The sequence below is a fragment of the Ruegeria sp. CG3 genome, assembly GCF_056537205.1.
This window is the reverse complement of sequence record NZ_JBQFRC010000005.1, coordinates 54,370-107,427: the sequence shown is the minus strand read 5'-3', so window position 1 is coordinate 107,427 and position 53,058 is coordinate 54,370. Positions and strand designations below refer to the sequence as shown.

Here is a 53,058-nt window from a genome sequence, read left to right as displayed (position 1 = left end):
GGCTGGCATCGGTTGCAACCGGATGACGGCGCCGGGTTTCCGAAAACCGGCGCAACAGCACGTCGTCGCTGCAATCCAGATAGAGCGTGGACAGGTCCACCTGGCTCATCCGGCCCAGTTTGGCGACCAATTCGATAAAGCCGATGGTCGAGAAATCACGATTGCGGGCATCGATCCCCAGCGCCATCGGCCGGGATGGATCCGCGCCCTCCATCAGGCGCAGCAACAGGCCCATCGGCAAGTTGTCGATGGCCTCATAGCCCAGATCCTCGAGCACATGAATCGCCGTCGACCGGCCCGCGCCCGACGGACCTGTCACGAGAACGATGCGCGTTTGTACTGTCATGTGCTTGGCCATTGCGGATCGACGCGCCCCATTTTCATCAGTTGAACAAGTGCTGATGCCAAGTTGGGGACGCCGGCGGCATGAAGCAAGGGAACAGGATTTCCCAGCACAAGAACCTGTCGCGGTTCCGGCAGTCGTTGGGATTCCACCTGATCCAGATCCACGATCCAATCCAACGAAACGGGACCGCAGGCCGTGGCGCGCAGCAGCCCGACGCCGCGGGCTTCGACCAATCCACGGATCTGAGGAACCGCATCCGCCAGTACCCGGTCGCCCGACAGGGTCAAATTCACACGATCATCGGCGACGAGGTCCGCTCCGAAGCCCATCATCTGCAATGCAAGTGCCGATTTTCCGACCCCGGACGGCCCCGAAATCAGGGCGCCGCGGCCTGCAACGGCAACGCAGGTGGCGTGCACGCAGACCGGATCATCGCTGGGCTTTTCCGGAAGGCGCAAAGCCCACATCGCTTAGAGGGGAAGACCCACGACAAACCGCGCACCTTGCGGGTCCGACGTGATGTCCGCCTCGGTCGGACGGATGTTCTCGGCCCAGATGACGCCGCCGTGTGCCTCGACAATCTGTTTCGAGATCGCAAGTCCAAGGCCCGAGTTGTTGCCGAAATGCTCGGCAGGGCGCTGCGAGTAGAAGCGCTTGAAAACCTTGGTCAGGGCCTGATCCGGAATACCGGGGCCGGTGTCTTCGACAACAACGAGAACCCGATTTTCGCGTTGGCGCACCCAAACGCGGATCGCGTCGCTTTCCTCGCAAAAGGAAATGGCATTTGTAATCAGGTTCACGAAAACCTGCGCCAGACGAGCCTCGAGCCCGTTTATGACGATGGGCTTGGACGGCAAATCCGTGATGTAGTCGATCCCCTTCGATCGGGCGTCTTCGCCCAGGTACTGACTGATATTGCCGATCAGCTTCAGAAGATCGAAGGGCTGCTCCTGCTCTTTGACCAGTTCAGCATCGAGGCGGGACGCATTCGAGATGTCGCTGACAAGGCGGTCCAATCGGCGGACATCGTGCTCGATGACGCCCAACAATTTCTCGCGCTGATCGTCGCGCTTGACCATTCGCAGCGTACCGACGGCCGATTGCAGGCTGGCCAAGGGGTTTTTGATTTCATGCGCGACGTCAGCCGCGAACTGTTCGTTGGCGTCTATCCGGTTGTAGAGCGCCGTCACCATTCCCCGCAGCGCACGGCTAAGCCGACCAATCTCGTCCGGGCGAGCACTCAGGTCGGGGATGCGGATACGGCCGGGATTGACCCCGGTACCACGGTCCTTGCCCATTTCGGCCGCAGCGGCCAGATCCGCCAGCGGGTTCGCGATGGTCGAGGCCAGCACAAGGCTGAGACCCACCGAGACCAGCAGGGCAACGACAAACATCTGCAGAATGCGCTCCTGCTCTTTCCGAGCCAGTGCGTCGATTTCTCCGGCGGGACCGGCCATTGCGACTGCCCCCACAGGGGCGCCATCCAGAACGATTGGCGACGCCGCCACAATCACGGTGTCTCCGGCCGCGTCAGACACGGCGTGAACCTGCATGTGGCCGTCCAGCGCGTTTGGTATGATGTCCTGAACCCGCTGTGCCAGCGTCGGCGCCTCGGTTTCAGATCCGGTGGTGAAAACCGAATACAGACCATTCCAGACGGCGGTCAGGGCATCAGAGATCAACGTGCTGCCGGTCGGAACATCCGCTTCGGCCTGAATCAGGCCTGGCAATTCCGAAACGGTCGAGGAACCGCGAGTCCAGCCGATCAACGTGCCGGTGCTGTCATAGACGAAGACTTCGCCGCCCTCGGGGATGCTCAGCCCGGCAAGTGTCGCCTTGACGTTCAGGTCAGAAGCGTCCCGCGATCCGGCAACCTGGCGCAGCTGGGCCTCGAAGACGTTGCTGACCAGTTGCGCATCGCCGATCAGGTTCCGCGCCGTTTGCTGGACCCTCTCTTTTCGGGTGTCATCCAGATACAGCAGCCCTGCGACCAGGATCACCAAAGCAATCAGGTTGAACGTGATGATCTTGCGCGCCAGCGGCGAGTTGCGCAGCGTGAACAGAGTACGCCGCGATCGCCGCGCGCGCAGCTCGGCCGACTCGGGGTCTTGCGGGATGACCCAATCATCGCCCAGAACGACGTCACCGTCGCGCAACTCGCTGGATTGCTCGGTGTCACGCACGAAACAAATTCACCTTTGCAGAAAGCCGGCCCGGCTTATTCCTCGTTGTAACGGTACCCGATACCGTACAGCGTTTCGATAGCCGAAAACTCGGGATCAGCCGCACGCATCTTCTTGCGCAGACGCTTGATGTGGCTGTCGATGGTCCGGTCGTCGACATAGACCTGATCGTCATATGCGACATCCATCAGCTGATCGCGGCTTTTGACGAAGCCGGGGCGTTGCGCCAAGGCCTGCAGCAGCAGGAATTCCGTGACCGTCAGCGAAACATCGGTCCCCTTCCAGCTGACCGCGTGACGCAGGGGGTCCATGCGCAGATCGCCGCGCTCCATCACCTTTGCGTCCCCGGTGGTTGCCGCCGACGCATCCCCGTCGGTCGCTTCCTGACGGCGCAGCAGTGCACGGATGCGCTCGACCAGAAGGCGTTGAGAGAATGGCTTTTTCACGTAGTCATCCGCGCCCATCCGCAGGCCCAGAACCTCGTCGATCTCATCGTCTTTGGACGTGAGGAAAATCACCGGCATCTGGGTTTTCTGCCGCAGCCGCTGCAGCAAATCCATGCCGTCCATGCGGGGCATCTTGATGTCCAGAACCGCCATGTCCGGCAGTTTCTTGTTGAACGCATCAAGGGCTGCCTGCCCGTCATTGTAGGTTTCGACCTCGAACCCTTCGGCCTCGAGCGTCATGGATACGGACGTCAGAATGTTCCGATCGTCATCCACCAGTGCAATCTTAGACATAGGGCTGCCCCTTTACCTGCTCACTCACGATGTATTTTTGCTTTTTGTAGGGCATTCTTGGCTTTTTTAAGGCCGCGAATCAATCCGGATGTACGAATCGCGCCACATTGTTCACGATCCTGCGACAAAAAGGTCGTCCTGCGCTTCCGAAAGTGCCCGGGTTTTCCGACCGGAAAATCTTGGTTGCGCTAAACCCGGCCTTGGTTGCGCTAACTGTGCCAAACCGTCCTGTTCATGCCCTAAACGGCCGTGATATGAGGCCCTTATCCGCCGGACTAACCGGCACTACGCCTCATGAGCGCAGACGGCCCCAACCGCCGCAGCGCCGCCACAGGAGAAGACACGAATGACATTTGGACGGGTAAACCCGCAGTTCCGCCTCGAAGATCAAGGCATCGAGGGGCTGGGCAATGTCTATTACAACTTGATGGAGCCGGCGCTGATTCAGAAGGCGCTCAAGCGGAATGAAGGCACGCTGGGCAATGGCGGAGCGTTTCTGGTGTCCACCGGCAAGTTCACGGGCCGGTCACCCAAGGACAAGCACGTCGTCCGGACCGAAAGCGTGGCGGACAGCATCTGGTGGGAAAACAACGCGGAAATGAGCCCCGATGGCTTTGACGCGCTGTACGCCGACATGCTGGCCCATATGAAAGGCAAGGACTACTTCGTTCAGGATCTGGTTGGCGGCGCTGATCCTGCCTATGCGATCAATGTGCGCATGGTTACGGAACTGGCCTGGCACAACCTGTTCATCCGGCACCTGCTGCGTCGCCCGGACCGCGAGGACCTGGACGAATTCATCGCAGATTACACCATCATCAACTGCCCCAGTTTCCAGGCGGACCCGAAAAAGCACGATTGCCGAAGCGAAACGGTGATCGCGCTGAACTTTGACCGCAAACTGATTCTCATCGGCGGCACCGAATACGCGGGCGAGAACAAGAAGTCCGTGTTTACGCTTCTGAACTACCTGCTGCCGGAAAAAGGCGTGATGCCGATGCATTGCTCGGCCAACCATGCGGTGGGCAACCCCGTCGACACCGCCGTTTTCTTCGGCCTGTCCGGCACCGGAAAGACCACGCTTTCGGCTGATCCGGCACGTGTTCTGATCGGCGACGACGAGCACGGCTGGTCGGATCGCGGGACCTTCAACTTCGAAGGCGGATGCTATGCCAAGACCATCAATCTGAGCGCCGAAGCGGAACCCGAGATCTACGCGACCACGTCGAAGTTCGGCACGGTGATCGAGAACATGGTCTTCGATCCCGAGACCCTGAAACTGGATTTCAACGATGACAGCCTGACCGCGAACATGCGGTGCGCCTACCCGCTGGAATACATTTCGAACGCCTCCAAGACGGCGCTGGGCGGGCACCCGAAAAACATCATCATGCTGACCTGTGATGCCTTCGGCGTGCTGCCGCCAATCGCGCGGCTGACCCCGGCGCAGGCGATGTACCACTTCCTGTCGGGCTTCACCTCGAAGGTTGCCGGAACCGAGCGCGGCGTGACCGAGCCGCAGCCCACCTTCTCGACCTGCTTCGGCGCCCCGTTCATGCCGCGCCGCCCCGAGGAATACGGCAAGCTGCTGCGCGACAAGATCGCCCAGCACGGCGCAACCTGCTGGCTGGTCAATACCGGCTGGACCGGCGGCGCATACGGCGTTGGCAGCCGGATGCCGATCAAGGCCACGCGTGCCCTGCTGACTGCGGCTCTGGACGGCTCGTTGGCCGATGCCGAGTATCGCAAGGACGCCAATTTCGGCTTCGACGTTCCGGTGACGGTCCCCGGCGTGCCCGAAGTTCTGTTGGATCCGCGCCGTACCTGGGACGATCAGGCCGCTTTCGACAAACAGGCGGAAAAGCTGGTGCACATGTTTGCCGAGAACTTTGAACAGTATTTGCCGTTCATCGACGAAGACATCAAAGCCGTCGCAATCGGCTGAACCGACATGCAGGGGCGCGGTTGCGTGCCCCTGCGCGCACAATAACGGGTCCTTGCAGTTATTTGTTCTTCCTGCAGTTGTAATGTGACATTGGCATGAACAAATTCGTTGCCCGCCTAAAAATCATGCAGTAAATCCAGAACCCATTACAAGGAAATAGCCCGGCGCAAAATGCACCGGGCCGAGACTGAAAAAACCTTTGGGCAGCTCGCGCGCGGACACTCACACTCGCAAGATGAGCAGCCTAATCAAGGCGGTAGTGTATTATCAAGGGGATGAGTGTCAACATGAGATATGCCGTGTGATAGGCGACTATCATGGGTCATTTGACCAAGCGGATATCAACTGGTGGCACTGGTAAAATCAGGAATGGAAATGACCGAGATCTCGAAACTGGCGGAACTGCGCAAGTTGATGCAGAGCATGGAACGCACGTTGGGGCTCGAAGAGCTTTCTCCGGTAGAGCGTGACATTTATTACGCGGCCGAAGAATTGTCGAAAGACACGCGCGAAGTCCGGACCTATGGCCTGATCGAGCACACTTTGGTGCAAAGCGTTTCGCGCCCGACCTTCTTCCGCGCCCTCAAGTCGCTGGTACAGAAGGGCTACTTGTCCCAAAGCGGGAACGCCAACCGGGGACGGTATGTCGTCAACGCCCCGCGTTGACCGCCGAGCAATCCTGAAAGAAGCATGACGTGATGCGATCGTGGGCCTCTGACACGTTTTATGCTTCGTTGGCCTATATCGGCGCATCGTTTCTGACATTTTGGGTTTTGATGCCCATGCAGAACGTGTTCTTTCCAGAGTACCCCAGCCGCGCCAGCCTGTTGTTTCTTCCGCACGGCGTGCGGGTCCTTGCGGCGTGGCTCTTGGGGTGGCGTGCGATACTGGCCATGCTGCCCGGTGTCTTTCTGGTTTTCGCGACACTCGGTGGCTCGGACGTTTTTCTGACAAGCCGCCTGCTGGCCATCTTGATTGCGGTCACGACGGCGCCGGCCGTATTCTATTTGTTGAAATGGCTGGGGTGGGATCTGTTTCCCGCCGCTGATCGCGCGCCCTGCTGGGCCTGCATCATGGGGGTCGGGGTCATCACGTCAATCCTGGTGTCCGGCCTGACCAACTTGGCGTTTGGCAGCGCGACGGCCGAGTATTTTGCCTTTTTGATCGGCGATCTGTCGGGACTGCTGTTCCTGATGTTCGGACTGTTTTTTGCCTTCCGCTATTTTGAGCACAAGGGTTGAGCGTTCAACCGAACACCCCCCTGCGCAGCAAGTTCGCACCTGCGATCATAAGAACCAACAAAGTCGCTTTGCGGAACGTGGCCTGATCAATCCGATCATGCATCCGCAATCCCAGCCACATGCCGGCCAAAGCCGGAAGGGTCAGCGCAGCCGAGAACGGCACGGTTTCAGCCCGCAACACGCCTGATCCAATATGCGCCACGACCAGAGCCAAAGCTCCCAAGCCATAGATCACACCCTGAATGCGCAATTGTTCAGATTTGGGGGTATTCAGCGCAGTCAGATAGGCAACGGTCGGAGGTCCCCAAACGCCTGATATGCCGCCAATGAACCCGGTAACCGCACCGACTGCGGCCTCGATCTTCGGTGATTGTTCAGACAGGCTCAGTTTCACGCCAAGCAGTTGGATCGTGGCAAAGAACGTGACGGGAATTCCGATCATCAGAAGGAAAGCCTGAGATGGAACCAGGCTGATCAGCTGAGCGCTCCCCAGCAGAAAGACCAGCCCGACGGAAAGAAAGACCCGGAACTGCCGGATCGAAGACATCGCTGCCGCGCGTCCTTCTCTCAAGGCCTGGATCCCGTTCGTCACAACCGTTGGCAGGATCAGCCCGGCCAGCGCAAGCTGAGGCGGCAGCATCATGCTGAGCCCCGAAATCAGGACCATCGGCATTGCGAAACCGACAATGCCTTTCACGGCTCCGGCCAGAAAGGCGACCGCGAACGCAAGGTAGAGTTCGGGCAGGGACATCAAAGAAAACAGATCCATTGCCCCTACATATCACCGCAGATTTTCTCTGCACCGCAAAATTCGTTACGTAATTTTTGGACCTTTTCGACGCATTCTGTGAATTTTTGTTGCGCTGCAGTTGCAGCATGATATGACCAGACAACCCAGCAAAGGACGTGATTCATGGCCCATGACGGACAAGATATGACGAACATGACTTCTCAGCCGGTTCTGCCTGATCTTCTGACCCTGACGGGGGCCGCGCTGCCGGCGGTTCAGTCCGTCTTTGACCGGGCGCGCGATGCGGTGCGCGAGATGGTCTCAGCCGAGGGTCGCGTCTCGGGCGCTTTGGTCGAGGCGAACCAGACCGCCGCGCATGGGCTGGCCTGGCTGGCGACCTACAACCAGTCGCTGCAGCAGATGCAGAAATGGGCCGAGGCGCTGGACGCACAAGGCAAGTTCGGCGAGATGGAGCAGCTGCTGCACCAGATCGCCTTTGGCGAATACCTGCACCAGGTCGCCGGCGGCATTCCGATGAACCAGGGCGAGGTCGTGCGCCTGCAGGATCTGGGGCTGGGCTGGGATGCGCTGTCGGGCTTCCAATGCGCCGAGGTGCAGACTCTGATGGCACAGGCCAACAGCCAAGCCGCGCGCAGCCGTCTGGTTCAGCTGATGCAAGACCAGTCTGGGGCCACGATGTTCGGCGCCTCGGGCCTGGACGAAGAGCTTGAGATGATCCGCGAGCAGTTCCGCCGCTATGCGCTGGATCGGGTCGAGCCAAACGCCCATGAATGGCACCTCAAGGACGAGCTGATCCCGATGGAAATCATCGAGGAACTGGCCGAGATGGGGGTCTTTGGCCTGACCATCCCCGAGGAATATGGCGGGTTCGGCCTGTCCAAGGCGTCGATGTGCGTCGTCTCCGAAGAACTGTCGCGCGGGTATATCGGCGTCGGCAGCCTTGGCACCCGGTCCGAGATCGCGGCCGAGTTGATCATCGCGGGCGGCACCGACGACCAAAAGGCCCAATGGCTGCCCAAGATCGCCAGCGCCGAGATCTTGCCGACGGCCGTATTCACCGAACCCAACACCGGGTCGGATCTGGGCAGCCTGCGCACCCGCGCGGTCAAGGACGAAAACGGCGACTACAAGATCACCGGCAACAAGACCTGGATCACCCATGCCGCGCGCACCCATGTGATGACGCTGCTGGCGCGCACCGATCCCGAAACCACCGACCATCGCGGATTGTCGATGTTCCTGGCCGAAAAGACGCCCGGCACCGACGACGACCCCTTCCCGACCCCCGGCATGACCGGCGGCGAGATCGAGGTGCTGGGCTATCGCGGCATGAAGGAATACGAGCTGGCCTTCGACGGCTTCCACGTCAAGGGCGAGAACCTGCTGGGCGGCGAAGAAGGCAAGGGCTTCAAGCAGCTCATGGAAACCTTCGAATCCGCGCGTATCCAGACCGCCGCCCGCGCCATTGGCGTGGCCCAAAGCGCGCTGGACATCGCCATGCAATACGCACAGGAGCGCAAGCAGTTCGGCAAGGCCCTGATCAACTTCCCGCGCGTGTCCGGCAAGCTGGCGATGATGGCGGTCGAGATCATGATCGCGCGCCAACTGACCTATTTCAGCGCCTGGGAGAAGGACAACGGCCACCGCTGCGACCTCGAGGCCGGGATGGCCAAGCTGCTGGGCGCGCGTGTTGCCTGGGCGGCGGCCGACAACGGGTTGCAGATCCACGGCGGCAACGGCTTTGCACTGGAATACAAGATCAGCCGGGTGCTGTGTGACGCCCGCATCCTGAACATCTTTGAAGGCGCCGCCGAGATCCAGGCGCAAGTCATCGCGCGGCGTCTGCTGGCCTGAGCGCCCGCCCGTCGCGGTTTCCCCAACTTGACCCGGCCCAGCGCCGGGTCTTTTCTTTTTTACAAATCAAACAGGTTCTCGGGCCCCGATCTTCCGGATTGTACATCCCTGATCTCGACCGTACGCTCCGGCGGAGAACAAAATATGCCTTGGGTTCCGGCACCGGTTTCGGCTAAGTAGCCTGCGAACCGCATCATGCTGCGCCGCCGCAATGCAGATGCCCGAACAAGCCTTGCGGAGAAACCATGGCGCGCCTTCTGATCCTTGTTCTTGGCCTCTTGTTTGCAGGATGCAGCACGCCGTCCGGCACGACCTCGGGCGATGTTGCCGGTCTGACCCGCGCCATTCAGAACCTCGGCCCCGATGTCGATCCGCAGGAAGCCGCCCGTGCGGCGCAGATCGCCCATGACTATGCGCTGCAGCTGAGGGCCGAATACCGGGTCACCGATCCGGCGATCATCCACAACGCCAAGGTCATCAACGGTTTTCGCGAGCGCGGGTTGTGCAATGACTGGGCCGAGGACATCCTGAAGCGGCTGCGGCAAGAGAACTTCCGCACGCTGGACCTGCACTGGATCACCTCGCCGCCGACCCCGTTCCGGATCATCCACCACTCGGCCGCGATCAGCGCCAAGGGCGAGGGGCCCTATGACGCGATCGTTCTGGACGGCTGGCGCAACGGGGGTGACCTGTTCTGGGCCCCGGTGCGCGAGGACACACGCTACAACTGGCGCCCCCGGATGGAGGTGCGCGCCGAACTGCTGGCGCAATGACGCCAAGTCGGGATAGAAAGCCCTCATGCTGCGCCTGAGCCTGATCCTGCCCGCCCTTGCCCTGCTGCAATGTGACCGCGACGAAAGCGTCGCCGCCTATGGCGCAGCCGACCGCACCTGGGTGCTGCAGGAGGTGAACGGCCAGCCCTATGACGCCAGCGCCCTGCTGCGCTTTCCCGAAGACGGCAAGATTGCCGGAAACGCGCCCTGCAACAGCTACTCGGGCACATTGAACGCGCCCTATCCGTGGTTCGAAATCACCGACCTGACCGCCACCCGTGCCGCCTGCGCCGGGCTTGAGGCCGAAGGATTCTATTTCGCCGCGCTGCTGGCGATGACGCAGTCCGAGGTGTCGGGCGACGTGCTGATCCTGCGCAACGAAGACGGGCACGAGATGGTGTTCAAAGCCGCCGAGTGAATTGATCGACAAAGCGGGCGCGGGCTTCGGGCAGCGGCGTGTGACCCAGCGATGGCGCCACGCGATGCGCCAGAAAATAGCCGGTCGTGCGCAGCCCGGCGGCGATCTCGTCATCCGGGGCGGCCCCCTGCCCGCGCAGCACCGACGGCAAAGGCAGCAGCCGGTCGGCCCAATCCCCGGCGCCTTCGGCGCTGACCGCCCGGCCGGTCTTGGGCGAGACATAGGCCAGCCCCTCGGTCGTGCCGGTCACGGCGCAGCGGGTCAGGTCCAGCCCAAAGCCCAGTTCTTCAAGCAGGGCCAGTTCCCAGCGCAGGTAAGCCAGCGGCCAGATCTCGTCCTGGCCCAGCAGATCCATCAGCTGTTCCGTCTGTCGATAGATGCCGGGGTGCGGTTCGCGTTCGGGCAAGCAGAAGGACAGCAGCGCGACGACCGCGTTCAGCCCCGACAGGGCCAGCCGCCCCGAAAACGCCGCCGCCGCGCGCGAGCGCAACGGCTCGACCTGGAAGGTGCCGATATGTTCCTGCAACCGCGCCCGCCACAGCACGTCCAACTGCGCGCCGGGTTGCAGAATGGGAGCGATCTTGCGGCTGGCCCCCCCGCGAACCACGCCCGCATGGCGGCCATGGGTTTCGGTGAACACCTCGATGATGGCCGCGGTTTCGCCGTGGCGGCGGGCGGTCAGAAGAATGCCATGGTCGCGCCAGTCCATGCGGGGCCCTTGGGTTGCCTTGAGATCGCGTCGGACCGCGACGGTACGGCGCGGCGCGGAAAGAAGCAAATTCAATCGGAAGACGCCGGCTGACGTGCCGGAATTGTGGACTTGGACCCAGGGCGGCATTACCCAGAACAGGCAGCCACGAGACCAGACATGACCGACGCGACCTTTCCTAGCATTTCCCCCGCCTTCCGCCGCGCCGACATGACGGTGCATGCAGTGGGCCTGGCGTTGATCTTGATTGCGGGCGGCTTGCTGGTGGCTAAGGCGGCAACCCATCTGCAAGCCGCGCTGGTCGCCGCCGTCGTGGTTTACGTCCTGTGTGCGCTGGCGTCGAACCTGGCGTCCTGGGCCTATCACTTTCTGCCGCTGCACGAGCAGCGAACACTGCTGCGGCGCATCGACCACGCCGCGATCTATCCCAGCATTACGGGCACCTTCACGCCATTCTTCGTTCTGGCTGGCACGCCCTGGACCCTGGGTCTGCTGGTGGTGTGCTGGGCGCTGACGGCGGTGGCGGTCTGGAACAAGATCACCAACGAGACGGTGAAATCTCGCTGGTCGACGGCATCCTACCTGGGGTTGGGCGCGCTGGGGCTGCTGGCCCTGCCCGACCTGCGGGGCGTACCAGTGGCGACGTTGTGGTGCATTCTGGCCGGGTCCGGCTGCTATGTGGTCGGCACAGCCTTCTATGCCCGCAAGACGCTGCCCTACCGCTACGCGATCTGGCATGTTTGGGTGAACATGGGCGGGATCGCCATGTTCGCGGGCGTCTGGCTGGCGCTGTCGCCTTTGTGGTAAGGCAGCCCTAGTCCAGCCCCTCTTCGTTCAACAGATGCCGGCCTTGCCGGTCTTCGACCTCGATCACCCAGAGGTCGGGGTCAAAGCTGCGCTGACGGGCGATGGCCTCGTCCACCTCGGCCTCGGGACCTTTGGCCAGCTCGATCCATTTGCGCGCGCCGCTGAGCAGGTCGAAGCTGCGCTGAAAGGCGGTGGCATTGCCGTCAAGCGTGTTGAGCTTGACCAGAACCGCGCCGGCTGTGTCGTCGCCATGCGCCACGACAAAGGCGGGGATCTCGTGCAGGCGCAGCCGGGCCAGATAGGCGTGGACCCAGAACTCGGCCGTCAGACGGGTCATGCGTTGCCGTCTTTGAAATCCAGCCCCATTTCCGAGTAGCGCTCGGCCTCTTCCAGCCAGTTGGGCCGGACCTTCACCTGCAGGAACAGGTGGACCTTGCGATCAAGGAATTCCTCCAACTCGGCCCGGGCGGCCTGGCTGACGGCCTTGATCGTCTCGCCGCGCTTGCCCAGCACGATGCCCTTGTGGCCGTCGCGCATGACATAGATGATCTGGTCGATCTTGGCCGAACCATCCTTGCGCTCTTCCCAGTTCTCGGTCTCGACTGTCAGCTGATAGGGCAGCTCCTGATGCAGGCGCAGGGTCAGCTTTTCGCGCGTGATCTCGGCCGCGATCATGCGCAGCGGCAGATCGGCGATCTGGTCTTCGGGATAAAGCCAGGGGCCTTCGGGCAGATGCTGTGCCAGCCAGACACGCAGGTCGTCGACGCCGTGGCCTTTCTCGGCCGAGATCATGAAGGTTTCGGCAAAGGGAAAACGGTCGTTCAAGTCTCGGGTCAGTGACAGCAGCGCGGGCGCCTCGACCCGGTCGATCTTGTTGATCGCCAGCGCCACCTTGCGGCCCTGCGCGATCTCGGACAGGCCATCCAGGATGCGCTCGACGCCTTCGGTGATACCGCGATGTGCTTCGACCATCAGCACGATGATGTCGGCATCGGCCGCGCCGCCCCAGGCCGCCGCGACCATCGCGCGGTCAAGCCGGCGGCGGGGTTTGAACAGGCCCGGCGTATCGACGAAGACCAGTTGCGCATCACCCTCCATCGCGACGCCGCGGATACGGGCACGCGTTGTCTGCACCTTGTGCGTCACGATCGAGACCTTGGCCCCGACCATGCGGTTCAGAAGGGTGGATTTGCCTGCGTTGGGCTCTCCGATCAGGGCGATGAATCCGGCGCGTGTCGTCATTGTATGGTGATCCTGTTTTCAGGTGCGCATCCCTATCGCAGAAAGGCACAGCGGGCCAGAGGCATTTGTCGCATTGCAGGACCGGTACGGGAGTGGCAGGACAGGCGCACAGGCCAAGCCGATCCCAGCCAGGCCGCGACCCGCATCTTGAGGATCAGGCATGAAACGACGGGAGTTTCTTTTATCGGGCGGCGCCGCAATAGGGGCCGCGGGCTTGGGTGGACTTGCATTCGCTTCCAATAGCACTGATCAGGACCTGGTGGTTCAAAGCGCCAGCTACATGTTTCGGGACCAGCCTACGCAAGGAATGGTCAGCCTGAGCCCCGACGCTCCTCCGCCCATCCTTTTTGGACGTCAGGGTGAAGCGATAAGACTGACGGTCAAAAACACTCTGTCCGATTATACCTCGATGCACTGGCACGGGATGCGCATCCGCAATGATATGGATGGCGTGCCTTATTTGACCCAGATGCCGCTGGGACAGAACGAAAGCTTCACCTACGAGTTCACACCCCCAGACGCCGGAACCTACTGGTATCACCCGCATTGCATGACGATGGAGCAGATGGCGCACGGCCTTACCGGAGTGATGGTCATCGCCGAGCCTGAAGACGTCGGGTTCGACAGCGAGCAAGTGATCAACCTGCGGGACTTTCGCCTGGACGAGGCGGGGGCATTTCTGCCCGCCTACACCCAGCGGGGCGCGGCCAGAGCCGGAACTTTCGGCAATGTGCAGACCGCGAACTGGCACCAGCACCCAATCTATGACCACTCCGCCGGCAGCCTCGTGCGGCTGCGACTTCTCAATTCGGATACGACCCGGATCTACAAGTTGCACCTGACGGGCGGAAACGCGCAGATCATCGCGTGGGACGGTCACCCGGTCACCGTCGAACTGCCGATGCCGAGTGCAGATGATCCCTTGCTGGTGGGCCCCGGTCAGCGTGTAGACTTTGCCGTTGCGATGCCGGACGGCGAAGGGGCACAGGTCGACCTTGTGGCCAAACTGCCTGGTCAGCCCTTGAGGACGATGGCCAGCCTGCGATCGGTCGGGCTATCCGCGCACCGGGACCTGAGAGAACTGAAGCCTTTGCCGAAGAACCCGGTCGCCCTGCCCGATCTCGGCAACGCTCAGGTGCACGAATTCGTCTTCGGCTGGACGCCAGAAGGTGAACTGCCGGACAATGGGTTCTGCGGGTCTCTTGGATACAATTTCTGGTCGATCAACCGGGTTCCCTGGCCCGGAGATGCTGCCGCAGACGTCGGGCCACTGGCGACGCTGGAACTGGGCAAAAGCTACGTCTTGAGGCTGCGCAATGAATCTCCGAACCTGCATCCGATCCATCTGCACGGGCTGGTCTTTGTTCCGTTGCGATCAAACCTGCGAGAATTGCCGCCGCTGGTGACGGACACCATGCTGCTGTTGAAAGACGAGGTCGTCGAAATCGGGCTGGTCGCAGACAATCCGGGCGACTGGGCCTTTCACTGCCATGTGATCGAACACCAGAAGACCGGGCTGACCGGGTTCTTGCGGGTCGTTTGAGCGGCAAGGTCTAGCCGTTGCAGACGTGGTTCGTGATAGGTGGACAGCCCTCGCGGACATTCCCGGACAGATCAAGAGCAGGTAACACCGCGATCGAAGAGATCAGCTTGTCACACGATCCAGCAGAGCCTGCGCGGCCGCCTGTTCCGCCTGACGTTTGGAGCCGGCCGTTGCTTGGGCCTCGGAACCGTCCTGCAAGCGGGCCGCGATGGTGAAAACAGGGGCGTGATCCGGGCCGCTGCGCGAAATCTCGACATAAGCGGGCGGTTTCTGCCCGCGCGCCTGCGCCCATTCCTGAAGCGATGTCTTGGCATCGCGCGCATCCGCTTCGACCGTGTGGATCCGGTCGCCCCACAGCGACAGGATCACTTTCTGCGCGGCCTCAAAACCGGCATCGCGATAGACCGCAGCGATAACTGCCTCCATGGCGTCGCCCAAAAGCGCCTGCTTGCGGCGCCCGCCCGACAGCATCTCTGACCGGCCCAGCTTCAGAACCGCGCCGATATCGATCTGGCGGGCAACGTCGGCACAGGTTTCCTTGCGCACCAGCGCGTTGAATCGGGGGGCCAGTTGGCCTTCGGTGGCCTTCTGATCGGCCTCGAGCAAAGCGGTGGCCATCACAAGCCCCAGCACACGGTCACCCAGAAACTCGAGCCGCTGGTTGTCCGGACGCGTCGAAGACGAGACCGAACCATGGGTCAGTGCCCGAACCAGTAGTTCAGGGTTGGAAAACCTGTGTCCAAGGCGTTTTTCGAACGCCTTCATGTCGGTCGAAAGCTTCAATTGACCGCCTTGAAGAACCGGTCACCGCGCCAGGTCCAGAAAAACAGCATCGAACGCCCGGCGGACGAGAACATGATGCGGTCGGCTCGACCGATCAGGTTTTCATAAGGAACGTAGCCGACGCCGCCTGCGACCTGCGGCACGCGGCTGTCACTGGAATTGTCACGGTTGTCGCCCATGAAGAAGTAGTGCCCTTCCGGCACAGTGTAGACACCCGTGTTGTCAGTGCTCTGATTGCCGATATTCAGGATTTCATGCGACACGCCGCCCGGCAGAGTTTCGATCATCCGGGTCTTCTCACAGGTGCCGCCCACGCCGACCGGGCCATTTTCACAGCGGGGCCGAAGACGTTGAGGCCCTTGCGGCTCGGCGATTTCGGTAAAAGTGCCATCCGGGGTCTGCTTGGCTTCGGTGCCGTTGATGTAGACCACGCCATCCTTGATCTGAATCTTGTCTCCGGGGAGGCCGATCAGGCGCTTGATGTAGTCGCGCCCCGAAACCGGATGGCGGAATACGATGACGTCGCCCCGCTCGGGCTCGCCGCCCAGCAGTCGGGTATTGTCGCCCCCCATCCAGCCGCAGATGTCTTCGGCATCAACATCGAGGCCGACGCTGGGGATGATCAGGCTGGGACAGGACGCGTAGGAATAGCCGTAGGCCATCTTGTTGACGAACAGGAAATCACCGATCAGCAGCGTGGGTTTCATCGACCCCGACGGAATCCAGAACGGCTGAAAGAACAGAGTGCGGAAAACGCCCGCGATCAGCAGGGCATAGACGATGGTCTTGATCGTCTCCCAGATGGCGTTTCCGGATTTGGCTTGCTCGGCCATACTGCTCTCCAGTCCTTGCTCGGCTCGGGGGGTTACATGCGGCGCGGTCGCGGGGGTGTCAAGGCCGCTGCGTCGGGATCACCAAGCGGGCGCGCTTCGATCACCACGAAGGCCTGCGCCCACGGATGATCGTCGGTCAAGGTGACGTGGATGATCGCCTCGTGTCCTTCGGGCGTCATTTCCTTCAACCGTTCCGCGGCCCAGCCGGTCACATGCATGACGGGCTGACCGGTGCGCAGATTGGTGACAGCCATGTCCTTCCAAGCGATGCCCATGCGCAGCCCCGTGCCCAGCGCCTTGGAGCACGCCTCTTTCGCGGCCCAGCGCTTGGCGTAGGTTCCGGCCGTATCCCGCCGGCGCTCGGCCTTGCGCTGCTCGGTCTCGGTGAAGACACGGTTGCGGAACCGGTCACCGAACCGATCGAGCGTGCCCTGAATGCGCTCGATATTCGCAAGATCCGTACCGATGCCGAGTATCATGAGTTCGACTCTTTCTTTGCCCGTTCAAGAGCCTTGAACGCCGACCGGGCGCCCACCCACAGGAATAGCCGCGAAATGAGAAACGCCACGACAAAGGTGATCGTGAAACCGATCACCAAAAAGTTCACCGGGATACCGGCCAATCCCTCGGACATGCCCGGAACGACAAGAAAGAACAGCCCAGCCATGACAAGGTTGGTCAACATGCCGACGATGCCCATCCATAGTGCGGCGCTCCACATGTCGCCGCTGCCCGGCATGGTCTTGTGCGTCTGAACCTGTCGGTGTCCTTCGAATGTCGCAGCGGCCAAAAAGGGGATGAACGGCAGGAAACTGCTGGACAAGTCGATTCCGAACACCGCCGAAACGCCAAACAAAACAGCCGGGACCGCGGTCGAGGTGATCACGAAGACGACAAGAAACCTTGGAATGTTCAAGCGCATCGGGAGATCCAGAAGAAGGAGGCTTCAAGGCAGCGGATCATTGGCGCGCCTCATCCATCAGGCGGCGCATTTCCTGAATGGCTGGGGTGAGACCCCGGAAGATGGACTCGCCGATCAGGAAATGGCCAATGTTCAACTCGCGCACTTCGGGGAAGGCGGCAACGGGCTGGACCGTTTCATAGGACAGGCCATGGCCGGCATGCACTTCGAGGCCCAGCGAATGGGCAAAGGCCGACATCTTGCGCAGCGCCTCCAGTTCGCGTTCCGCGTCGTCCACCCGACCCTCGGCATGGGCGTCGCAATAGGCACCAGTGTGCAGCTCGATCACTTCGGCGCCGATGCGGTGGGCGGCCTCAATCTGCTTGGGGTCTGCGGCGATGAAGATCGACACCCGGCAACCGACGTCACGAAGCGGCGCGATGAAATGCGCCAGACGGTTTTCCTCGCGCGCGACTTCCAGGCCACCTTCGGTGGTACGTTCCTCGCGCTTTTCGGGGACGATGCAGACCGCGTGCGGCTTGTGGCGCAGAGCGATCTTCTGCATCTCATCCGTAGCCGCCATTTCAAAGTTCAGCGGAACCGACAGAACTTCCATCAGCCCGTCGATATCGGCATCCGAGATATGCCGCCGGTCTTCGCGCAGGTGCGCGGTGATCCCGTCGGCCCCGGCCTCTTCGGCAAGCTTTGCGGCGCGAAGCGGGTCGGGATAGGCGCCGCCACGGGCGTTGCGCACGGTGGCGACATGGTCGATATTCACGCCCAGGCGCAGAGGGGTGTCAGACATCCTTCGAATCCTTTTTGTTCGCGTCGCCCGAGCCTATCGGGTTTGGTCGGGGAACGGCAGAGCTTGCTTCGGCCAAGCGTTTGATTTCTTCGAACTTCGCCTTGATCTTTGCGCGGCGGCGCATCTGATAGGTTCGGATCACCGGCAGGCTGATATAGGTACAGATCACGCCGGCCACGATGCCGGGAATGATGCCGCCGATCATGTAGGGAAAGAACACGTCGTCATAAAATTGCGACAGCCCGTGCCAGTCAGCGACCCGATCGGAAAACATCGCCAGGAAGTTATCCTTGAGGTCCCCCATCGCACTGGCAAATTTGCCCATCAGCCCCTTGGTGTCGCCCTCTTCGTATTCGGTGCCCAGCAGGAAATGCCCAGTTTGCAGGCAGACCACGCCGATCGGAACGTAGGTCAGCGGGTTGCCGAAGAACGTGCCGCTCAACGCGGCAAGGATGTTGCCGTTCAGCAGCCGGGCCAAGACCGCGGCAACCAGAAAATGAAGGCCGTAGAAAGGGGTGAAGGACGCGAACACCCCGGCCCCTACCCCACGGGCAATGCGCTCGGGCGAGTCTGGCAAACGGCGGACGCGGTGTTTGACATAGTGGAAGGCGCGGGTCCAACCGCCGCGAGGATAGACCAACTCGGACAGGACCTGGAGTACCGAGCGGCGATCACGGCGCTTGAAAACCACTCCTGATCACCCCTTCTCAGCCAGCTGCGACCGCAGCGCTTGTCATGTCCCGATACCGTTCGACCGCAGCCACGTCACTTTCCGCCTCGAGCATCAGCATCAGCGAATGCAGCTGTTCAAGATCCCGCACCTCGATACTGATCAGCAGACGATAGAAATCTGGCTTCCGGTCCACGAATTCCAAGTTCGAGATATTGGCCTTTTTCTCGCCGATCAATGTGCAAATACGTCCCAGCACGCCGGCGTCGTTGCCGATGGTCAGCTCCAACGTGGCGCCATAAGCGGCCGGATGCGTGCCGGTATGCCAGTGAAGGTTCACCCACCGTTGCGGCTGATCCTCGAATTCGGCAAGGCGATCGCAATCGATGGAATGCACCACCACTCCCTTGCCCCGAGACGTGATGCCCACGATGCGTTCGCCCGGCAAAGGCTGGCAGCACGGCGCGCGTTCAAACCCCTGCCCCGGCTCAAGCCCGATCACGGCGCGACGCAAGGGGATTGCTTCGCCCTCGTCGCGGGTCAGGTCGGGATAGACCACGGCCACCACATCGTGGGCGGTCAGTTCGGCACTGCCGACGCGTGCCAGCAACTCATCGCTGTTCTTGATGCGCAGGTGTTTGGCGGCGGTTTCCAATGCCTTGTCGGTCGCCTTGCGGCCGACATGCTCGAACCCCGCGCGGACCAGTTCGCGTCCCAGTTTGATGAACCGTTCACGATCAACCTCGCGCAGCGCGCGCCGGATGGCGGTGCGGGCCTTGCCGGTCACGGCAATCTCAAGCCAGGTCACCTGCGGAGTCTGGCCGTCAGCCGTGATGATGTCGACCGATTGGCCATTCTTGAGCCGCGTCCACAGCGGCACGCGAATACCGTCCACCTTGGCCCCGACACAGGCATGGCCGATGCGCGTGTGAATGGCGTAAGCAAAATCGATCGGGGTCGCCCCACGAGGCAATTTCACCACGTCGCCTTTGGGGGTGAAGCAGAAGACCTGGTCCGAATACATCTCGAGCTTCACCGCCTCGAGGAAATCTTCGTGGTCTTCCTCGGTGTCGAACTGCTCGGTCAGGTTGGCGATCCACTTGGCCGGATCGACCGCAAAGGGGTTTTCCGTCCGCACACCGTCACGATAGGACCAGTGCGCGGCCACACCTGTCTCGGCGACGTCATGCATCTGACGGGTACGGATCTGCACCTCGACCCGCTTGCCGTCACGACCCGAGACCGTCGTGTGGATCGACCGGTAGCCGTTCGATTTCGGCTGACTGATATAGTCCTTGAACCGTCCCGGCACAGCGCGCCAGCGCTGGTGGATGGCCCCAAGGGTGCGATAGCAGTCTTCTTCGGTCTGGGTAATGATGCGGAAGCCATAGATGTCGGACAGGCGCGAGAACCCCTGATCCTTCTCCTGCATCTTGCGCCAGATTGAGTAGGGTTTCTTGGCGCGACCGAACACCTCGGCCTCGATCCCCGCTTTCTCAAGCTCGTGCCGCATGTCGCCGGTGATCCGGTGAATCACGTCGCCGGTTTCGCGCTGCAGCGTGATGAAGCGGCGGATGATCGACTGGCGGCCTTCGGGATTGAGGACGCGGAACGCCAGGTCCTCAAGCTCTTCGCGCATCCACTGCATGCCCATCCGGCCGGCCAGCGGCGCGTAGATGTCCATCGTTTCGCGCGCTTTCTGCACCTGCTTTTCAGGACGCATCGCCTTGATCGTACGCATATTGTGCAGGCGGTCGGCCAGCTTGACCAGGATCACCCGCAGGTCCTTGGACATGGCCATGAACAGTTTGCGGAAGTTCTCGGCCTGCTTGGTTTCGCGACTGGAAAGCTGCAGGTTGGTCAGCTTGGTGACACCGTCGACCAGCATCGCCACCTCATCCCCGAACAGCTCGGCGATCTTGGAATAGCTTGCCTTGGTGTCCTCGATCGTGTCGTGCAGCAGCGCGGTGATGATCGTAGCATCGTCCAAGCGCTGCTCGGTCAGAATGGCGGCAACTGCGACAGGATGCGAAAAATAGGGCTCGCCCGAATGCCGGAACTGCCCTTCATGCATCTGCATTCCGAACTCATAGGCCCGGGCGATGCGATCGGCATTTGTCTTGGGGTTGTAGTTGCGGACCAGCGCAATCAGGTCTTCAACAGAAATCATCCGGTCCGCACCTTCGCTTGCAGGGCTTACCCCTGCCCCTGGGCCTCCATCAGGGCACGCAGGAGTTTCTCTTCGGACATGTCGTCATCTGCCGGCTTGTCCGACTCTGCACCCATCAACAGCGCCATCTGATCTTCTTCGGGCTCGTCGACCTCGATCTGGGTCTGATTGGCCTCGATCAGACGTTCACGCAGCTCGTCCGCCGTCTGGGTTTCTTCGGCAATCTCGCGCAGAGCCACGACGGGGTTCTTGTCGTTGTCGCGGTCAACGGTGATCGATCCGCCAGTGGAAATCTCGCGCGCACGATGGGCGGCAAGCATCACCAGTTCGAACCGGTTCGGTACCTTGTCTACGCAGTCTTCGACCGTCACGCGGGCCATGAGGCGCTCTCCACAAATGAATCCGTGTCAGGAAGGGGTTTATCTAAGCGCGATTCTCTGCCTTGACAAGCGGGAAATGCCCAGCATTGGCGGCTCAGAGGGGGGTTACGGCGGTAACCTCGTCCGCAGGCAGCTGTCCGATCATTTCCCGGACGGTCAAATCCAGCACCGGATGGCGCCAATCGGGCGCGACGTCAGCCATTGGAACCAGCACGAATGCCCGGTCCTGCAGGCGCGGGTGCGGCACTATCAGTTGTTCGGGCGCGGATCGCACCTGCTGGTCCATCGGCAAATCCAACCAGCGGCGGTATCCGTCCAGGTCCGGCAGAACGCGGTCGTCCCAGCAGACAAGATCAAGATCAAGTGTGCGCATACCCCAACGCTGAACCCTGGCGCGGCCGAACTCGGCCTCGACCTCGTGCAGCAGGTCCAGAACACCGCGCGGATCCAGTTCCGTCTCGATCACAGCGGCTGCGTTCACGTAGTCCGGGCCGGCGCCCGCAGGGAAGCAGGGGGTCGAAAAAAGCCGGCTTTTGGCCCGAATCACCAGCCCCTTGGCCTCCATGACCTCGAGAGCCTGCGCGAGTGTCACCTTGGGCCCGTTTCCTCTCAAGGTGAGATTTGCCCCCAACGCCACGACCACTTTTGACATGGATTTGACCACTTTTATCCCCGTATTCCGTTCAGAGAATACTTGCGATACAGGTCAAATAGCCTATTTTAAAGGCATCAATGCGCGAATTTATTTTTTTCACTCACAGACACCTCCGCGCGTTGAGCGATACCGGAAGGACAAATTAATGTTTTACAAGGACGAACGGCTTGCGCTGTTCATCGACGGCTCGAATCTGTACGCCGCCGCAAAAGCACTGGGGTTTGACATCGATTACAAGTTGCTTCGCCAGGAATTCATGCGTCGAGGCAAGCTTCTCAGAGCCTTCTACTACACAGCGCTGCTAGAAAACGACGAATACTCACCGATCCGTCCGCTTGTCGATTGGCTGCATTACAATGGCTTCACCATGGTGACCAAGCCGGCCAAGGAATACACCGACAGCATGGGGCGCCGTAAGGTCAAGGGGAACATGGACATCGAACTGACTGTCGATGCCATGGAGCTTGCGCCGCGCGTGGATCATATCGTGCTGTTTTCGGGCGATGGGGATTTCCGCCCGCTGATTGCCAGCCTGCAACGTCAGGGCGTGCGCGTTTCGGTGGTTTCGACCATCCGTAGCCAGCCGCCGATGATTTCGGACGAGCTGCGTCGTCAGGCCGACAATTTCATCGAGCTTGACGATCTGCGCGACGTGATCGGACGCCCTCCGCGGGACGTGTCCGATGAACCGCGTACGGTAGCCGTCGCAGGAAAATAAGAACTCCGCCATCCACCACTCACACATGTGGAGAAATCGCGCGGTCAGGACTTCGTGTCCTGGCCGCGCTTCTTTAATCAAGAACCCGTGCTCAAACGGTTATTGGCTAACAGGACTTCATGTCAGCATGATGACAAGGCTGTCCTGACTGGACCAACAGGTGGAAAAGCCTTACCTGTCCCTTTCAAGGAGACAGACGCATGACCAAGCCCCCCCTGACCCTGTATCTGGCCGCCCCGCGCGGGTTCTGCGCCGGCGTGGACCGCGCGATCAAGATCGTGGAAATGGCCCTGCAGAAATGGGGCGCCCCGGTCTATGTCCGGCACGAGATCGTGCACAACAAGTTTGTCGTGGACGGGCTGCGCGCCAAGGGTGCCGTCTTTGTCGAAGAGCTGGACGAATGCCCCGATGACCGGCCGGTAATCTTTTCCGCCCACGGCGTACCCAAATCGGTGCCCGCCGCAGCAGCCGCGCGCGAGATGATCTACGTCGACGCCACCTGTCCGCTGGTCTCCAAGGTCCATATCGAGGCCCAGCGCCACGCCGAGGCCGGGTTGCAGATGATCATGATCGGCCACAAGGGCCACCCCGAAACCGTCGGCACCATGGGCCAGCTGCCCGAGGGCGAGGTTCTGCTGGTGGAAACGGTTGACGATGTGGCCGGGGTGCAGGTCCGCGACCCCAAAAAACTTGCCTTCGTCACCCAGACCACCCTGTCGGTGGACGACACGCGCGACATCGTGGCCGCCCTGCAGGACCGGTTCCCGGCCATCGTCGGCCCACACAAGGAAGACATCTGCTATGCCACCACCAACCGGCAGGAGGCGGTGAAGACCGTCGCACCCAGGTCGGATGCGCTGCTGGTGGTAGGTGCGCCCAACTCATCGAATTCGCGCCGCCTGGTCGAGGTGGCGTCCAAGGCGGGCTGCACCTATGCCCAGCTGGTGCAGCGGGCCACAGACATCGACTGGCGCGCGCTCGAGGGGATTTCCAGCATCGCCATCACCGCCGGTGCCTCGGCCCCCGAAGTTCTGGTAAACGAGGTGATCGACGCCTTCCGCGACCGCTATGACGTGACCGTCGAAACCGTCGAAACCGCCACCGAGAATGTCGAGTTCAAGGTGCCCCGCATTCTGCGCGTGCCCGCATGAGCGGCATCCCCCGCGCACCATTGGTTCTGGGCCTGGCCGGTCTGATCCCCTTCGTCTGGGGCGCGCTGACCTACCTGAGCGGAGACCTGAACGACTGGGGCAGCCGCGCGCTGGGTCCCCGGTTCGTGGGGCCCTATGTGCAGCTGTTCTATGGCGCTGTGATCCTCAGCTTCATGTCCGGCGTTCTTTGGGGTTTTGCCACGAAGACCTCGGGCAGCCGGGCGGCGCTGTGCTATGGGTTGTCGGTACTGCCGGCGCTGTGGGCGTTCTTCACCACCGGCGGCGGGCCGGTCGACGCGGGCACCAACCTGATGATCGGCTTTGCCGGGCTGCTGGTGCTGGACGCGCTGTTCTGGTCCTGGGGCCTGACCCCGCGCTGGTGGATGAAACTGCGGCTGCTGCTGAGCTCCGTAGTGCTGACTTGCCTGGCCGTTGGAGTAGTCCTGTGAGCGACAAACGAACCATCGACGCCTACACAACCCGTGTGGACGACTATCTGAAAGTGCCGCTGCCGCCCGAACAGATCGAGGCTCGCGCAGCATTTGCGCAGGCGGTCGGCGACGGGCTGGTGCTGGATCTGGGGTCGGGTCCGGGTTCGGACAGCGGTTTCTTTCTGCGCCAGGGGCTGCGGGTTCGGGCGCTGGACGCCACACCTGCCTTTGTCGAACACGCCCGCGCAAATGGCGTGGACGCGCATTTGGGCACGTTCGACGACGTGACCGAAACGGCCGAATACGATGGGGTCTATGCCAGCTTTTCCCTGCTGCACGCCCCGCGCGCCGAATTCCCGCGACACCTGGCCGCCATCCACCGGGCCCTGAAGCCGGGCGGCGTGTTCTTTCTGGGCCTCAAACTGGGCACCGGAGAGCATCGCGACGAACTGGACCGCTACTACACCTATTTCACGCGCCCCGAGATCGAGACCGCGTTGGTCGAGGCCGGGTTCGTCATTCACCGTGTCACCACCGGTATGGGAAAGGGGCTGTCCGGATCTTATGACGGTTTCATTCTGGTGCTGGCCCATGCCTGATCTGTTTGCCTATACCGATGGTGCCTGTTCGGGCAATCCCGGCCCGGGGGGCTGGGGCGTGCTGCTACGAGCGATGGATGGAGAAACCGTCCTGAAAGAGCGCGAGTTGAACGGCGGTGAGGCCGAGACCACCAACAACCGGATGGAGCTGCTGGCCGCGATCAGCGCGCTCGAAACATTGGAGCGGCCCTCGAAGATCACAATCGTGACCGACAGCGCCTATGTGAAAAACGGGGTGACGGGCTGGATTCACGGGTGGAAGCGCAACGGCTGGAAGACCGCCAGCAAGAAGCCCGTCAAGAACGTGGACCTGTGGCAGCGGCTGGACGAAGCCCAACAGCGCCATGACGTGACCTGGGAATGGGTCAAGGGCCATGCCGGCCACCCCGAAAACGAACGCGCCGATGAGTTGGCACGCGCAGGCATGGCCCCTTTCAAGCCGAAAAAGGCCCGCACATGAGCGGTCTGGCCCTGCTGGACTATGCCTCGGTTCTGGTCTTTGCGCTGACCGGGGCGCTGGTCGCCAGCCGGGCGCAGTTGGACCTTGTGGGATTTGCCTTCATCGCCTGTCTGACGGCGGTGGGCGGCGGTACGGTGCGTGATCTGCTGCTGGATCGGCACCCCGTATTCTGGGTGGGCCAACCTGACTATATCCTGATCGCGGTGGCAGCAGCGGTGGTCGTGTTCTTCACCGCGCATCTGGTCGAAAGCCGCTACAACTGGTTGGTCTGGCTGGACAGTTTCGCGCTGTCGATCGCCGTGGCCGCGGGAACGGGCGCGGCGCTGGCGCTGGGTCAGTCGGGCGTGATCGTGGTGTTGATGGGTGTGACCACCGGTTGCCTGGGCGGGCTGATGCGCGACGTGGTCTGCAACGAGGTGCCGCTGGTGCTGAAACAGGGCGAGCTCTATGTCTCATGCGCCTTCACCGGGGCGCTTGTGGCCGTGTTGGCCACCCGTCTGGGGCTGGAGACGCTGCTGGCGCTGGGCCTGTGCGCACTCTCCTGCTGGGCATTGCGGGCCGGATCGCTGCTGTTCGGCTGGCAGTTGCCGGTCTACAAGGCACGCCCGCCGCGGAGCTAGAGGCCGCGCCAGACCTCTTCCTCGGTCAGGTTCAGAGACGTGAAATCTTCGGCCCGCAATGATCTGTCAGCCTCCCACTCCATGAAGAATTCATCCAGTTGCGGCGGAGCGATCATCGTGCCCGAAAGCATCGAATGCACTTGTCCCCGATGGTGAATCTGGTGCTGCAGCAAGTGCAGGATCGTGCGGTCGTACCGCTCGACTTGCACTACGTCCCCACGTGGAATCCTGACGCGTGCAGTTTCATCCAAAACCTTCTCATCGCGGCAAACATCCACGAAACGTTGGTCGATGGCGCGTTGGTGCGCCGAAAGCTCGGGCAAGTCGGGATAGGGAGTTTCCGGGTCGAAGGCGTCCAATCCCATTGGCCGGCCTTCCAGAGCGGTGACGTAGAAAAGATCAACCGTATAAATGTGATTGAGAGTCTCGATGATGGACGGGAAGAAACCAGTACGGTGCTTCGCCAGTTCTTCGGGGGGCAATTGCGCGCAAGCCTCCAGAATTCGGTGGTTGGCCCATGCGTTGTTATAAGCTTGTGGGAAAAAATAGTTTTTCATTGCCGATGCCTAGTTGATTGCCAAAGCACTGTCTAGCGTGGCCTACGGCCTGCCGCATCAACGCCGGAAATAGGTCTTCCAGATCCAGATCAGCAGCAGCGCGCCCAGCACCGCGCCGACGAATCCGGGCATCCAGCCCATGACCGTCAGCAAGGCGCGCATGATCAGCCCGCCCACCACGGCCCCGGCGATACCGATCAGCAGGGTGGTGGGGATGTCCGCCTCGATCCGCATCAGGCGGGTGGCCAGAAATCCGGCCGCGGCGCCGATGACGATCAAGGCAAGGACGGGCATCTCATTTCCTCCAGTGCGTGGGCACGATGATCAAGGCCCCCACCGACGAGATCACCGCATCCAGCCCAGGCGGTCCAAAGCTGATGCCGAACATGATGCGGATGAAATAGAACAGGAACGCCCCGCCCACGCAGATGATGATGGATTGCAGATACCCGTTGTGGGTAAATCCCGTCACCTCGGACAGATAGCCGACGATGCCGGCAATCACGACGGTACCCATCATCACCATGAACATCAGGACGTCTCCGAGCCGAGGCGGGTTCCGGCCGGGATCGGCCAGCCCCGCAGGAAGGTTTCCCTATCCTGCGCCGCCTTGCCCGCCCGTTGCAAGCGCAGCAGTTCGACTGCGCCGGTGCCGCAGGCCACGCGCAGCGCGTCGTCCAGCACCTCGCCCGGCATGCCCTGCCCGTCCGACAGGCGCGAGGCGAGCAGCTTGACGCGCTCGCCCTCAATCTGAGTCCAGGCGCCGGGAAAGGGCGACAGGCCGCGGATCTGGCGATCGACTTCGACAGCTGGGCGCGACCAGTCCACGCGGGCCTCGGCCTTGTCGATTTTTGCGGCATAGGTCACGCCGACCTCGGGCTGCGGTTCGGGAGTCAGCTCGGGCAGGCGGTCCAGAGCCTGCACGATCAGATCGGCGCCCATCGCCGACAGGCGGTCATGCAGCTGGGCGGTGGTTTCCTCGGGTCCGATCGGGGTGGCCTGACGCAGCAGGACGGGGCCGGTGTCCAGGCCGGCCTCCATCTGCATGATACAGACGCCGGTCTCGGCATCGCCCGCCATGATCGCCCGGTGGATCGGCGCGGCCCCGCGCCAGCGCGGTAGCAGGCTGGCGTGGATGTTCAGGCAGCCATGCCGGGGTGCGTCCAGAATCGGCTGCGGCAGGATCAGCCCATAGGCCACGACCACGGCCACATCGGCCTTCAGCGCAGCAAAGGCGGCCTGTTCCTCGGGCGATTTCAGCGAGGTGGGATGGCGCACCGGCAGGCCCAGCGCCTCGGCGCGGGCATGCACCGGCGTGGGCCGGTCCTTCTTGCCGCGACCGGCCGGGCGCGGGGGCTGGCAATAGACGGCGGCGATCTCGTGCCCGGCCTGCACCAGCGCATCCAGCACCGGCACCGAAAACTCGGGCGTTCCCATGAAGATGACGCGCATGCCGCCCTACCCCGCCTTTTTCGCCTTGCGCAGCAGCATGTCGCGTTTGACCTTGCTGAGACGGTCAAAATACATCCGGCCGTTCAGATGGTCGATCTGGTGCTGCACGCTGGTGGCTTCGATGCCGACGAAATCGCGCCGGTCGATCTCGCCTTTTTCATTGAGGAACCGGACCGTCACCGCACGCGGACGTTTGATCTTGGCCGACACGCCCGGCAGGTTCGGGCTGGCCTCGTCATGCTCGCGCAGTTCGATCGAGCTGTGCAGGATTTCGGGGTTGGCCAGGCGCACCGCGCGGCCACGCTCGGCCGAGCCGTCCACGACCGCCAGCCGCAGCGTCACGCCGATCTGGGGCGCCGCCAGGCCGACGCCGGGCATCGCCTCCATCGTGTCGATCATGTCGTCCCAGATGGCGCGGATCTCGTCGGTAATTTCAGTCACCGGTTCGGCCTTGGTACGCAGGCGCTTGTCGGGCCATGGCAGGCAGGGACGGACGGTCATGCGCGGGCCAGCTCACGCTTGAGCTTGACCATCTTGCGCGTGATCATCTGCCGTTTCAGCGGCTTGAGATAGTCGATGAACAGCTTGCCGTTCAGGTGGTCGATCTCGTGCTGCACGCAGGTGGCCCAGAGCCCGTCGAAGGTTTCGCGCTGCGCCTTGCCGTTCTTGTCCATCCAGGCAACCTCGACCTCGGCCGGGCGGGTGACCTCGGCGAACTGATCGGGGATCGACAGGCAGCCTTCCTCGTAGACACTGGTTTCGTCCGAGGCCGAGATGATCTCGGGGTTGAACATCACCAGCGGGCGGGGGGTGGCGCCTTCCTCTTTGACGCAATCCAGAACGATCAGCCGTTCCAGCACGCCGATCTGGGGCGCGGCCAGCCCGATGCCCGGCGCATCATACATGGTTTCCAGCATGTCGTCGGCCAGCGCGCGCAGCTCGTCCGACAGGTCGTCCACGGGCGCACAGACCTTTTTCAGGCGGGGATCGGGATGGATCAGGATGTTGCGTTTCATGGGGCTGATTTAGGTCATCGCGCGCGTGGCCGCAACGCCCCCCTTGCGCCGGGCGAATTTCCCGATAGCTTTCAGGCCAACGAATGGAGCAGACATGACTTTCAACGACCTCATCGACCGCCGGGGCACCTTCAGCTCGAAATGGGACAAGATGGAGCAGCTGTTCGGCGTCTCGCCCGAGGACGGGCTGGCCATGTGGACCGCCGATTCCGACTATGCCACCGCGCCCTGCGTGATCGAGGCGGTGCGCCGCGCGGCCGATCACGGGGTGTTCGGCTATTCCTGGCAGCACCCGGCCTATCTGCAGGCGGTGCGGTGGTGGATGCAGAACCGTCACGACTGGGCGATCGACACCGATTGGATCCTGACCTCGCAAGGTCTGGGCAACGCCATCGCGCTGAGCCTCGACGTCTGGACCGAGCCGGGGGACGGGGTTGTGATCTTCACGCCGGTCTATCACGAGTTTGCACACAAGGTGAACAAAACCGGCCGCCGGGTAGTGGAATGCCCCCTGGTGCGGGCCGGCGACACCTATGAGATCGACTTGGATGACGCACAGTCGCGGCTGGACGGGTCCGAACGGATGTTAATCTGGTGTTCGCCGCAGAACCCGTCGGGGCGGGTCTGGACACCGGACGAGCTGCGCGCTGTGGCGGCCTTTGCTGAACGCAACGGGCTGATCCTGATCTCGGACGAGATCCATCACGATCTGGTCTATCCCGGGCACAAATTCGTGCCGATGGACGTGGCCGCGCCGGATGCGCGGCCCTGGACGGTGACGCTGACAGCGGCGTCCAAGACCTTCAATATCGCAGGCCAGCGCACCGGCAATATGATCATTCCCGACGACACGCTGCGGGCGCAGATGCGTCACCGGCTGAACACGTTGGACTATGACCCCAGCGCACTTGGCGTGGCGATGATCACCGCGGCCTACACGCCCGAGGGTGCGCAATGGGTGGATGCCCAGATCGACCACCTGCGGGGCAACCGCGCGATATTCGATGCAGCGATCTCCGAAATCCCCGGTCTGTGGTCGATGCCCTTGCAGGCAACCTACCTGGCCTGGGTCGATTTCTCGGGCACCGGCATGGATCACGCCGAATTCGTGCGCCGTCTGCGCGATGATGCCCGGATCGCAACGTCATCCGGCCCGGGCTTTGGAACGGGAGGCGAGACCTTCGAACGGTTCAATCTCGCCACTCAGCGGGCGCGGGTCGAGGACGCGTGCGCCCGTTTGAAACTAGCTTTTTCTGACCTTCAATAAGGTCGCGCGGACGGTCTGCCCTAGTCGTCTTTGCCGAGAAGGGCGATTGGGGCATCCGGCGCGCGATAGAAATCCAGTGGCGCCTTGTCCGCCGCTACGGTGCTGCGCTTGAACTCATATCGCATCTGGCCGCCGTCTTCCTCGTCAGCGACGATCAGGCATTGATACAGGTGGTTGGCGCCATCAAAAATATCGACCAGTCCACGCAGACGCGGTGTTGTCTCGGCCTCGACGGCGAAACCATCCTTCCACAATTTGAGGATTCTGTAGGTATTGTCGCCCATTTCCACCCGCAGGCGGCTGGACTTCTTGAGCGATGCGATTCGGGCCGCATCCAATTCGGCGCTAATTTCCTTGGAAACATAAGTACTCATCAAAATTCCCCCCAAGCTATGCTATCTATTGTGGGGGTATTTTCGTAAAAATCCAGTGAAGCCCGACCGTTGACGCGGACCTGTGGGCGATTTGTTGCACAGACATCCCGGGCGGCACTGTGCGACTGCGCAGAGATGCTGCGCGCCGTCGGCGATGTGAACTGCGGCGCTGTCGCACTAAGCTTTGTCCGGACACGGAAACGGAGGATCCAAGATGGGCCTGTTGGTCGACGGCACCTGGCACGACACCTGGTACGACACGAAATCCACCGGCGGAGCGTTCAAACGTTCGGCTGCCCAGTTTCGAAACTGGATAACGGCCGATGGCAGTGCAGGTCCCTCGGGCAAGGACGGTTTCAAGGCTGAGGCCGGGCGATATCACTTGTATGTCAGCCTCGCCTGTCCATGGGCGCACCGGACGTTGATCTTCCGCCAGCTCAAGGAACTTCAGGACCTTATTACCGTATCGGTGGTCCATCCGGACATGCTGAACCGCGGATGGACTTTCCAGACCGACGATCACGGCGCCACCGGCGATGCTTTGTATGGGCTGGACTATGCCTATCAGGTCTATACACGCGCCGACCCGAACTACTCGGGCCGGGTGACGGTGCCGATCCTGTGGGACAAGGTGCAAGGGACCATCGTGTCGAATGAAAGCTCGGAAATCATCCGCATGTTCAATTCGGCCTTCGACCAAATCACCGGCAACACCGACGACTACTGGCCTTCCGAGATGCGCGACGAGATCGAAGAGGTCAATGCGAGGGTCTATTCAAACGTGAACAACGGCGTCTACAAATCCGGCTTTGCCACCTCGCAGGAGGCCTATGACGCGGCCGTGCACCCCCTGTTCGACACGCTGGACTGGCTGGAAGACCGGCTGTCCAAGAACCGATACCTGATGGGGGATCGCCTGACCGAGGCCGACTGGCGCCTGTTCACGACCCTAATCCGGTTCGATCCGGTCTATCACCTGCATTTCAAGTGCAACCGCAGGCGGCTGATCGACTATCCCAACCTGTGGGCTTACACGCGCGAACTGTATCAATGGCCGGGCGTGGCGGGCACGGTGAACCTGCACCATATCGTGCGGCACTATCACTACAGTCACGACAGCATCAATCCGCACCGGATCATCCCGATCAACCCTGTCCTGGACTATTGGCAGCCCCACGGACGCGATCAGCGACCCGCGGCGTAGTGCTCGACCATCGCCGCCAGATCCTCGGGCGGCGTTCCGCTCTGGACATAGGCGCAGGCGTTGGGGCTATGGGCAAAGATCGACCCGTCGGAAAAGAACGTGGTGTTGGTGACGAAGATCACCCGGGCATCCGGGCGGCGGTAGCTGGCGAAATCCGCGACCGCCAACGCGCTGCCTGAATCCAGAACCAGGTCCAGGATTATGATGTCGAAGGGCGTGCCATAAAGTGCAAGGATCGCTGCTTCCTGGCTTTCGACCAGAGAAACCTCAGCCCCCTGCCGTTCCAGGTGCCGCTGCCAGACCCGACCCAGGTCGGGGTTACTCTCAACAATCAGAACATTCATTTGCAACAACCTCGGCACTTGATAAGGTGAGTGGTGCCGACCCCCATAAGCTGTGATCACGTTATTTCGTTAACAAAGGGTTAACAGTCGCTCCAGCGCTCCTCTATGAACCGGATTTGCTTGTAAAAACGGCGTAAATCCGCTTGAAGCGGGGTAATTTCGGCGTTTTGGACGATTCCGGCATGACTGACCGCACTGACGACTTGAACCCACGCGGCAAGCGTGACCACGGCGGTGGGCTGGACGACGCCATTGCCCGTCATGGCGGCGCGCGAACGGAATGGATCGACCTGTCGACCGGGATCAACCCACACCCTTATCCTGTAGCGGGCCTTACACTTGAGGACTGGACCGCCCTGCCCGACCACAGTTCCTTTGCCCGGCTGAGTGATGCGGCCCGACGCTTCTGGGGTGTGCCGGACTGCGCGGCAATCCTGCCCGCACCGGGGGCCTCGGCCCTGATCACGCGGATCCCGGCGCTGGCCCCCGTTGGTGCGGTCCAGATCACCACGCCCACCTACAACGAACATGCCGCCGCCTTTGCCGCGCAGGGCTGGACGGTACAGCCCGGCGGCCCGGCGCAGGCGCGGGTGATCGTGCATCCCAACAATCCAGACGGCCGGATCTGGCAGGCTAAGGACGCCGACGCGCCGCTGACAGTGATCGACGAAAGCTTTTGCGACGTGACGCCCGAGGCATCTCTGATCCGCCTGTCCGAGCTCCCCGGCGTGATCGTCCTGAAAAGCTTTGGCAAGTTCTGGGGCCTTGCGGGGCTGCGGCTGGGCTTTGCCATCGGGCATCCCGACCTGATCGCGAGGCTGAACGATCTGACCGGCCCCTGGGCCGTGTCCGGCCCGGCTCTGCGCATCGGCGCGCAGGCCCTGAATGACACGACCTGGGCCGAAACCACGCGCGCGCGGTTGGCCCGTGATACGGAACGGCTGGATACGCTGATGACCGGCAAGGGCGCGCATTTGGTCGGCGGCACCACGCTGTTCCGCCTGTACGAAGTGGACGATGCCGCCGCCTGGCAGGACCGGCTGGCACAGGCCCATATCTGGAGCCGCATCTTCCCCTATTCCGATCGGTTCCTGCGGCTGGGCCTGCCGCCCGAGCATGGCTGGTCACGACTCGAGGCGGCGCTGTGAGCACCGCCCTTACGCTGGCCCTGGCGATGCTGCTGGACGCCGCATTGGGCGAGCCCGACTGGCTGTGGTCGCGCCTGCGGCACCCGGCGGTTCTGATGGGCAACGCCATCGGCTGGCTGGACCGCCGCCTGAATCACGGCACGCATCGCCGCGCGAAGGGCATTTTCGTCGCGCTTCTGCTGGTCCTGGGCGGCTGGGTGGTCGGTGCGGCGCTGGCGTGGCTTGGCTGGGCGGTCGAGGTCGTGGTCTGCGCGATCCTGTTGGCACAGAACTCTCTGGTGGCGCATGTCCGCGCCGTGGGCGTCGCGCTGCGGCAATCCCTGCCCGAGGGGCGCGCGGCGGTGGCAATGATCGTGTCGCGCGACACCTCGCAGATGACCGAGGCACAGGTGGCGCGCTCGGCCATCGAGAGCGCCGCCGAGAACCTAAGCGACGGGGTGATCGCCCCGGCCTTCTGGTTCCTGCTGGGCGGCTTGCCGGGGCTGCTGGTCTACAAGGCGGTGAACACCGCCGACAGCATGATCGGCTACCGCAACGACACGTACCGAGACTTCGGCTGGGCCGCCGCCCGGCTGGACGATCTGCTGAACCTGGTCCCGGCCCGGCTGACTTGCCTGATGATCGTGGCCCTGTCGGGACAGAGGCGCCAATGGCGGGCCATCGTGGCGGACGCGCAGCACCACATTTCGCCCAATGCCGGCTGGCCCGAAGCCGCCATGGCCCGCGCGCTGGACGTGGCACTGGCCGGGCCCCGCAGCTATGACGGGCAGTTGCGCGATCTGGCCTGGGTCAATGGTGAAGCCCGGCGCACGATCGGCGCAACGGAGGTTTTCCGCGCATGCGGAATGCTTTGGCAGGTTTGGGGGCTTGCGTTGGCGGGGCTGACGGTGTGGGTTGGTCTGAACACGGTTTTCTGAGGATGGTTTTCGTCATGCGCTTTGTCTCGGGCCTTGTGGCCGCTTGCCTGTTCGCTGCCCCGGCCCTTGCCCAATGCGGCGGCGGCTTCAACGCCTTCGTTCGCGGACTGAAGGCCGAAGCGGCACAGCAGGGGTTCGATACGGCCACGGTCGATGCGTTCTTCAACGGTGCGCAACAGGACCCCAAGGTGCTGAAGGCCGACCGTGCGCAGGGCGTCTTCCAAAAACCGTTTATCGAATTCTCGCGACGCCTGATCTCGCAGGACCGAATCAGGCGCGGCCAGGCGATGGCGCAGCAATACGATGCCGTGTTCGACCGGATCGAGGCAGAATACGGTGTGTCGCGCGGGGTCCTGCTGGCCTTCTGGGCGTTCGAGACGGATTACGGCGCGTTCCAGGGCGATTTCAACACCCGCAATGCGTTGGTGACGCTGGCCCATGATTGCCGCCGCCCCGAGCTGTTCCGGCCGCAGATCTATGCCGCGATCGAGCTGTTCCGAAACGGCGATTTCGACCCGAACCGCACCACGGGCGCATGGGCGGGCGAGATCGGCATGGTGCAGATGCTGCCCCGCGACATTCTGGAAAACGGCGTGGACGGTGATGGCGACGGGCATGTGCGGCTGAAAACCTCGGCCCCCGATGCGCTGATGTCGGGTGGCAAGATGCTGTCTCATCTGGGCTGGCAGCCGGGTCAGCCCTGGCTGCAGGAGGTCACCGTGCTCGCACAGATGGACTGGTCGCTGAGCGGGCCGGGCAAACCGCGCCCGGTGTCAGACTGGCAGGCGATGGGCGTGCAGGCGCGCAGCGGGTCATTGGCCAACCTGCCAGCCTCGCTGATCCTGCCGCAGGGGCGCAAGGGGCCGGCCTTTCTGGCCTATCCGAATTTCGATGTCTATTTCGAGTGGAACCAAAGCTTTGTCTATGTCCTGACCGCGGCCTATTTCGGAACGCGCCTCGAGGGCGCGCAGGTTTATGCTGCGGGCAACCCCGATCCGGGCCTGACCGGCGCCCAGATGAAACAGCTGCAGGCGAAACTGCAGGCGCGCGGGCATGACGTGGGCAAGATCGACGGCATCTTGGGGGCCGGAACGCGCGCTGCAGTACAGGCTGAACAGGCCCGGCTGGGCCTGCCCGCAGATGCCTGGCCGACAGTTGATTTGCTAAACCGACTTTAGACGCTCAATCCGTTGGGTCGTGGAATACCAGCGTGAATCCTTCCTCAGGCGTGGGTTCCGCGTAATGCTTGGAAAACCGTCGGAACTGTTCTTCGGTCGCGGCAAAGGCGTGGTCGCCCGCTGCGTTTCGTGCTTGCAGCCGGGCCAGACAAACGGCGTCGGGCGTAGTCAGCACATGCATCTGATGCGCTGTATCGGTCTGATCCAGAATTTCGCGCATCCAGGCGCGGGTTTCGACCGTGTTGGCCGGGAAATCCAGAACAACCGACATGCCCGCTTCAAGCAGAGTCGTGACATGCGGACCCATCGCCGCGCGCAGACGCGTGGAACAGCGCAGATAGTCGGCACCTGTCACCATCTGATCGGCAAAAAGCGGCTTCAGCCAGGCGTCCTCGGAAATCAGAACTGTGCCGGGCTGCCTCGCGAGCTGGGCGGCAAGCGTCGATTTTCCAGCGGCGATCTTGCCGCAAAGCATGTGCAGGGTCGGAGCGGGTCGGGTCATCGGTTGATTCCTGGTTTGGCACGGCGGGTGAAGGAGTGGCCCCGTTCACTCGGGTCGCACCGGGTAACGTTCACCTTTTTCGGTGATCAGGATCAACCGACCATTGTTCCGCACGTACAGATCGCAGCGGTCGAACCCGTTGCGGTACTGCACACAGATGCTGCCATCAGCGGTGATCGAGTAGGTTCCGAAGGCCGTTCCGCCGCCATTGACCGCCGAATAGGTGTAGGAATAGGCCCCACCGGCCGAGTATTTCGACTGCCCGTCGTCATAGAAGGTCAGCGTTCGCCCAGCCAAAGCGTCCAGTTCAGCGGGGCTCAGGGGGATATCACCGGGGCGGGTGGCCCATTCGGCAGCCAAGAGAGGCGAGGCGGCGCAGGCCGCGGCGATCAGCAACAGGTGTTTCATGCAGCCAGCCTAGCCCGGCCCGGCCCGATCGCAGAATAACGTTGCGGTGAGCGGTCAGGCGACCATCTGCTCGGCCTTCTTCAGATCGACGGAGACCAGCTGGCTGACGCCCTGTTCCTGCATGGTCACGCCGAACAGACGGTCCATCCGCGCCATGGTCACCGCGTGGTGGGTGATGATCAGGAACCGCGTGTCGGTCTGGCGGCACATCTCGTCCAGCAGATCGCAGAACCGGGTCACGTTGGCATCGTCCAGCGGCGCATCAACCTCGTCCAGCACGCAGATCGGCGCGGGGTTGGCCAGGAACACGCCGAAGATCAGCGCGGTGGCGGTCAGGGTCTGCTCCCCGCCCGACAACAGGCTGAGGGTCGACAGCTTCTTGCCCGGCGGCTGGCACATGATCTCGAGCCCCGCATCCAGCGGGTCGTCGCTCTCGACCATCACCAGGTTGGCCTCGCCACCGCCGAACAGATGCTTGAACAGCATGGCAAAGTTCGCGTTGACCTGTTCGAATGCAGTCAGCAGGCGCTCGCGGCCCTCACGGTTGAGGCTGGCGATGCCGCTGCGCAGCGCCTTGATCGCCTCTTCCAGATCGGATTTCTCGCTGTTGAGCGTGTCGAACTCCTCCTGAACCTCCTTGGCGTCTTCCTCGGCCCGCAGGTTCACCGCACCCATCGCGTCGCGCTGGCGCTTGTGGCGGTTCACCTCAGCTTCCAGGGCATCGGCGGCGGGCATGTCGTCAGGGTTCACGTCCAGCTGGTTCAACAACTGGTTCGGGGTCAGTTGCTGATCCTCGGCGATGCGCTCGGCAGCGGCGGCGACACTTTCCTTGGCCGCCTCGAACCGCGCCTCAGCCGCGGCGCGGGCTTCGCGCGCCTCCGAGGCCTTGCGCTCGGCCTCGCGCTCGGCAAGCACGGCCTCGCGTTGCAGCGCTTCGGCCTGGGCCAGCTTGTCGGCGGCTTCGGCGCGGCGGGCCTCGGCGGCCTCGATCATCTCGTTCAGCTCTTCGCGTGCCTCGGCGATCTCGGCGGGCGCGGCCATCGCTTCGGTCAGCTCTTCCTCGGAACTGGCTTTGCGCTCGGCCAATTCGGCGATGCGCTTCTCGGCTGTTTCCAGACGGTGTTTCCAGCCGCTCAGGTCCTTGGCCACCTCCTGTGCGCGGCGGGTGCGGGCCTCGCCCTCGCGGCGCAGCTCGTCATGGGTCGAACGGTGCGTCAGCATGGTGATCCGCGCGGCCTCGACCGTCTGCTTGATGTCCTCGACCCGGGCACGGGCGGTGTCCAGATCGCCCAGCTCGGCCAGCGCGGCCTCGGCCTCGCGCAGCTGGGCGCGGGCCGCCATCGCATCCTGCTTGTGGCGGTCGACCGCAAGCGTCAGGTTCTCCAGCTTGCCCTGCGCCAGGTTGCGGTCGGCCTCGGCCCGGCTGAGCGCGCGGGCCGCTTCGGCCATGCGCTGATCGGCGGCGCGGCGGGCCTCGCGGGCGCGACGGTCGGCCTCTGTCACCTCGGCCAGTTGCCGCGACAGGGCCTCGTGCGCGGCGCGGGCGCCGTCGGCCTGTGCTTCGACCTGCGCCAGTTGCTGTTTCAGCGCCTCAAGCTTGTTGAGCTGCTCGAGCCGCAGCGCCGCGGCGCTGGGGGCATCCTCGGCCCAGGCGCGGAACCCGTCCCAGCGCCACAGATCGCCCGAGCGCGACACCAACCGTTGGCCGGGTTTCAGCAAGGGTTGCAGCCGCGCGCCCTGATCGGCGTCAATCAGGCCGATCTGCGCGATACGGCGGCTGAGACGGTCCGGACCCGAGACGTGTAGCGCAAGCGGCTCGGCCCCGTCCGGCAACGGCTGATCGGCATCATAGCCCGGCACCTGCACCCAACCCGACGGCCCATCGCCTTCGACCAGCGGGGCGCGGAGGTCATCCGCCAACGCGGCACCCAACGCCTTTTCAAAGCCCGGCTCGACCCGCAGCAGGTCCAGCACCTGCCCGCCCTCGGCGGTGTCGCGCTCGACCAGCTTGGCCAGCGCGGTGGTCTCGGCCCGAATCGCGCCCAACTCGCCCTCGGCCTCGGAGCGTTGGGCGCGGGCCTCGGCCTCGCGCGCCTGCGTTTCACCGCGCAGCTCGTCGGCGGCGGCCAGCGCTTCTTCGGCGGCTTCGGCGGCCTCGCGCGCCTCTTCCTCGGCGGCTTGCGCGGCCTCGAACGCTTCGTCGGCGCGGGTCAGCGCGGCGCGGGCCTCGGCAACGGCCGCGCGTGCTTTTTCCTCTTCGGCCTCGGAGCGTGCCAGCGTCTTGCGGCTGTCCTCGACCAGACGCTGCGCCGATTGGTGACGCGCGACCAGACGAGCGGTGTCCTCGGTCTCCTGCGCCAGCAGATCCTCACGCTCCTGCAGAACCGCGGCGGCCTCTCGGGCAATTTCGGCGGCTTCGGCCAGCTTGTCGTCATGGCCCTCGGCGGCCTTGGCCAGTTCGCGGGCCTCCCATTCCAGCCGTTCGATCATCTCGCCGGCGTCGCGGTTCAAACCGGTTTCCCGCTCGATGTCGCGGCCCAGCTGCTGGATGCGGGCGGTCAGGGTTTCGATGGTCTGGCGCGCGCGGTTTTCCTGATCGGACAGCTGATCGCGCTGCACCTGCTGGCGCTGCAGCACGGCGGCGGCAATGGCCTCCTCCTCGCGCAGCGGCGGCAGGGTCTCTTCGATCTCGGCGCGTTTCGCGCTGGCGGCGCGGGCCTCGGCCTCGGCGCGCGCGGCTTCGGTGGTGCGGTCGCGCAGACGCTCTTCGGCCTGCTGGCGGGCCATGTCGGCCTCTTTCCAGCGGCGATACAGCAACATGCCTTCGGCCTGGCGCAATTGCTCGCCGATCTCACGATACCGCGCGGCCTGACGGGCTTGGCGCGCCAGCTGCGCCAACTGTGTGCCCAACTGCTCCAGCACGTCATCGACGCGGGTCAGGTTGGCTTCGGTGCCCTTGAGCTTCAGTTCGGCCTCGTGCCGCCGCTGGTACAGGCCCGAGATACCGGCGGCCTCTTCCAGAATGCGGCGGCGGGCGCGGGGTTTGGCGTTGATCAGCTCGGCGATCCGGTTCTGCCCCACCAGAGCGGGTGAATGCGCGCCGGTCGAGGCATCGGCGAACAGCATCTGCACGTCGCGGGCGCGCACGTCCTTGCCGTTGGCCTTGTAGGCGCTGCCCACGTCGCGGGTGATGCGGCGCACGATCTCGATCTGATCGCTGTCATTGAACCCGGCCGGGGCCAGACGTTCCGAGTTGTCCATGGTCAGGACGACCTCGGCGAAGTTGCGCGCCGGACGGGTGGCGGCACCGGCAAAGATCACGTCCTCCATCGCACCGCCGCGCATCGATTTGGGGCGGTTCTCGCCCATCACCCAACGCAGCGCCTCAAGCAGGTTGGACTTGCCGCAGCCGTTGGGCCCCACCACACCGGTCAACCCATCCGCGATGATCAGATCGGTCGGATCGACGAAGCTTTTGAAGCCGGTGAGTTTGAGTTTGGTAAAGCGCAAAGGCCGATTTCCATGATTCCCGTTCCCTGAAAGTCTGGACAAGGGAATGCCCGCGAGTCAACGAAGTTGCGCAGGATATGGGATATTGAGCCGAGTTATCCACAATATCTTGCTGATTTGGGCGGAATTGCGCAGAGTCAATAAGGCGAACACTCGAACACCTGGTATCCGGTGTCCGACCCGCTGTCATAGGTTCCGAAGTCAATGCATTCATAGTTGGTCGGCGTGACCGCAGCCAACAACAGCCGGTCCGACGCCCTGCGGTCGCAGGCGAGGATGCCCACGGTCACCGCCGCGTCGCCCAACACATCGGCGACCGGACAGCCCGAGACCTGGGCCATGGCCAATGCGGCCCGATCCCGGATCGGCCCCAGCCGCGGGGCATATTGGCTGTTGACGCGGACCGCCTCGGCCAGGTCACCGCGCAGGCGCACGTCGAACACGCTGCCGTTCACGGCCACGCGGGTTGCGGGCAGGTCGCGGAAATGGGTCGTACCGGCCGAGCAGCCGGCCAGCACCAGCAAGGCGAAGAACCGGATCATGCCGCAGTTTTGCGGCAAAATGGTTAACGAAAACTTTCCCGCGCTCAGCCGCCCAGGACCGCGCCCAACCGGGCAATACCCTCGGCAATCGTAGCCTCGTCCGAGTTGGAGAAACTCAGCCGGATCGTGTTGGCGCCGCTGCCATCGGGGTGAAAGGCCTGTCCGGGCACAAAGGCGACCTTGACCGTCTCAAGCGCGCGGGCCAGCAGTTGCGCGCCATCCGAGCCGGGCGGCAGGGTCAGCCAGATGAACATGCCCCCCTCGGGCCGGGTCCATTGCACGCCTTCGGGCATGTGCCGTTCCAGCGCCGCCAGCATCGCGTCGCGGCGCGCACGGTAGGTTGCGCGCACTTTCGGGATGTGGCTGTCGAAACAGGTTTGGGCCACTTGGTGCACGGCCATCTGGTTGATGGTGGCCGAATGCAGGTCGGCGGCCTGTTTCATCAGCACAAGCTGCGCGATGACGGGCTGCGCCGCCACGACCCAACCCACCCGCAACCCGGGCGACAGGGTCTTGGAAAAACTGCCACAATAGATCGTCCGGCAGGCTTGCAGATCGCCCTTCCGCGCCAGTTCCAGCGCAAGGATCGGCGGTATCGCCTGCCCGTCATAGCGCAGGGCCTGATAGGCGCCGTCCTCGATCAGGGCGCAGTCCAACTCTTCGGCCAGATCCAGAAGGGCCTCGCGCCCCTGCCGATCGACGGTCTCGCCGGTCGGGTTGGCAAAGTCGGGCGAAAGATATGCGTATTTGACCGCCCCCGGCCCCGCCGCGGCTCGGTATTGCGCAGCACCCGCGTTGCCGCCTGCGCGCAACCGGTCAAAGCGTGGCTCATAGGCGTTGAACGCCGCCAAAGCCCCCAGATAGGTCGGCCATCCGACCAGCGCCGTGTCGCCGGGAGACAGAAACAGCTTGCCCAGATAGTCCAGCGCCTGTTGCGAGCCCGAGGTGATCAGAACGTCGTCGGGGCCGCAGTCGATGCCGATCCGGCGCATGTGGCCGGCGATCCATTCCCGCAGCGGCATATACCCTTCGGACACGGAATACTGCAGCGCCTGCGCGCCGCTGCCAGCCCCAAGCGCCTGTTGGAATGCCTGGGCAAAGGCCTCGGCCGGAAACAGCGCCGGGTCGGGGATACCGCCGGCAAAGGAAATGATGCCGGGTTGATCCAGCAGTTTCAGCAATTCGCGGATTTCGGATGCCTTCATTCGCGCGGCGCGCGTTGCAAATAACTGGTGCATGGGCCGAGCCTCCTCCGCTGGGTCGGACTGACGCTATGACCTCTGCGCTTAAAGTCAATAATGCTGACCTAGTGTTTCAGCCAATGTGATCGCGGCCCGTTCTTGCACGGGCCGGGCATGTGTGGTCATATGATTTGACCAATTTTCAGCGATGATCCGATGCCCTTTCAGAAAGTCCAGACCGAGAAACTGTCCCTGGCTGTCGTCAAACAGATCGAGTTGCTGATCCTGCGCGGGATCCTGCGCCCCGGTGAGCGCCTGCCGTCCGAGCGCGAGTTGGCCGACCGGCTTGGCGTGTCGCGCCCGTCGCTGCGCGAGGCGATCTCGCAACTGCAGGAGCAAGGCCTTCTGACCGCCAAGGCCGGGTCAGGCATCTATGTGGCCGAGGTTCTGGGCTCGGCCTTTTCGCCGGCGCTGATCCGTCTGTTCAGCAGCCATGACGAGGCTGTGTTCGATTACCTGTCGTTCCGGCGCGACATGGAAGGGCTGGCGGCCGAACGCGCCGCGCGGCTGGGCTCGGACAGCGACCTGAAGGTGATCCAGGCGATCTTCGACAAGATGGAGGCCGCCCATGCCCGCAACGCGGCCGATGACGAGGCCCATCTGGACGCGCAGTTCCACATGGCCATCATCGAGGCCAGCCACAACGTGGTGATGCTGCACATGATGCGGTCGATGTTCGATCTGTTGCGGCAGGGCGTGTTCTACAACCGCCAGATCATGTTCCACCAACGCACCACGCGCGACGCGATCCTGAACCAGCACAGGGCAATCAACGCAGCCCTTCAGGCCCGCGACCCCGAAGCCGCCCGGCAGGCGGTGGAACAGCACCTTAGCTTTGTCGAACGCTGCATGGAAGACCAGCAGAAGGCCCGGCGCAACGAACTGATCGCGCGGCAGCGGCTGGAACATGAAACCGCCGAACGTTAGGCGCCAGTTGTCAGACCCGACGCAACCTTCGTATTAGCAAAACCTGTTAGATGGGGCGGACCTGTTCGACATTCGGTTCGGACAGACAAACTGCGAAGAAAGGAAGATACTCTGTGACGCTTTGAAGAGCTTTGATACTGCTGGTTTTAAGGATCAGATTCAGATCTAGAGAAATATTAGCTAGGACCGAACGGATCGTGCGTTCGAGATACTCACGCTATTGAAGTTGGGAAACTCGGCCCTGACCCCGGACACCATGTCACGTATTGCTCTGGATTTTGCGAGGCAACCCGTAACATGCCTTGAGAAGATGGCTGACTGTACAATAAAATGAGGCGAGGGCAGAAAACAGAGCCCTCGCCTTACTTGTAAAGACTTAGATTTAGCGTTGATGCCGTCTGACGGACGGCTGCCGGCAGCAGCGCGCCGAACAGCTCAGTGCAGCTTGTCACCGACCTCGGAGATCGCCGAGTCAATCAGCTTGTTGGCTTGCGCCGCAGTCATCTGCTTGGCCAGCACGGACTTGGCCGCCGCAACGGCCGCAGTAACAGCCTGGTCGCGCACCTCCTTCACCGCCGAGGCCTCGGCCGATGCGATTTGATCCTGTGCGGCAGCCAGACGACGCGCGATGGATTTCTCCAGATCCGCCTTTGCCTGTTCGGCAGCCAGAACCGAATCTTCCTTCGCCGCGGCCACGATGGCTTCGGCCTGAGTCTGCACTTCGCGCTGCTTGCGCTCGTATGAGGCCAGCAGGCTGCGCGCTTCTTCATGCAGGGCACGGGCCTCGTCCAGCTCGGCCTTGATGCCTTCGGCGCGGTTGTCCAGCGCCCCGCCGATCATCGACGGAACTTTGAAATAGAACAAAACCGCGATGAAGACGATGAAGCCCAGCGTCACGACGAAGTCGGTGTTCGCCAGCGAGAAGAACGGACCGCTTGCGGCCAGCGCCGGGCTGGCGAAACCTGCGGTCAGGATAAGAGCAAGTGTATTCCGCATGTCACTTATCCTTTCATCTGTGCGCTGACGGCACTGCTGATGGCTTTGGCATCCGCCTCGCCGCCCAGCGCAGTCACCAGTTCGGCCGCCGTATCGTTGGCAACCTGTTGAATGCTTTCCAGCGCTCCGGCACGGATTTCGGCAATTGCCTTCTCCGATTCTGCCGCCTTGGCCGCGATTTCCGCATCTGCCTTGGCAATCGCATCATCCAGGTCCGCCTGGATTTCGGCGCGCGCTTCGGCTGCGATCCGCTGAGCCTCGGCACGGGCATCGGCCAGCGCCTTGTTGTAGGCCTCTTCAGCCTCGACCGCCTTGGCCTTCAGGTCTTCGGCCGCAGCCAGGTCATTTGTAATGGTCCCCTGACGCTCGGCCAGGATCGCCGAGATGCGCGGCAGGGCCACGCGGGACAGGACCAGAAAGATGACGACCAGCGTAATGACCAGCCAGAAGATCTGGTTGGGGAACCAATCGAAGCAGAGCTGCGGCATCCCGATGGCCGAGCCATGGGAATCGACGCATTTGCCGACTGCTTCTGCAGCTATGGGTTCTGTCGCCATGATGTCCTCCGTCGGAACGTTGTCTTTACAACAGGTGGGCCGCTATGGCTTGGGCCCACCTGCGCGTAAGGATCAGGTTCCGCAGATTATACGGCGAACATCAGCAGCAGCGAGACCAGGAATGCGAAGATCCCCAGGGCTTCTGCGAATGCGATACCGATGAACAGGGTTGCGGTCTGCGAAGCAGCCGCCGAAGGGTTGCGCAGAGCGCCGGCCAGGAAGTTGCCGGCCACGTTGCCCACCCCGATTGCGGCCGCGCCGGAACCGATTGCTGCCAGGCCTGCGCCGATGTGTGCGAGATCGCCTTCCATGATGTATCTCCTTACGAATTGGAAGTTTCGATTTTGGGTTATCGTTCCTGTGCTCAGGGTCGCCCCTGATCAGTGATGCGGATGCAGAGCGTCCTTCAGATAAACACAGGTCAGAATGGTGAATACGTAGGCCTGGATGAAGGCCACCAGGACCTCGAGGCCGTACATTGCGGTGATCGCCAGAACCGATACGGGCGAGATCACGGCGACCGCGGCGAAGCCGGCGAAAACCTTTATCACGGCGTGGCCGGCCATGACGTTACCCGCAAGACGAATGGAGTGGCTGACCGGGCGCACGAAGTACGAGATCAGCTCGATGATCGCCAGGATCGGGCGCAGCGCCAGCGGAGCGCTGGACACCCAGAACAGGCTCAGAAAGCCGGCGCCGTTCTTGACAAAGCCTAGAACGGTCACGGTCAGGAACACGGCCAGCGCCAGCGGAATTGTGACTGCGAAATGCGACGTGGTGGTGAACGAGGTCGGGATCAGGCCGAGGAAGTTCGCGGTGACGATGAACATGAACAGGGTCATGACATACGGGAAGTACTTGACGCCTTCCTTGCCACAGATGTCTTCCAGCATCTTGTAGATGAAGCCGTAGGCCAGCTCGGCGATCGATTGCATGCGGGTCGGGACGATGGCGCGCTTCGAGGTGCTCAGCACCAGCAGGCCGATGATGGCCAGAACCGCGAAGAACAGCCACAGGGTCACGTTGGTGGGCGTGTACCAAGCCATCTCACCGCCGAAAAGCGGCTTGACGATGAACTGGTCCATCGGATGGAAAACCAGGCTGCTGCCTTCTGCTGCGGTGGTCTCGGTCGCCACGTTCAGTCCCTCTCGTCCTTCTCGGCCTGTGTCGAGGCCGCCTGTTTCTCTTGAGCTTCTTGCGCGCTGCGGAGCATGACCTTCACGCCCGCGACAAGGCCCAGCAATGTGAACAGCACCAGGAAGATCGGGATCGTCCCGAACAGGCTGTCCAGCCCGTACCCGATGCCAAATCCGATCCCAAGACCGGAAACCATCTCGATGACCATCCGCCAGGCCAGCTCGCCCCCGGATATGTCAGCGTCCGCACGAGGTTTCGGCGCTTTGGCCTTTTTTGCCGCGTCGATCTTGGCCTCAAGCTGCGTCAGGCGCTGCTTTGGGTCGTCATCGGTCACGGGCGTTTCCCTCGCACAGTCTTGGCGCAGTTGCTAAGCGGCCTCGCGCGCAGAGTCAACGCTGTTGATGGCTCCAATTGACGCAGCTTAAGTCTTTGTTTTCAAATGAATTTTATGGACACGCTCTGACTGACGATCGGGCCGCGAACAAACCATGCCGCTGGAAACATCGGATTCCGCATATTCAACCAAATGGTTGACCAAACTTTCCCGCTGTGGTTCAGCGGGATCATGTCCGATGACCTCGATACCGTCTTTGCGGCCCTGGCCGACCCCACGCGGCGCGCGATACTGGCGATGCTGCTCGAGGATGACATGGCCGTCACCGACGTGGCCGAGCCGTTCGAGATGTCGCTGGCGGCGATCTCGAAACACCTGACGATCCTGACCCGGGCCGGGCTGATCAGCCAGGAAAAGCGCGGCCGGGTGAAATGGTGCAAGCTGGAACCCGACGCGTTGCGCGCGGCCTCGGTCTGGATGCAAGGGTTCGGGCAGTTCGAACCCGTGAATCTGGACGCGTTCGAGCGGTTCCTGGAAAACCAGCTTTCCGCGGGGGACGAGGTCTAGCGCACTACGAAGACCGACATGCTGGCATGTTTGGCCAGATATCCGGCATGGCTGGACAGTATAAAGTCGGTAATCCGCGGCGCATGGGTGCCCACCACGATCAGGTCGGCACCGATCTCTTCAGCGGTGCGGGCCAGGTCACCATCCACTTCGACCGCCACATCCACCGAATGAATGTTGCGGAAATCAACTTGCGCTCCACTGGCTTGGGACAACTCGTCCGCCAGATCGGACAGATGGTCCTTGATCGCGGATTCGGTTTGCGTGGGGTCGCCGGGCTGATTGCTTGTCACGCTGACGATGGTTATCCGCGCCCCCTGCCACCGGGCGACCTGCGCCGCAACCTCGGCCGCCTTGCGCACTTCGGGTGGCAGATGCAGATCGACGGGAAACATTATGTGTTTGAACATCAGTCCCTCCTTTCACGCCGACAGCTTAGCGGGTTTGACACAACCGGCCCTTGATGTGGCTCAACCCAAGAGGATCAGCCTTGCTGGCTGTACTCGACCCCTGTGACCACGCCGCTGGGATCGGCGCGGCACAGCCACGGGGCCTGAGCGCCGGCCGCTGCGACCTGTGTGACGGTTCCCGCCGGTTCGGCAGTTGTCGACAGAGCCTGGACATCCGCGGGGCTCCGGTTTGCCTCAGCAGCCACCAATGCCTCGCAGCTGGCTTGAAGGGTTGAATTGTCGGCGGTGTCCTGCGTACATCCAAAAACCAACATTAGCGTGGCCGAGGCAATCAATCTGTGCATGTTCCGGTCCTTTCGGAGTTTGCCTCACCCTGCCACGAACGGGCGCTTTGGCAAAGGTCAGTCCGGCGCGGTTTGTTGCCGAGCCATCCCCAGGTCATCCCCTTTCAGCAGCAGCACGAGGGCAAGGATCGTCAGCCCTATTCCCACCAGGACCAACGGGCCCGGCGCCGGCTGGCCCAGCGCGATCTGCCAGATGATCACCCAGCTGGGCGTCAGGTAGGTATAGGCCATGACCTTGGCCGATGGCAGCAGCAGCGTAGCGTACTGCAACAGAACGAAGGTGGCCGCGCTGGCGCAGATGGCGACGTAGAACAGGCCGATCCAGACGATCGCCGGCAGGTTGGCCCAGTCGGTCGCGCGGATGTCGGACCAGCCGAACACCGTCAGCACAGCGCACCCGGCCACCAGCGTGCCGAAGGTGAACACGACCGGCGGCTCGCCCCGGTTCAGCTTTCGCACCATGGGCGTATAGATCGCATGGGCCACACAGCCCCAGAAATAGATGATCTCGCCCCGCCCGATCTCAAAGGCGCGAAAGGCCAGCCAATCGGCGCGGAACACCACCCACAGCGCGCCAACCGCGCCCACGCTCAGCGCGAGGGCCATGTGCGGGGTGGTGATCTGGCGCAGCAACACCCACCCCGCCACCGCCGACAGGATCGGCGTCAAGGTGAACACCGCCGCCGCGCTGACCGGCGGCGCGGTTTTCAGCCCGTAGAACATCAGCACGAAATAGGCCGAGAACAGCCCGCCCAGCACCAGATAGCGCCACGGCGCGCGCGCCGCGCTGCGCGGCAAACCGGTCGTCATCAGCGCCGCGATGCCGATCACCACGCCGGCAATCGCAAACCGCGCGGCGTTCAACGCCGCCGGCGCGATCTCGTTGGCAATCATCGAACCCAGCGAGAAACTGCCCGCCACCAGCGCCGAGAACACCAGCATGGCCAGATGGCCACGCGCCTGCGAGCTCATGGCAGCCAGTCCTTGGCCTGCTCCTTGAGGAACTTAAGAAAGGTCTGCACCTTGTTGGTGCGGTGCAGATCCACATGGGTCACCAGCCACAGGTTGCCGGCCCATTCCGGCAGCGGGTCCATCACCTCCTGCAACTGCGGATGGCGGGCGGCCTCCCACCGGGCCATGAAGCCGATCCCCGCCCCGGCCAGTACCGCCTCGGCCACGGTGAAGTTGTTGGAACAGCGGAAGGTGATCGCATCGGCCGGGACATTGGCGCGCAGCCAACGTGAAAAAGGCGCGCGGCTGTTTTCATCATCCGCCCCGACGAAGGCGTGGTTGGGGAAATCCTCGACGCCCGCGGGCAGGCCGCGCCGCGCGATGTAGTCCTGACTGGCATAAAGCCCCACCTCTTGCGTCATGAAGGGCTGCACCACGTTGTCCGGCTGGTCGGGGGCCGCACCGGCGCGGATCGCCACATGCGCCTCGCCATATTCCAGGCGGAACAGGCGGTCGCCGGTCAGATAGCGCACGATCAGGTCGGGATGGTCCTGCTGGAACGCGGTCAGCGTAGGCACCACCAGCGGCGCCAGCGAGGCCAGCGAGGTCACCACCAACTCGCCCGAGACATCGTCTCCACGCCCCTTCAGCCGCCCGACCAGTTGGTTGAACTGATCCTCGGTGGCCTGAGCCACGCGCAGCAGATCCTCGCCCGCCTCGGTCGGGGTGTAGCCGCGCGCGTGGCGCTGGAACAGCTTGACCTTCAGCCGGGCCTCGATCGCGTCGATATGGCGGATCACCGTGGCATGGTGCACCCCCAGAACCTCGGCCGCGCCGCTGACCGTGCCCATGCGCGCAACCTGATAGGCGGTGCGGACCTCGTCCCAATTGTCCATGAGAAAACCAATTCTGTGCAATTTCCAACAATGTATGTTGATTTATCCCAGTTTCGTTCGCTCACGCAATATTCATATTGGGTTCAGACGCAAAATCCGAACCCTGAGAAGGAGCCTCTCCATGACAAAGACCATCCTGCATATCGACGCCTCGGCCCGCCGCACCGGCTCGGCCACCCGCGACCTGTCGGCCCGCATCGTCCAACACCTGGGCGCCAGCCGCATCATCCGCCGCGACCTGGCCACACCCCTGCCCCTGCTGACCGAGGACTGGATCACCGCCAACTTCACCCTCGCCGATCAACGCGACGCCACCCAGCGCGACCTGCTGGCCCTGTCGGACGAGTTGGTCAAGGAACTGCAGCAGGCCGACACGGTGGTGATCGGGTTGCCGATCTACAATTTCTCGGTCCCGGCCGCCTTCAAGGCCTGGATCGACCTGGTCGCCCGTGCGGGCCTGACGTTCTCTTATACCGAGAATGGCCCCAAGGGCCTGCTGGAGGGCAAGCGCGCCATCCTCGCCATCGCTTCGGGCGGTACCGCAGTGGGGTCCGAGATCGACTTTGCAACCGGATACGCCCGCCATGTTCTGGGCTTCATCGGCATCCATGACGTGGATGTGGTGGCCGCCGACCGCATGGCGCTGGACCCGGAAGCAACTCTGAGCAACGCCCAGAAAGCCGTGGCCGAACTGGCCGCCTGATCCGGCCACTGGCCATCCCCGGTCAAACCGTCCAATCTGTCCCCGAGCGGGATCGGCAGATTGGACGGTTGTCATGAAGAAGATCGGAATTCTGGGCGGGGTCGGCTGGGCGTCGACAATAGACTATTACCGCGCCATCGCCGAGGGCGCCGGGCGCCATTTTGCAGAACGCGGGCATGGATCACCCCTGCCTGTTCCTCCGATGACCATCGAGTCCGTCACCCAGGCCAAAACCCGCGCGCTGCGCGGAACCGCCGGCGACGAAGCAAGCTGGTCCGCGTTCGATGCCGTTTTCCGCGATGCACTGCTGACGCTTGAGCAGGCGGGATGTGATTTCGGCATCATCGCCTCGAACACACCTCACGCCCGTTTGCATGCGATCCGGCAGGGCGTGACCATCCCGATCCTGAGTATCTTTGATGCAACCGCCGTGGCAACCAAAACGACAGGCGCCAAAAGCGCGCTGGTGCTGGGAACCTCGGTCACGATGCAAGCGCGCCACTATGCGGAACGGCTGGCGGCTGAAGACATCACAGCCAATGACCGACTTCCCGAGGACCAGATCGCGGAAATGCAGGCCATGATCGACACCGAGTTCTACGGCGGTGCCTCGGCCAATGCCCGCGGCCGTCTGCTGGCATTCTGCAATCGGCACGCCGCCCCCGGAACCGCGATCCTGCTGGCCTGCACGGAATTGCCGCTGGCCTTTCCCCAACATCTTGATGACCCGGTTTTTGAGGCCGACGGGCACCTGTTCGTCAATCCCTCGGCCGCCCATGTCGCCGCCGCGTTGAAAGAGGCGCTGAGCGAATGATCACGGCAGCCAGGTGACCTCGCACCCGATCCGCTCGAAGAAGGCCATCAGGTCTTCGCGCGCCATGGCCACCGTCCGGTCGTTGACCAATGGATGCATATAGATCACGTCCGCGCGCTGCGCCGCGTGGTCCATGAAGAACCGTACACCGTTGCCAACGCCGTTTATCATGGCCAGCGGGCTGACCGCGCCGGGACGGATGCCAAGGTTCTGCATCAGCCGATCCGCCGACCCGAAGGACAGGTTGCCTACACCCAGTTCGGCGCCCAGCGCCTTGAGGTCGATCTCGCGGCTCTGTTCCAGCGTCACCAGGTAGTTCCGCTTTTTCTTGTCGCGCAGATACAGGTTCTTGAGCCGCAACGCGTTTTCGCCCGGCACCATGAACTGATCTTCGACCGCCTTCGACTCTTCGACCGTCCGCAGCGGGACGTGGCTGTGCAGACGATAGGGCAGCCCCCAATCGTCCAACTGCGCCAGCAAGGCGTCCGAACTGAGCGGCAATGAGTCCTGAAAGGCGGATGAGGCGTCCATGGTCTTCTCCCGAATATCGCGCCAGTGATGGCCGACGGGGCCGCACGATGCAACCCGGCGGGCGCGGATGGTTGACTCAGGCAGCCAATGGGCCTAAACGCCAACGCAACATCCGGAAGCGTCTGTTCTTCCGGTCCCTTGAGTCGTTCAGGGATCGCCCCCCACCAGCGAGTTTCGCCCGTGGGGGCGTTTGTGCATTGACCCGTCCGCCCCTATCTATGGGGCGCCAACCGACAACCGGCGAAGGAGGCCGAAGGCATGTTTGAAAATCTATCCGAACGCCTCTCTGGCGTCTTTGACCGGCTGACCAAACAGGGCGCCCTGTCCGAAGAAGACGTCAAAACCGCCCTGCGCGAAGTACGCGTGGCGCTGCTCGAGGCCGACGTCTCGCTGCCAGTGGCGCGTGCGTTCGTAAAAAAGGTTCAGGAACAGGCGACCGGCCAGGCGGTGACCAAGTCAATCACGCCGGGCCAGCAGGTCGTCAAGATCGTGCACGACGCGCTGGTCGATACCCTGCGCGGCGAGGACGACCCGGGCAAGCTGAAGATCGACAACCCGCCCGCGCCGATCCTGATGGTCGGCCTGCAGGGCTCGGGTAAGACGACGACCACCGGCAAGCTCGCCAAGCGCCTGAAAGAAAAAGAGGGCAAGAAGGTCCTGATGGCCTCGCTGGACGTCTACCGCCCGGCGGCGATGGACCAGCTGGCGGTGCTGGGCTCCCAGATCGGGGTGGACACCCTGCCGATCGTGCCGGGCCAGAAACCGGTGGACATCGCCAAGCGCGCCAAACAGCAGGCCACGCTGGGCGGCTATGACGTCTACATGCTCGACACAGCGGGCCGTCTGCACATCGACGAGGTCCTGATGGACGAGGTCGAGCAGGTCCGCAACGTGGTCGACCCGCGCGAGACCCTGCTGGTGGTCGACGGCCTGACCGGTCAGGTCGCCGTCGAGGTGGCCGAGGAGTTCGACGCCAAGGTCGGCATCTCGGGCGTGGTCCTGACTCGGATGGACGGCGACGGGCGCGGCGGTGCGGCCCTGTCGATGCGCGCGGTCACCGGCAAGCCCATCCGCTTCGTGGGTCTGGGCGAGAAGATGGATGCGCTGGAAACCTTCGAGCCCGACCGCATCGCGGGCCGAATCCTGGGTATGGGCGACATCGTGGCCCTGGTCGAAAAGGCCCAAGAGACCATGGAGCTCGAGCAGACCGAGCGCATGATGAAGCGCATGATGAAGGGTCAGTTCAACATGAACGACCTGAAGATGCAGCTGGAGCAGATGATCCAGATGGGCGGCATGCAGGGCATGATGGGCATGATGCCGGGCATGGGCAAGATGGCCAAGCAGATGGATCAGGCCGGGCTGGACGACCGGATCCTGCGCCAGCAGATCGCCATGATCCAGTCGATGACCAAGAAAGAACGCGCCAACCCCGCGTTGCTGCAGGCCAGCCGCAAGAAACGCATCGCGGCCGGGTCGGGCATGGAAGTCAGCGACATCAACAAGCTGCTCAAGATGCACCGGCAGATGTCGGACATGATGAAGAAGATGGGCAAGATGGGCAAAGGCAAGATGCTGAAACAGGCCATGAAAGGCATGTTCGGCAAAGGCGGCCCCTCGCCCGAAGAAATGGCCGCGGGCATGGACCCCAAGGCGCTGGAAGCCGCGGCCAAGGCAATGGGCGGCAAGATGCCCGGCGGCATGCCCGGCATGGGCGGCGGCATGGCCCTGCCCCCCGGCCTGAGCGGATTCGGAAAGAAAAAGTAAGTGACTGCGCCCGTCGCATATCCCTGGGAGGCTCCGGCCACCGGCCCCGCCGCCGCGCTGTCGGCGCGGCTGGCTGCGGAATTGCCGCGGCTGGAGACCGCGCGGCTGGTGCTGCGCGCGCCGCGGATCGGGGATTTCGACACCTATGCCGACATCCTGATGTCGGACCGCGCCGTACACATGGACGGCCCGTTTGACCGGCAGGCGGCCTGGCTGGATTTTTCGCAATACGTCGCGGGCTGGCTGCTGCGCGGGGCGGGAATGTGGGCCATCGAGGACCGCGCGGGCGGTCAGGTTCTGGGTTTCGTGTCGATTGGCATGGAATTCGGCGACCGCGAACACGAGCTGGGCTATCTGCTGACCGAAACGGCCGAGGGGCGTGGCATCGCAACCGAGGCAGCCGAAGCCGCTCGTGACTTTGCACTGGGGCCGCAGGCGCTGCCGTCACTGGTCAGCTATGTGGACCCCGACAACGCAGCCTCGGCCCGCGTGGCCGAGCGCCTGGGCGCCCAGCGCGACCTGCAGGCCGAGGCCGGGTTCGACGAGTCGGTCCTGGTCTTTCGCCACCTGCCCGGCGACGGCGATGGCGGGATGGAGGCCTACGCATGACGACCTTCGCCATCCCGACCCGTGAGACCGAGCGCCTGATCCTTCGGGCACCGCATCCGGACGACCTGCCGGCCATGACGGCCTTCTACGCGACCGAGCGCAGCCACATGGTGGGCGGCCCCAGGGA

66 protein-coding genes (2 of these 66 cut by a window edge) are annotated in these 53,058 nt (G+C 62.9%); 26 read left to right on the top strand and 40 right to left on the bottom strand.

Annotation, left to right across the window (positions count from 1 at the left end):
- The 4 genes in view from rapZ to ACR0NB_RS17940 are tightly spaced (at most 35 nt apart) and all read right to left on the bottom strand, a layout consistent with a single transcriptional unit that may run on beyond the window.
- On the bottom strand, window positions 1–346 hold the 5' portion of the coding sequence (gene rapZ, locus ACR0NB_RS17955; protein ID WP_480776423.1) for an RNase adapter RapZ. The gene continues 536 nt to the left of window position 1, outside the view; the window shows 346 of its 882 coding nt (coding positions 1–346); the start codon lies at window positions 344–346; its stop codon lies beyond the left edge, outside the window.
- On the bottom strand, window positions 343–813 hold the full coding sequence (locus ACR0NB_RS17950; RefSeq protein WP_480776422.1) for an HPr kinase/phosphorylase: 471 nt from the start codon (window positions 811–813) through the stop codon (window positions 343–345). Before ACR0NB_RS17950 ends, rapZ begins: the two co-directional genes overlap by 4 nt.
- A gap of 3 nt (window positions 814–816) precedes the next feature.
- Complete coding sequence (locus ACR0NB_RS17945) at window positions 817–2,529, bottom strand: sensor histidine kinase (RefSeq protein WP_170361560.1); 1,713 nt, start codon at window positions 2,527–2,529, stop codon at window positions 817–819.
- A 35-nt stretch (window positions 2,530–2,564) separates the two neighbouring features.
- Entirely contained in the window at window positions 2,565–3,269 is a 705-nt protein-coding gene (locus tag ACR0NB_RS17940) for a response regulator transcription factor (protein WP_170342637.1), read from the bottom strand.
- Window positions 3,270–3,615: 346 nt separating this feature from the next.
- Between ACR0NB_RS17940 and ACR0NB_RS17935 the strand changes: the two genes are divergently transcribed.
- The 3 genes from ACR0NB_RS17935 (at window position 3,616) to ACR0NB_RS17925 (ending at window position 6,455) form a co-directional block, all read left to right on the top strand.
- Window positions 3,616–5,214 carry a phosphoenolpyruvate carboxykinase gene (locus tag ACR0NB_RS17935; RefSeq protein WP_170372751.1) on the top strand — a complete coding sequence of 533 codons (1,599 nt, stop codon included), beginning with the start codon at window positions 3,616–3,618 and terminating at the stop codon, window positions 5,212–5,214.
- Window positions 5,215–5,562: 348 nt separating this feature from the next.
- Window positions 5,563–5,880, top strand: coding sequence for a hypothetical protein (locus tag ACR0NB_RS17930; protein ID WP_254920234.1), 318 nt, complete (start codon window positions 5,563–5,565; stop codon window positions 5,878–5,880).
- A gap of 32 nt (window positions 5,881–5,912) precedes the next feature.
- Window positions 5,913–6,455, top strand: a complete 543-nt coding sequence (locus ACR0NB_RS17925; RefSeq protein ID WP_254440858.1) for a hypothetical protein — start codon at window positions 5,913–5,915, stop codon at window positions 6,453–6,455.
- A 4-nt stretch (window positions 6,456–6,459) separates the two neighbouring features.
- Here the strand turns inward: ACR0NB_RS17925 and ACR0NB_RS17920 are convergent, their stop codons facing one another.
- The gene (locus tag ACR0NB_RS17920) at window positions 6,460–7,224 is read right to left on the bottom strand and encodes a sulfite exporter TauE/SafE family protein (RefSeq protein WP_480776421.1); all 765 of its coding nucleotides are present in this window, start codon (window positions 7,222–7,224) and stop codon (window positions 6,460–6,462) included.
- Window positions 7,225–7,368: 144 nt separating this feature from the next.
- On the opposite strand from ACR0NB_RS17920, the gene ACR0NB_RS17915 reads away from it, so the two are divergent.
- From ACR0NB_RS17915 to ACR0NB_RS17905, 3 genes are all read left to right on the top strand, one after another.
- Window positions 7,369–9,060: an acyl-CoA dehydrogenase family protein gene (locus ACR0NB_RS17915; protein ID WP_170343433.1), complete on the top strand. Its 1,692-nt coding sequence runs from the start codon at window positions 7,369–7,371 to the stop codon at window positions 9,058–9,060.
- Window positions 9,061–9,305: 245 nt separating this feature from the next.
- Entirely contained in the window at window positions 9,306–9,833 is a 528-nt protein-coding gene (locus ACR0NB_RS17910) for a hypothetical protein (RefSeq protein ID WP_480776420.1), read from the top strand.
- Between the two features lie 25 nt (window positions 9,834–9,858).
- A complete protein-coding gene (locus ACR0NB_RS17905) occupies window positions 9,859–10,251 on the top strand; it encodes an META domain-containing protein (RefSeq protein ID WP_170343431.1) in 393 nt (130 codons plus the stop codon).
- Here ACR0NB_RS17905 and recO read toward each other — a convergent pair.
- A complete protein-coding gene (recO, locus tag ACR0NB_RS17900) occupies window positions 10,235–10,960 on the bottom strand; it encodes a DNA repair protein RecO (protein ID WP_480776419.1) in 726 nt (241 codons plus the stop codon). The genes ACR0NB_RS17905 and recO overlap by 17 nt on opposite strands.
- 159 nt (window positions 10,961–11,119) lie before the next feature.
- Here recO and trhA point away from each other — a divergent pair, with 159 nt between their 5' ends.
- The gene (trhA, locus tag ACR0NB_RS17895; protein ID WP_480776418.1) at window positions 11,120–11,767 is read left to right on the top strand and encodes a PAQR family membrane homeostasis protein TrhA; all 648 of its coding nucleotides are present in this window, start codon (window positions 11,120–11,122) and stop codon (window positions 11,765–11,767) included.
- A 7-nt stretch (window positions 11,768–11,774) separates the two neighbouring features.
- On the opposite strand, the gene ACR0NB_RS17890 is transcribed toward trhA, so the two are convergent.
- Both ACR0NB_RS17890 and era read right to left on the bottom strand, forming a co-directional pair.
- A complete protein-coding gene (locus tag ACR0NB_RS17890) occupies window positions 11,775–12,104 on the bottom strand; it encodes a DUF1491 family protein (protein ID WP_149776390.1) in 330 nt (109 codons plus the stop codon).
- Window positions 12,101–13,009 carry a GTPase Era gene (gene era / locus ACR0NB_RS17885; RefSeq protein WP_170372737.1) on the bottom strand — a complete coding sequence of 303 codons (909 nt, stop codon included), beginning with the start codon at window positions 13,007–13,009 and terminating at the stop codon, window positions 12,101–12,103. Before era ends, ACR0NB_RS17890 begins: the two co-directional genes overlap by 4 nt.
- A 160-nt stretch (window positions 13,010–13,169) precedes the next feature.
- Between era and ACR0NB_RS17880 the strand changes: the two genes are divergently transcribed.
- Complete coding sequence (locus ACR0NB_RS17880; RefSeq protein WP_480776417.1) at window positions 13,170–14,552, top strand: multicopper oxidase family protein; 1,383 nt, start codon at window positions 13,170–13,172, stop codon at window positions 14,550–14,552.
- Between the two features lie 102 nt (window positions 14,553–14,654).
- Here the strand turns inward: ACR0NB_RS17880 and rnc are convergent, their stop codons facing one another.
- The 9 genes from rnc to folK form a co-directional block, all read right to left on the bottom strand.
- Window positions 14,655–15,335, bottom strand: a complete 681-nt coding sequence (gene rnc, locus ACR0NB_RS17875) for a ribonuclease III (protein ID WP_170373281.1) — start codon at window positions 15,333–15,335, stop codon at window positions 14,655–14,657.
- Window positions 15,332–16,168, bottom strand: a complete 837-nt coding sequence (gene lepB / locus ACR0NB_RS17870) for a signal peptidase I (protein ID WP_170342658.1) — start codon at window positions 16,166–16,168, stop codon at window positions 15,332–15,334. The genes rnc and lepB overlap by 4 nt, the downstream gene beginning before the upstream one ends.
- Window positions 16,169–16,200: 32 nt before the next feature.
- A complete protein-coding gene (gene acpS, locus ACR0NB_RS17865) occupies window positions 16,201–16,647 on the bottom strand; it encodes a holo-ACP synthase (RefSeq protein WP_093965271.1) in 447 nt (148 codons plus the stop codon).
- A complete protein-coding gene (locus tag ACR0NB_RS17860; RefSeq protein ID WP_480776416.1) occupies window positions 16,644–17,090 on the bottom strand; it encodes an ABZJ_00895 family protein in 447 nt (148 codons plus the stop codon). The genes acpS and ACR0NB_RS17860 overlap by 4 nt, the downstream gene beginning before the upstream one ends.
- Window positions 17,091–17,127: 37 nt before the next feature.
- A complete protein-coding gene (locus ACR0NB_RS17855; protein ID WP_480776415.1) occupies window positions 17,128–17,874 on the bottom strand; it encodes a pyridoxine 5'-phosphate synthase in 747 nt (248 codons plus the stop codon).
- Complete coding sequence (locus ACR0NB_RS17850; protein ID WP_170421750.1) at window positions 17,867–18,565, bottom strand: DUF2062 domain-containing protein; 699 nt, start codon at window positions 18,563–18,565, stop codon at window positions 17,867–17,869. The genes ACR0NB_RS17855 and ACR0NB_RS17850 overlap by 8 nt, the downstream gene beginning before the upstream one ends.
- Window positions 18,566–18,581: 16 nt before the next feature.
- Window positions 18,582–20,714: a RelA/SpoT family protein gene (locus ACR0NB_RS17845; protein ID WP_475142750.1), complete on the bottom strand. Its 2,133-nt coding sequence runs from the start codon at window positions 20,712–20,714 to the stop codon at window positions 18,582–18,584.
- Window positions 20,715–20,740: 26 nt separating this feature from the next.
- Window positions 20,741–21,094, bottom strand: a complete 354-nt coding sequence (gene rpoZ / locus ACR0NB_RS17840; RefSeq protein ID WP_170343419.1) for a DNA-directed RNA polymerase subunit omega — start codon at window positions 21,092–21,094, stop codon at window positions 20,741–20,743.
- 94 nt (window positions 21,095–21,188) lie between these two features.
- Window positions 21,189–21,758, bottom strand: coding sequence for a 2-amino-4-hydroxy-6-hydroxymethyldihydropteridine diphosphokinase (gene folK, locus ACR0NB_RS17835; protein ID WP_437342857.1), 570 nt, complete (start codon window positions 21,756–21,758; stop codon window positions 21,189–21,191).
- Window positions 21,759–21,894: 136 nt separating this feature from the next.
- Here folK and ACR0NB_RS17830 point away from each other — a divergent pair, with 136 nt between their 5' ends.
- The 6 genes from ACR0NB_RS17830 to ACR0NB_RS17805 all read left to right on the top strand — a co-directional run bounded on the left by ACR0NB_RS17830 (window position 21,895) and on the right by ACR0NB_RS17805 (window position 25,728).
- Window positions 21,895–22,467, top strand: coding sequence for a LabA-like NYN domain-containing protein (locus tag ACR0NB_RS17830; protein ID WP_093965260.1), 573 nt, complete (start codon window positions 21,895–21,897; stop codon window positions 22,465–22,467).
- A 200-nt stretch (window positions 22,468–22,667) separates the two neighbouring features.
- Entirely contained in the window at window positions 22,668–23,618 is a 951-nt protein-coding gene (gene ispH / locus ACR0NB_RS17825; protein ID WP_170370050.1) for a 4-hydroxy-3-methylbut-2-enyl diphosphate reductase, read from the top strand.
- Window positions 23,615–24,067 (top strand): DUF3429 domain-containing protein, encoded by a 453-nt coding sequence (locus tag ACR0NB_RS17820; RefSeq protein ID WP_480776414.1) that lies wholly within the window; start codon window positions 23,615–23,617, stop codon window positions 24,065–24,067. The genes ispH and ACR0NB_RS17820 overlap by 4 nt, the downstream gene beginning before the upstream one ends.
- On the top strand, window positions 24,064–24,648 hold the full coding sequence (locus ACR0NB_RS17815; protein ID WP_480434623.1) for a class I SAM-dependent methyltransferase: 585 nt from the start codon (window positions 24,064–24,066) through the stop codon (window positions 24,646–24,648). Before ACR0NB_RS17820 ends, ACR0NB_RS17815 begins: the two co-directional genes overlap by 4 nt.
- The gene (gene rnhA, locus ACR0NB_RS17810; RefSeq protein WP_170342684.1) at window positions 24,641–25,108 is read left to right on the top strand and encodes a ribonuclease HI; all 468 of its coding nucleotides are present in this window, start codon (window positions 24,641–24,643) and stop codon (window positions 25,106–25,108) included. The genes ACR0NB_RS17815 and rnhA overlap by 8 nt, the downstream gene beginning before the upstream one ends.
- Window positions 25,105–25,728: a trimeric intracellular cation channel family protein gene (locus ACR0NB_RS17805; protein WP_170361522.1), complete on the top strand. Its 624-nt coding sequence runs from the start codon at window positions 25,105–25,107 to the stop codon at window positions 25,726–25,728. Before rnhA ends, ACR0NB_RS17805 begins: the two co-directional genes overlap by 4 nt.
- Here ACR0NB_RS17805 and ACR0NB_RS17800 read toward each other — a convergent pair.
- From ACR0NB_RS17800 to def (ACR0NB_RS17775), 6 genes are read right to left on the bottom strand one after another with little or no spacing between them, the layout of a single operon-like run.
- A complete protein-coding gene (locus ACR0NB_RS17800; RefSeq protein ID WP_170407961.1) occupies window positions 25,725–26,285 on the bottom strand; it encodes a DinB family protein in 561 nt (186 codons plus the stop codon). The genes ACR0NB_RS17805 and ACR0NB_RS17800 overlap by 4 nt on opposite strands.
- 57 nt (window positions 26,286–26,342) lie before the next feature.
- A complete protein-coding gene (locus ACR0NB_RS17795) occupies window positions 26,343–26,579 on the bottom strand; it encodes a GlsB/YeaQ/YmgE family stress response membrane protein (RefSeq protein ID WP_149776373.1) in 237 nt (78 codons plus the stop codon).
- Window position 26,580: 1 nt separating this feature from the next.
- On the bottom strand, window positions 26,581–26,817 hold the full coding sequence (locus ACR0NB_RS17790; RefSeq protein WP_005981317.1) for a hypothetical protein: 237 nt from the start codon (window positions 26,815–26,817) through the stop codon (window positions 26,581–26,583).
- Window positions 26,817–27,737, bottom strand: a complete 921-nt coding sequence (gene fmt / locus ACR0NB_RS17785; RefSeq protein ID WP_170361518.1) for a methionyl-tRNA formyltransferase — start codon at window positions 27,735–27,737, stop codon at window positions 26,817–26,819. The genes ACR0NB_RS17790 and fmt overlap by 1 nt, the downstream gene beginning before the upstream one ends.
- A gap of 6 nt (window positions 27,738–27,743) precedes the next feature.
- Entirely contained in the window at window positions 27,744–28,238 is a 495-nt protein-coding gene (gene def, locus ACR0NB_RS17780; protein WP_170434842.1) for a peptide deformylase, read from the bottom strand.
- Entirely contained in the window at window positions 28,235–28,753 is a 519-nt protein-coding gene (def, locus tag ACR0NB_RS17775; protein ID WP_170361514.1) for a peptide deformylase, read from the bottom strand. Before def (ACR0NB_RS17775) ends, def (ACR0NB_RS17780) begins: the two co-directional genes overlap by 4 nt.
- A gap of 94 nt (window positions 28,754–28,847) precedes the next feature.
- Here def (ACR0NB_RS17775) and ACR0NB_RS17770 point away from each other — a divergent pair, with 94 nt between their 5' ends.
- A complete protein-coding gene (locus tag ACR0NB_RS17770) occupies window positions 28,848–30,020 on the top strand; it encodes a MalY/PatB family protein (protein WP_170367941.1) in 1,173 nt (390 codons plus the stop codon).
- Window positions 30,021–30,040: 20 nt separating this feature from the next.
- Here ACR0NB_RS17770 and ACR0NB_RS17765 read toward each other — a convergent pair whose 3' ends face one another.
- The gene (locus ACR0NB_RS17765) at window positions 30,041–30,394 is read right to left on the bottom strand and encodes a hypothetical protein (RefSeq protein WP_093965240.1); all 354 of its coding nucleotides are present in this window, start codon (window positions 30,392–30,394) and stop codon (window positions 30,041–30,043) included.
- A 214-nt stretch (window positions 30,395–30,608) separates the two neighbouring features.
- Here ACR0NB_RS17765 and ACR0NB_RS17760 point away from each other — a divergent pair, with 214 nt between their 5' ends.
- The gene (locus ACR0NB_RS17760) at window positions 30,609–31,598 is read left to right on the top strand and encodes a glutathione S-transferase family protein (RefSeq protein ID WP_480776413.1); all 990 of its coding nucleotides are present in this window, start codon (window positions 30,609–30,611) and stop codon (window positions 31,596–31,598) included.
- Here ACR0NB_RS17760 and ACR0NB_RS17755 read toward each other — a convergent pair.
- Window positions 31,580–31,942: a response regulator transcription factor gene (locus tag ACR0NB_RS17755; RefSeq protein WP_170421778.1), complete on the bottom strand. Its 363-nt coding sequence runs from the start codon at window positions 31,940–31,942 to the stop codon at window positions 31,580–31,582. The genes ACR0NB_RS17760 and ACR0NB_RS17755 overlap by 19 nt on opposite strands.
- A gap of 182 nt (window positions 31,943–32,124) precedes the next feature.
- Between ACR0NB_RS17755 and cobD the strand changes: the two genes are divergently transcribed.
- Genes cobD through ACR0NB_RS17740 form a run of 3 tightly spaced genes read left to right on the top strand, consistent with a single transcriptional unit; the run spans window position 32,125 to window position 35,185 of the window.
- The gene (gene cobD, locus ACR0NB_RS17750) at window positions 32,125–33,090 is read left to right on the top strand and encodes a threonine-phosphate decarboxylase CobD (protein WP_170421781.1); all 966 of its coding nucleotides are present in this window, start codon (window positions 32,125–32,127) and stop codon (window positions 33,088–33,090) included.
- Window positions 33,087–34,007 (top strand): adenosylcobinamide-phosphate synthase CbiB, encoded by a 921-nt coding sequence (gene cbiB, locus ACR0NB_RS17745; RefSeq protein WP_480776412.1) that lies wholly within the window; start codon window positions 33,087–33,089, stop codon window positions 34,005–34,007. Before cobD ends, cbiB begins: the two co-directional genes overlap by 4 nt.
- A gap of 14 nt (window positions 34,008–34,021) precedes the next feature.
- Window positions 34,022–35,185 (top strand): lytic murein transglycosylase, encoded by a 1,164-nt coding sequence (locus ACR0NB_RS17740; protein ID WP_480776411.1) that lies wholly within the window; start codon window positions 34,022–34,024, stop codon window positions 35,183–35,185.
- 4 nt (window positions 35,186–35,189) lie between these two features.
- On the opposite strand, the gene ACR0NB_RS17735 is transcribed toward ACR0NB_RS17740, so the two are convergent.
- The 5 genes from ACR0NB_RS17735 to ACR0NB_RS17715 all read right to left on the bottom strand — a co-directional run bounded on the left by ACR0NB_RS17735 (window position 35,190) and on the right by ACR0NB_RS17715 (window position 41,385).
- Complete coding sequence (locus ACR0NB_RS17735; RefSeq protein ID WP_170448869.1) at window positions 35,190–35,687, bottom strand: P-loop nucleotide/nucleoside kinase family protein; 498 nt, start codon at window positions 35,685–35,687, stop codon at window positions 35,190–35,192.
- Window positions 35,688–35,732: 45 nt separating this feature from the next.
- Window positions 35,733–36,095: a hypothetical protein gene (locus tag ACR0NB_RS17730; protein ID WP_170452945.1), complete on the bottom strand. Its 363-nt coding sequence runs from the start codon at window positions 36,093–36,095 to the stop codon at window positions 35,733–35,735.
- A gap of 54 nt (window positions 36,096–36,149) precedes the next feature.
- Window positions 36,150–39,605, bottom strand: coding sequence for a chromosome segregation SMC family protein (locus ACR0NB_RS17725; RefSeq protein WP_480776410.1), 3,456 nt, complete (start codon window positions 39,603–39,605; stop codon window positions 36,150–36,152).
- A 137-nt stretch (window positions 39,606–39,742) separates the two neighbouring features.
- The gene (locus ACR0NB_RS17720) at window positions 39,743–40,147 is read right to left on the bottom strand and encodes a hypothetical protein (RefSeq protein WP_480697455.1); all 405 of its coding nucleotides are present in this window, start codon (window positions 40,145–40,147) and stop codon (window positions 39,743–39,745) included.
- A gap of 44 nt (window positions 40,148–40,191) precedes the next feature.
- The gene (locus ACR0NB_RS17715; RefSeq protein WP_480776409.1) at window positions 40,192–41,385 is read right to left on the bottom strand and encodes an aminotransferase-like domain-containing protein; all 1,194 of its coding nucleotides are present in this window, start codon (window positions 41,383–41,385) and stop codon (window positions 40,192–40,194) included.
- A 159-nt stretch (window positions 41,386–41,544) separates the two neighbouring features.
- On the opposite strand from ACR0NB_RS17715, the gene ACR0NB_RS17710 reads away from it, so the two are divergent.
- Window positions 41,545–42,315: an FCD domain-containing protein gene (locus ACR0NB_RS17710; RefSeq protein WP_170434863.1), complete on the top strand. Its 771-nt coding sequence runs from the start codon at window positions 41,545–41,547 to the stop codon at window positions 42,313–42,315.
- 435 nt (window positions 42,316–42,750) lie between these two features.
- On the opposite strand, the gene ACR0NB_RS17705 is transcribed toward ACR0NB_RS17710, so the two are convergent.
- The 5 genes from ACR0NB_RS17705 to ACR0NB_RS17685 form a co-directional block, all read right to left on the bottom strand.
- Window positions 42,751–43,311, bottom strand: coding sequence for a F0F1 ATP synthase subunit B (locus tag ACR0NB_RS17705; RefSeq protein ID WP_093965218.1), 561 nt, complete (start codon window positions 43,309–43,311; stop codon window positions 42,751–42,753).
- 5 nt (window positions 43,312–43,316) lie between these two features.
- Window positions 43,317–43,868: a F0F1 ATP synthase subunit B' gene (locus tag ACR0NB_RS17700; protein ID WP_480776408.1), complete on the bottom strand. Its 552-nt coding sequence runs from the start codon at window positions 43,866–43,868 to the stop codon at window positions 43,317–43,319.
- Window positions 43,869–43,954: 86 nt separating this feature from the next.
- On the bottom strand, window positions 43,955–44,179 hold the full coding sequence (locus ACR0NB_RS17695) for a F0F1 ATP synthase subunit C (RefSeq protein ID WP_005981269.1): 225 nt from the start codon (window positions 44,177–44,179) through the stop codon (window positions 43,955–43,957).
- Between the two features lie 69 nt (window positions 44,180–44,248).
- A complete protein-coding gene (locus tag ACR0NB_RS17690) occupies window positions 44,249–45,004 on the bottom strand; it encodes a F0F1 ATP synthase subunit A (protein ID WP_093965215.1) in 756 nt (251 codons plus the stop codon).
- Window positions 45,005–45,006: 2 nt separating this feature from the next.
- Window positions 45,007–45,339, bottom strand: a complete 333-nt coding sequence (locus ACR0NB_RS17685) for an AtpZ/AtpI family protein (protein ID WP_093965213.1) — start codon at window positions 45,337–45,339, stop codon at window positions 45,007–45,009.
- 231 nt (window positions 45,340–45,570) lie between these two features.
- Between ACR0NB_RS17685 and ACR0NB_RS17680 the strand changes: the two genes are divergently transcribed.
- The gene (locus tag ACR0NB_RS17680) at window positions 45,571–45,906 is read left to right on the top strand and encodes an ArsR/SmtB family transcription factor (RefSeq protein WP_170361571.1); all 336 of its coding nucleotides are present in this window, start codon (window positions 45,571–45,573) and stop codon (window positions 45,904–45,906) included.
- Here ACR0NB_RS17680 and ACR0NB_RS17675 read toward each other — a convergent pair.
- The 4 genes from ACR0NB_RS17675 to ACR0NB_RS17660 all read right to left on the bottom strand — a co-directional run bounded on the left by ACR0NB_RS17675 (window position 45,903) and on the right by ACR0NB_RS17660 (window position 48,507).
- On the bottom strand, window positions 45,903–46,316 hold the full coding sequence (locus tag ACR0NB_RS17675; protein ID WP_170361483.1) for a universal stress protein: 414 nt from the start codon (window positions 46,314–46,316) through the stop codon (window positions 45,903–45,905). The two genes, ACR0NB_RS17680 and ACR0NB_RS17675, sit on opposite strands and share 4 nt — an antisense overlap.
- A gap of 74 nt (window positions 46,317–46,390) precedes the next feature.
- The gene (locus tag ACR0NB_RS17670; RefSeq protein WP_170439845.1) at window positions 46,391–46,660 is read right to left on the bottom strand and encodes a hypothetical protein; all 270 of its coding nucleotides are present in this window, start codon (window positions 46,658–46,660) and stop codon (window positions 46,391–46,393) included.
- Window positions 46,661–46,717: 57 nt separating this feature from the next.
- Entirely contained in the window at window positions 46,718–47,632 is a 915-nt protein-coding gene (locus ACR0NB_RS17665) for a DMT family transporter (RefSeq protein ID WP_480776407.1), read from the bottom strand.
- The gene (locus ACR0NB_RS17660) at window positions 47,629–48,507 is read right to left on the bottom strand and encodes a LysR family transcriptional regulator (protein ID WP_170361479.1); all 879 of its coding nucleotides are present in this window, start codon (window positions 48,505–48,507) and stop codon (window positions 47,629–47,631) included. Before ACR0NB_RS17660 ends, ACR0NB_RS17665 begins: the two co-directional genes overlap by 4 nt.
- Before the next feature lie 121 nt (window positions 48,508–48,628).
- Here ACR0NB_RS17660 and ACR0NB_RS17655 point away from each other — a divergent pair, with 121 nt between their 5' ends.
- Both ACR0NB_RS17655 and ACR0NB_RS17650 read left to right on the top strand, forming a co-directional pair.
- Window positions 48,629–49,210, top strand: a complete 582-nt coding sequence (locus ACR0NB_RS17655; protein ID WP_480776406.1) for an FMN-dependent NADH-azoreductase — start codon at window positions 48,629–48,631, stop codon at window positions 49,208–49,210.
- Window positions 49,211–49,283: 73 nt separating this feature from the next.
- Entirely contained in the window at window positions 49,284–50,024 is a 741-nt protein-coding gene (locus tag ACR0NB_RS17650; protein WP_480776405.1) for an aspartate/glutamate racemase family protein, read from the top strand.
- On the opposite strand, the gene ACR0NB_RS17645 is transcribed toward ACR0NB_RS17650, so the two are convergent.
- On the bottom strand, window positions 50,025–50,555 hold the full coding sequence (locus ACR0NB_RS17645) for a prolyl-tRNA synthetase associated domain-containing protein (RefSeq protein WP_480776404.1): 531 nt from the start codon (window positions 50,553–50,555) through the stop codon (window positions 50,025–50,027).
- Window positions 50,556–50,813: 258 nt separating this feature from the next.
- Between ACR0NB_RS17645 and ffh the strand changes: the two genes are divergently transcribed.
- The 3 genes in view from ffh to ACR0NB_RS17630 are tightly spaced (each overlapping or abutting the next) and all read left to right on the top strand, a layout consistent with a single transcriptional unit that may run on beyond the window.
- Window positions 50,814–52,322, top strand: coding sequence for a signal recognition particle protein (gene ffh / locus ACR0NB_RS17640; RefSeq protein ID WP_480776403.1), 1,509 nt, complete (start codon window positions 50,814–50,816; stop codon window positions 52,320–52,322).
- Window positions 52,323–52,931 (top strand): GNAT family N-acetyltransferase, encoded by a 609-nt coding sequence (locus ACR0NB_RS17635; RefSeq protein ID WP_480776402.1) that lies wholly within the window; start codon window positions 52,323–52,325, stop codon window positions 52,929–52,931. It abuts the gene before it with no gap.
- Window positions 52,928–53,058 carry the 5' end (the start) of a GNAT family N-acetyltransferase gene (locus ACR0NB_RS17630; RefSeq protein ID WP_480776401.1) on the top strand. The gene runs 421 nt beyond the window's last position, so the window shows 131 of its 552 coding nt (coding positions 1–131); the start codon lies at window positions 52,928–52,930; the stop codon falls past the right edge of the window. The genes ACR0NB_RS17635 and ACR0NB_RS17630 overlap by 4 nt, the downstream gene beginning before the upstream one ends.

Bases quoted from the DNA above. Each gene is read 5' to 3' on its own strand.
- ACR0NB_RS17715 (WP_480776409.1), bottom strand. From the start codon at position 41,385: ATGCACCAGTTATTTGCAACGCGCGCCGCGCGAATGAAGGCATCCGAA.
- ACR0NB_RS17925 (WP_254440858.1), top strand. From the start codon at position 5,913: ATGCGATCGTGGGCCTCTGACACGTTTTATGCTTCGTTGGCCTATATC.
- ACR0NB_RS17920 (WP_480776421.1), bottom strand. From the start codon at position 7,224: ATGGATCTGTTTTCTTTGATGTCCCTGCCCGAACTCTACCTTGCGTTC.
- ACR0NB_RS17695 (WP_005981269.1), bottom strand. From the start codon at position 44,179: ATGGAAGGCGATCTCGCACACATCGGCGCAGGCCTGGCAGCAATCGGT.
- ACR0NB_RS17860 (WP_480776416.1), bottom strand. From the start codon at position 17,090: ATGCGCTTGAACATTCCAAGGTTTCTTGTCGTCTTCGTGATCACCTCG.
- ACR0NB_RS17705 (WP_093965218.1), bottom strand. From the start codon at position 43,311: ATGCGGAATACACTTGCTCTTATCCTGACCGCAGGTTTCGCCAGCCCG.
- def (WP_170361514.1), bottom strand. From the start codon at position 28,753: ATGAAACGCAACATCCTGATCCATCCCGATCCCCGCCTGAAAAAGGTC.
- ACR0NB_RS17760 (WP_480776413.1), top strand. From the start codon at position 30,609: ATGGGCCTGTTGGTCGACGGCACCTGGCACGACACCTGGTACGACACG.
- ACR0NB_RS17665 (WP_480776407.1), bottom strand. From the start codon at position 47,632: ATGAGCTCGCAGGCGCGTGGCCATCTGGCCATGCTGGTGTTCTCGGCG.
- ACR0NB_RS17855 (WP_480776415.1), bottom strand. From the start codon at position 17,874: ATGTCTGACACCCCTCTGCGCCTGGGCGTGAATATCGACCATGTCGCC.
- ACR0NB_RS17650 (WP_480776405.1), top strand. From the start codon at position 49,284: ATGAAGAAGATCGGAATTCTGGGCGGGGTCGGCTGGGCGTCGACAATA.
- ACR0NB_RS17730 (WP_170452945.1), bottom strand. From the start codon at position 36,095: ATGAAACACCTGTTGCTGATCGCCGCGGCCTGCGCCGCCTCGCCTCTC.
- ffh (WP_480776403.1), top strand. From the start codon at position 50,814: ATGTTTGAAAATCTATCCGAACGCCTCTCTGGCGTCTTTGACCGGCTG.
- ACR0NB_RS17940 (WP_170342637.1), bottom strand. From the start codon at position 3,269: ATGTCTAAGATTGCACTGGTGGATGACGATCGGAACATTCTGACGTCC.
- ACR0NB_RS17880 (WP_480776417.1), top strand. From the start codon at position 13,170: ATGAAACGACGGGAGTTTCTTTTATCGGGCGGCGCCGCAATAGGGGCC.
- ACR0NB_RS17805 (WP_170361522.1), top strand. From the start codon at position 25,105: ATGAGCGGTCTGGCCCTGCTGGACTATGCCTCGGTTCTGGTCTTTGCG.
- ACR0NB_RS17710 (WP_170434863.1), top strand. From the start codon at position 41,545: ATGCCCTTTCAGAAAGTCCAGACCGAGAAACTGTCCCTGGCTGTCGTC.
- ACR0NB_RS17765 (WP_093965240.1), bottom strand. From the start codon at position 30,394: ATGAGTACTTATGTTTCCAAGGAAATTAGCGCCGAATTGGATGCGGCC.
- ACR0NB_RS17905 (WP_170343431.1), top strand. From the start codon at position 9,859: ATGCTGCGCCTGAGCCTGATCCTGCCCGCCCTTGCCCTGCTGCAATGT.
- ACR0NB_RS17700 (WP_480776408.1), bottom strand. From the start codon at position 43,868: ATGGCGACAGAACCCATAGCTGCAGAAGCAGTCGGCAAATGCGTCGAT.
- ACR0NB_RS17910 (WP_480776420.1), top strand. From the start codon at position 9,306: ATGGCGCGCCTTCTGATCCTTGTTCTTGGCCTCTTGTTTGCAGGATGC.
- ACR0NB_RS17670 (WP_170439845.1), bottom strand. From the start codon at position 46,660: ATGCACAGATTGATTGCCTCGGCCACGCTAATGTTGGTTTTTGGATGT.
- rpoZ (WP_170343419.1), bottom strand. From the start codon at position 21,094: ATGGCCCGCGTGACGGTCGAAGACTGCGTAGACAAGGTACCGAACCGG.
- trhA (WP_480776418.1), top strand. From the start codon at position 11,120: ATGACCGACGCGACCTTTCCTAGCATTTCCCCCGCCTTCCGCCGCGCC.
- ACR0NB_RS17720 (WP_480697455.1), bottom strand. From the start codon at position 40,147: ATGATCCGGTTCTTCGCCTTGCTGGTGCTGGCCGGCTGCTCGGCCGGT.
- ACR0NB_RS17830 (WP_093965260.1), top strand. From the start codon at position 21,895: ATGTTTTACAAGGACGAACGGCTTGCGCTGTTCATCGACGGCTCGAAT.
- ACR0NB_RS17680 (WP_170361571.1), top strand. From the start codon at position 45,571: ATGTCCGATGACCTCGATACCGTCTTTGCGGCCCTGGCCGACCCCACG.
- acpS (WP_093965271.1), bottom strand. From the start codon at position 16,647: ATGATACTCGGCATCGGTACGGATCTTGCGAATATCGAGCGCATTCAG.
- ACR0NB_RS17790 (WP_005981317.1), bottom strand. From the start codon at position 26,817: ATGTTCATGGTGATGATGGGTACCGTCGTGATTGCCGGCATCGTCGGC.
- ACR0NB_RS17735 (WP_170448869.1), bottom strand. From the start codon at position 35,687: ATGACCCGACCCGCTCCGACCCTGCACATGCTTTGCGGCAAGATCGCC.
- ACR0NB_RS17890 (WP_149776390.1), bottom strand. From the start codon at position 12,104: ATGACCCGTCTGACGGCCGAGTTCTGGGTCCACGCCTATCTGGCCCGG.
- cobD (WP_170421781.1), top strand. From the start codon at position 32,125: ATGACTGACCGCACTGACGACTTGAACCCACGCGGCAAGCGTGACCAC.
- recO (WP_480776419.1), bottom strand. From the start codon at position 10,960: ATGGACTGGCGCGACCATGGCATTCTTCTGACCGCCCGCCGCCACGGC.
- ACR0NB_RS17740 (WP_480776411.1), top strand. From the start codon at position 34,022: ATGCGCTTTGTCTCGGGCCTTGTGGCCGCTTGCCTGTTCGCTGCCCCG.
- ACR0NB_RS17755 (WP_170421778.1), bottom strand. From the start codon at position 31,942: ATGAATGTTCTGATTGTTGAGAGTAACCCCGACCTGGGTCGGGTCTGG.
- def (WP_170434842.1), bottom strand. From the start codon at position 28,238: ATGACCGTCCGTCCCTGCCTGCCATGGCCCGACAAGCGCCTGCGTACC.
- ACR0NB_RS17795 (WP_149776373.1), bottom strand. From the start codon at position 26,579: ATGCCCGTCCTTGCCTTGATCGTCATCGGCGCCGCGGCCGGATTTCTG.
- ispH (WP_170370050.1), top strand. From the start codon at position 22,668: ATGACCAAGCCCCCCCTGACCCTGTATCTGGCCGCCCCGCGCGGGTTC.
- ACR0NB_RS17800 (WP_170407961.1), bottom strand. From the start codon at position 26,285: ATGAAAAACTATTTTTTCCCACAAGCTTATAACAACGCATGGGCCAAC.
- ACR0NB_RS17660 (WP_170361479.1), bottom strand. From the start codon at position 48,507: ATGGACAATTGGGACGAGGTCCGCACCGCCTATCAGGTTGCGCGCATG.
- ACR0NB_RS17655 (WP_480776406.1), top strand. From the start codon at position 48,629: ATGACAAAGACCATCCTGCATATCGACGCCTCGGCCCGCCGCACCGGC.
- ACR0NB_RS17675 (WP_170361483.1), bottom strand. From the start codon at position 46,316: ATGTTCAAACACATAATGTTTCCCGTCGATCTGCATCTGCCACCCGAA.
- era (WP_170372737.1), bottom strand. From the start codon at position 13,009: ATGACGACACGCGCCGGATTCATCGCCCTGATCGGAGAGCCCAACGCA.
- ACR0NB_RS17950 (WP_480776422.1), bottom strand. From the start codon at position 813: ATGTGGGCTTTGCGCCTTCCGGAAAAGCCCAGCGATGATCCGGTCTGC.
- lepB (WP_170342658.1), bottom strand. From the start codon at position 16,168: ATGGCCGAGCAAGCCAAATCCGGAAACGCCATCTGGGAGACGATCAAG.
- ACR0NB_RS17820 (WP_480776414.1), top strand. From the start codon at position 23,615: ATGAGCGGCATCCCCCGCGCACCATTGGTTCTGGGCCTGGCCGGTCTG.
- ACR0NB_RS17645 (WP_480776404.1), bottom strand. From the start codon at position 50,555: ATGGACGCCTCATCCGCCTTTCAGGACTCATTGCCGCTCAGTTCGGAC.
- ACR0NB_RS17935 (WP_170372751.1), top strand. From the start codon at position 3,616: ATGACATTTGGACGGGTAAACCCGCAGTTCCGCCTCGAAGATCAAGGC.
- fmt (WP_170361518.1), bottom strand. From the start codon at position 27,737: ATGCGCGTCATCTTCATGGGAACGCCCGAGTTTTCGGTGCCGGTGCTG.
- ACR0NB_RS17845 (WP_475142750.1), bottom strand. From the start codon at position 20,714: ATGATTTCTGTTGAAGACCTGATTGCGCTGGTCCGCAACTACAACCCC.
- ACR0NB_RS17770 (WP_170367941.1), top strand. From the start codon at position 28,848: ATGACTTTCAACGACCTCATCGACCGCCGGGGCACCTTCAGCTCGAAA.
- rnhA (WP_170342684.1), top strand. From the start codon at position 24,641: ATGCCTGATCTGTTTGCCTATACCGATGGTGCCTGTTCGGGCAATCCC.
- ACR0NB_RS17915 (WP_170343433.1), top strand. From the start codon at position 7,369: ATGGCCCATGACGGACAAGATATGACGAACATGACTTCTCAGCCGGTT.